The 55,170-nt window shown below is 70.2% G+C and carries 58 protein-coding genes (2 of these 58 only partly in view); 45 read left to right on the top strand and 13 right to left on the bottom strand.

The window, feature by feature from the left end:
- The 3 genes in view from C8K38_RS03485 to C8K38_RS03495 are tightly spaced (at most 12 nt apart) and all read left to right on the top strand, a layout consistent with a single transcriptional unit that may run on beyond the window.
- A protein-coding gene (locus C8K38_RS03485) for a Ppx/GppA phosphatase family protein (RefSeq protein ID WP_077040644.1) crosses the window boundary here: on the top strand, positions 1–11 show its end. It extends 943 nt beyond the left edge of the window; only the last 11 of its 954 coding nucleotides appear in the window; the start codon falls outside the window, past its left edge; the stop codon is at positions 9–11.
- On the top strand, positions 8–1,417 hold the full coding sequence (locus C8K38_RS03490) for a hypothetical protein (RefSeq protein ID WP_097210258.1): 1,410 nt from the start codon (positions 8–10) through the stop codon (positions 1,415–1,417). The genes C8K38_RS03485 and C8K38_RS03490 overlap by 4 nt, the downstream gene beginning before the upstream one ends.
- A 12-nt stretch (positions 1,418–1,429) precedes the next feature.
- Positions 1,430–2,302 carry a sugar phosphate isomerase/epimerase family protein gene (locus C8K38_RS03495; RefSeq protein ID WP_097210259.1) on the top strand — a complete coding sequence of 291 codons (873 nt, stop codon included), beginning with the start codon at positions 1,430–1,432 and terminating at the stop codon, positions 2,300–2,302.
- Positions 2,303–2,311: 9 nt separating this feature from the next.
- Here the strand turns inward: C8K38_RS03495 and C8K38_RS03500 are convergent, their stop codons facing one another.
- Positions 2,312–2,728, bottom strand: coding sequence for a hypothetical protein (locus C8K38_RS03500; RefSeq protein WP_097210260.1), 417 nt, complete (start codon positions 2,726–2,728; stop codon positions 2,312–2,314).
- A gap of 107 nt (positions 2,729–2,835) precedes the next feature.
- Between C8K38_RS03500 and C8K38_RS03505 the strand changes: the two genes are divergently transcribed.
- The 8 genes from C8K38_RS03505 to C8K38_RS03540 all read left to right on the top strand — a co-directional run bounded on the left by C8K38_RS03505 (position 2,836) and on the right by C8K38_RS03540 (position 10,748).
- Positions 2,836–3,501 (top strand): MerR family transcriptional regulator, encoded by a 666-nt coding sequence (locus C8K38_RS03505; protein ID WP_097210261.1) that lies wholly within the window; start codon positions 2,836–2,838, stop codon positions 3,499–3,501.
- Positions 3,498–4,382, top strand: a complete 885-nt coding sequence (locus C8K38_RS03510) for a thioesterase family protein (protein WP_097210262.1) — start codon at positions 3,498–3,500, stop codon at positions 4,380–4,382. Before C8K38_RS03505 ends, C8K38_RS03510 begins: the two co-directional genes overlap by 4 nt.
- Positions 4,383–4,437: 55 nt before the next feature.
- Positions 4,438–5,253 carry a pyrroline-5-carboxylate reductase gene (gene proC, locus C8K38_RS03515; RefSeq protein WP_097210263.1) on the top strand — a complete coding sequence of 272 codons (816 nt, stop codon included), beginning with the start codon at positions 4,438–4,440 and terminating at the stop codon, positions 5,251–5,253.
- Positions 5,254–5,378: 125 nt separating this feature from the next.
- Positions 5,379–5,612, top strand: a complete 234-nt coding sequence (locus tag C8K38_RS03520) for a helix-turn-helix domain-containing protein (RefSeq protein ID WP_077040650.1) — start codon at positions 5,379–5,381, stop codon at positions 5,610–5,612.
- A 221-nt stretch (positions 5,613–5,833) separates the two neighbouring features.
- Positions 5,834–5,935, top strand: a complete 102-nt coding sequence (locus C8K38_RS03525; protein ID WP_003402602.1) for a 30S ribosomal protein bS22 — start codon at positions 5,834–5,836, stop codon at positions 5,933–5,935.
- A gap of 245 nt (positions 5,936–6,180) precedes the next feature.
- Positions 6,181–7,245, top strand: coding sequence for an NAD-dependent epimerase/dehydratase family protein (locus tag C8K38_RS03530; protein ID WP_097210264.1), 1,065 nt, complete (start codon positions 6,181–6,183; stop codon positions 7,243–7,245).
- Complete coding sequence (locus C8K38_RS03535) at positions 7,242–8,255, top strand: lysophospholipid acyltransferase family protein (protein ID WP_097210265.1); 1,014 nt, start codon at positions 7,242–7,244, stop codon at positions 8,253–8,255. Before C8K38_RS03530 ends, C8K38_RS03535 begins: the two co-directional genes overlap by 4 nt.
- A 135-nt stretch (positions 8,256–8,390) precedes the next feature.
- Positions 8,391–10,748, top strand: a complete 2,358-nt coding sequence (locus tag C8K38_RS03540; protein WP_097210266.1) for an arylsulfatase — start codon at positions 8,391–8,393, stop codon at positions 10,746–10,748.
- A 61-nt stretch (positions 10,749–10,809) separates the two neighbouring features.
- Here C8K38_RS03540 and C8K38_RS03545 read toward each other — a convergent pair whose 3' ends face one another.
- A complete protein-coding gene (locus tag C8K38_RS03545) occupies positions 10,810–11,808 on the bottom strand; it encodes an HAD family hydrolase (RefSeq protein WP_097210267.1) in 999 nt (332 codons plus the stop codon).
- Positions 11,809–11,956: 148 nt separating this feature from the next.
- Here C8K38_RS03545 and C8K38_RS03550 point away from each other — a divergent pair, with 148 nt between their 5' ends.
- The 17 genes from C8K38_RS03550 to C8K38_RS03630 all read left to right on the top strand — a co-directional run bounded on the left by C8K38_RS03550 (position 11,957) and on the right by C8K38_RS03630 (position 28,417).
- A complete protein-coding gene (locus tag C8K38_RS03550) occupies positions 11,957–12,217 on the top strand; it encodes a glutaredoxin family protein (protein ID WP_097210268.1) in 261 nt (86 codons plus the stop codon).
- A gap of 168 nt (positions 12,218–12,385) precedes the next feature.
- Positions 12,386–13,213, top strand: coding sequence for a redox-sensing transcriptional repressor Rex (locus tag C8K38_RS03555; protein WP_373560219.1), 828 nt, complete (start codon positions 12,386–12,388; stop codon positions 13,211–13,213).
- Entirely contained in the window at positions 13,210–14,607 is a 1,398-nt protein-coding gene (locus tag C8K38_RS03560; RefSeq protein WP_097210269.1) for a glutamyl-tRNA reductase, read from the top strand. The genes C8K38_RS03555 and C8K38_RS03560 overlap by 4 nt, the downstream gene beginning before the upstream one ends.
- Complete coding sequence (gene hemC / locus C8K38_RS03565) at positions 14,604–15,620, top strand: hydroxymethylbilane synthase (RefSeq protein WP_097210270.1); 1,017 nt, start codon at positions 14,604–14,606, stop codon at positions 15,618–15,620. The genes C8K38_RS03560 and hemC overlap by 4 nt, the downstream gene beginning before the upstream one ends.
- Positions 15,621–15,710: 90 nt before the next feature.
- Complete coding sequence (locus C8K38_RS03570) at positions 15,711–17,282, top strand: uroporphyrinogen-III synthase (RefSeq protein ID WP_097210271.1); 1,572 nt, start codon at positions 15,711–15,713, stop codon at positions 17,280–17,282.
- Between the two features lie 77 nt (positions 17,283–17,359).
- Entirely contained in the window at positions 17,360–18,334 is a 975-nt protein-coding gene (gene hemB / locus C8K38_RS03575; RefSeq protein WP_097210357.1) for a porphobilinogen synthase, read from the top strand.
- 16 nt (positions 18,335–18,350) lie between these two features.
- Complete coding sequence (locus tag C8K38_RS03580; protein WP_257017041.1) at positions 18,351–18,902, top strand: hypothetical protein; 552 nt, start codon at positions 18,351–18,353, stop codon at positions 18,900–18,902.
- Between the two features lie 5 nt (positions 18,903–18,907).
- Entirely contained in the window at positions 18,908–19,339 is a 432-nt protein-coding gene (locus tag C8K38_RS03585) for a hypothetical protein (protein WP_097210272.1), read from the top strand.
- Positions 19,332–19,820 (top strand): hypothetical protein, encoded by a 489-nt coding sequence (locus C8K38_RS03590; protein WP_097210273.1) that lies wholly within the window; start codon positions 19,332–19,334, stop codon positions 19,818–19,820. The genes C8K38_RS03585 and C8K38_RS03590 overlap by 8 nt, the downstream gene beginning before the upstream one ends.
- Positions 19,817–20,062, top strand: a complete 246-nt coding sequence (locus tag C8K38_RS03595; protein ID WP_257017042.1) for a hypothetical protein — start codon at positions 19,817–19,819, stop codon at positions 20,060–20,062. The genes C8K38_RS03590 and C8K38_RS03595 overlap by 4 nt, the downstream gene beginning before the upstream one ends.
- A gap of 57 nt (positions 20,063–20,119) precedes the next feature.
- Positions 20,120–20,401 carry a metal-sensitive transcriptional regulator gene (locus C8K38_RS03600; RefSeq protein ID WP_072842629.1) on the top strand — a complete coding sequence of 94 codons (282 nt, stop codon included), beginning with the start codon at positions 20,120–20,122 and terminating at the stop codon, positions 20,399–20,401.
- 11 nt (positions 20,402–20,412) lie between these two features.
- Positions 20,413–20,616 (top strand): heavy-metal-associated domain-containing protein, encoded by a 204-nt coding sequence (locus tag C8K38_RS03605; RefSeq protein WP_179800442.1) that lies wholly within the window; start codon positions 20,413–20,415, stop codon positions 20,614–20,616.
- A complete protein-coding gene (locus C8K38_RS03610) occupies positions 20,613–22,826 on the top strand; it encodes a heavy metal translocating P-type ATPase (protein WP_097210276.1) in 2,214 nt (737 codons plus the stop codon). Before C8K38_RS03605 ends, C8K38_RS03610 begins: the two co-directional genes overlap by 4 nt.
- A 77-nt stretch (positions 22,827–22,903) precedes the next feature.
- A complete protein-coding gene (locus C8K38_RS03615; protein ID WP_257017043.1) occupies positions 22,904–24,379 on the top strand; it encodes a flavin-containing monooxygenase in 1,476 nt (491 codons plus the stop codon).
- A 55-nt stretch (positions 24,380–24,434) separates the two neighbouring features.
- Positions 24,435–25,097 (top strand): response regulator transcription factor, encoded by a 663-nt coding sequence (locus tag C8K38_RS03620; protein WP_097210277.1) that lies wholly within the window; start codon positions 24,435–24,437, stop codon positions 25,095–25,097.
- Between the two features lie 29 nt (positions 25,098–25,126).
- Positions 25,127–26,416: a HAMP domain-containing sensor histidine kinase gene (locus C8K38_RS03625; RefSeq protein WP_097210278.1), complete on the top strand. Its 1,290-nt coding sequence runs from the start codon at positions 25,127–25,129 to the stop codon at positions 26,414–26,416.
- A gap of 192 nt (positions 26,417–26,608) precedes the next feature.
- A complete protein-coding gene (locus tag C8K38_RS03630; RefSeq protein WP_179800443.1) occupies positions 26,609–28,417 on the top strand; it encodes a glycoside hydrolase in 1,809 nt (602 codons plus the stop codon).
- A 25-nt stretch (positions 28,418–28,442) separates the two neighbouring features.
- Here C8K38_RS03630 and C8K38_RS03635 read toward each other — a convergent pair whose 3' ends face one another.
- Positions 28,443–30,362: an acyl-CoA dehydrogenase family protein gene (locus C8K38_RS03635; protein WP_097210360.1), complete on the bottom strand. Its 1,920-nt coding sequence runs from the start codon at positions 30,360–30,362 to the stop codon at positions 28,443–28,445.
- A gap of 149 nt (positions 30,363–30,511) precedes the next feature.
- On the opposite strand from C8K38_RS03635, the gene C8K38_RS03640 reads away from it, so the two are divergent.
- Positions 30,512–31,489, top strand: coding sequence for a DUF389 domain-containing protein (locus C8K38_RS03640; RefSeq protein ID WP_097210280.1), 978 nt, complete (start codon positions 30,512–30,514; stop codon positions 31,487–31,489).
- Between the two features lie 4 nt (positions 31,490–31,493).
- Here C8K38_RS03640 and fahA read toward each other — a convergent pair whose 3' ends face one another.
- From fahA to C8K38_RS03655, 3 genes are read right to left on the bottom strand one after another with little or no spacing between them, the layout of a single operon-like run.
- Entirely contained in the window at positions 31,494–32,699 is a 1,206-nt protein-coding gene (fahA, locus tag C8K38_RS03645; protein WP_097210281.1) for a fumarylacetoacetase, read from the bottom strand.
- Entirely contained in the window at positions 32,696–33,574 is an 879-nt protein-coding gene (locus C8K38_RS03650) for a hypothetical protein (protein ID WP_097210282.1), read from the bottom strand. The genes fahA and C8K38_RS03650 overlap by 4 nt, the downstream gene beginning before the upstream one ends.
- Entirely contained in the window at positions 33,571–34,764 is a 1,194-nt protein-coding gene (locus tag C8K38_RS03655) for a homogentisate 1,2-dioxygenase (RefSeq protein WP_097210283.1), read from the bottom strand. The genes C8K38_RS03650 and C8K38_RS03655 overlap by 4 nt, the downstream gene beginning before the upstream one ends.
- Before the next feature lie 128 nt (positions 34,765–34,892).
- Between C8K38_RS03655 and C8K38_RS03660 the strand changes: the two genes are divergently transcribed.
- The 5 genes from C8K38_RS03660 to C8K38_RS03680 all read left to right on the top strand — a co-directional run bounded on the left by C8K38_RS03660 (position 34,893) and on the right by C8K38_RS03680 (position 38,106).
- The gene (locus tag C8K38_RS03660; RefSeq protein WP_077040672.1) at positions 34,893–35,318 is read left to right on the top strand and encodes a winged helix-turn-helix transcriptional regulator; all 426 of its coding nucleotides are present in this window, start codon (positions 34,893–34,895) and stop codon (positions 35,316–35,318) included.
- Between the two features lie 93 nt (positions 35,319–35,411).
- On the top strand, positions 35,412–35,741 hold the full coding sequence (gene trxA, locus C8K38_RS03665) for a thioredoxin (protein ID WP_097210284.1): 330 nt from the start codon (positions 35,412–35,414) through the stop codon (positions 35,739–35,741).
- Positions 35,742–35,761: 20 nt separating this feature from the next.
- A complete protein-coding gene (locus C8K38_RS03670; protein WP_257017045.1) occupies positions 35,762–36,298 on the top strand; it encodes a hypothetical protein in 537 nt (178 codons plus the stop codon).
- Between the two features lie 26 nt (positions 36,299–36,324).
- Complete coding sequence (locus C8K38_RS03675; RefSeq protein WP_245221151.1) at positions 36,325–36,666, top strand: hypothetical protein; 342 nt, start codon at positions 36,325–36,327, stop codon at positions 36,664–36,666.
- A gap of 120 nt (positions 36,667–36,786) precedes the next feature.
- Positions 36,787–38,106 (top strand): SAM-dependent methyltransferase, encoded by a 1,320-nt coding sequence (locus tag C8K38_RS03680; RefSeq protein WP_097210285.1) that lies wholly within the window; start codon positions 36,787–36,789, stop codon positions 38,104–38,106.
- On the opposite strand, the gene C8K38_RS03685 is transcribed toward C8K38_RS03680, so the two are convergent.
- From C8K38_RS03685 to C8K38_RS03695, 3 genes are all read right to left on the bottom strand, one after another.
- On the bottom strand, positions 38,103–39,131 hold the full coding sequence (locus C8K38_RS03685) for an SDR family oxidoreductase (protein ID WP_097210286.1): 1,029 nt from the start codon (positions 39,129–39,131) through the stop codon (positions 38,103–38,105). The two genes, C8K38_RS03680 and C8K38_RS03685, sit on opposite strands and share 4 nt — an antisense overlap.
- The gene (locus C8K38_RS03690) at positions 39,128–39,733 is read right to left on the bottom strand and encodes a TetR/AcrR family transcriptional regulator (RefSeq protein WP_097210287.1); all 606 of its coding nucleotides are present in this window, start codon (positions 39,731–39,733) and stop codon (positions 39,128–39,130) included. The genes C8K38_RS03685 and C8K38_RS03690 overlap by 4 nt, the downstream gene beginning before the upstream one ends.
- Positions 39,734–39,853: 120 nt before the next feature.
- Positions 39,854–40,321 (bottom strand): Lrp/AsnC family transcriptional regulator, encoded by a 468-nt coding sequence (locus C8K38_RS03695; RefSeq protein WP_179800444.1) that lies wholly within the window; start codon positions 40,319–40,321, stop codon positions 39,854–39,856.
- Between the two features lie 119 nt (positions 40,322–40,440).
- Between C8K38_RS03695 and hppD the strand changes: the two genes are divergently transcribed.
- Positions 40,441–41,649, top strand: coding sequence for a 4-hydroxyphenylpyruvate dioxygenase (gene hppD / locus C8K38_RS03700; protein ID WP_097210289.1), 1,209 nt, complete (start codon positions 40,441–40,443; stop codon positions 41,647–41,649).
- 73 nt (positions 41,650–41,722) lie between these two features.
- On the top strand, positions 41,723–42,082 hold the full coding sequence (locus C8K38_RS03705; RefSeq protein ID WP_097210290.1) for a hypothetical protein: 360 nt from the start codon (positions 41,723–41,725) through the stop codon (positions 42,080–42,082).
- Between the two features lie 9 nt (positions 42,083–42,091).
- On the opposite strand, the gene C8K38_RS03710 is transcribed toward C8K38_RS03705, so the two are convergent.
- Positions 42,092–43,630, bottom strand: coding sequence for an ATP-binding protein (locus C8K38_RS03710; RefSeq protein ID WP_245221152.1), 1,539 nt, complete (start codon positions 43,628–43,630; stop codon positions 42,092–42,094).
- Positions 43,631–43,770: 140 nt separating this feature from the next.
- Here C8K38_RS03710 and hemL point away from each other — a divergent pair, with 140 nt between their 5' ends.
- From hemL to C8K38_RS03750, 8 genes are all read left to right on the top strand, one after another.
- Positions 43,771–45,102: a glutamate-1-semialdehyde 2,1-aminomutase gene (gene hemL / locus C8K38_RS03715; RefSeq protein WP_257017047.1), complete on the top strand. Its 1,332-nt coding sequence runs from the start codon at positions 43,771–43,773 to the stop codon at positions 45,100–45,102.
- Between the two features lie 34 nt (positions 45,103–45,136).
- Positions 45,137–45,805, top strand: a complete 669-nt coding sequence (locus C8K38_RS03720; protein WP_179800445.1) for a histidine phosphatase family protein — start codon at positions 45,137–45,139, stop codon at positions 45,803–45,805.
- On the top strand, positions 45,802–46,395 hold the full coding sequence (locus C8K38_RS03725) for a TlpA disulfide reductase family protein (RefSeq protein ID WP_097210292.1): 594 nt from the start codon (positions 45,802–45,804) through the stop codon (positions 46,393–46,395). The genes C8K38_RS03720 and C8K38_RS03725 overlap by 4 nt, the downstream gene beginning before the upstream one ends.
- Before the next feature lie 5 nt (positions 46,396–46,400).
- Positions 46,401–47,234 (top strand): cytochrome c biogenesis CcdA family protein, encoded by an 834-nt coding sequence (locus C8K38_RS03730; protein WP_097210365.1) that lies wholly within the window; start codon positions 46,401–46,403, stop codon positions 47,232–47,234.
- Complete coding sequence (resB, locus tag C8K38_RS03735; RefSeq protein WP_097210293.1) at positions 47,231–48,916, top strand: cytochrome c biogenesis protein ResB; 1,686 nt, start codon at positions 47,231–47,233, stop codon at positions 48,914–48,916. Before C8K38_RS03730 ends, resB begins: the two co-directional genes overlap by 4 nt.
- A gap of 16 nt (positions 48,917–48,932) precedes the next feature.
- Entirely contained in the window at positions 48,933–49,916 is a 984-nt protein-coding gene (gene ccsB / locus C8K38_RS03740; RefSeq protein WP_097210294.1) for a c-type cytochrome biogenesis protein CcsB, read from the top strand.
- Positions 49,917–49,949: 33 nt separating this feature from the next.
- The gene (locus C8K38_RS03745; protein ID WP_373560226.1) at positions 49,950–51,074 is read left to right on the top strand and encodes a MinD/ParA family ATP-binding protein; all 1,125 of its coding nucleotides are present in this window, start codon (positions 49,950–49,952) and stop codon (positions 51,072–51,074) included.
- A gap of 149 nt (positions 51,075–51,223) precedes the next feature.
- The gene (locus C8K38_RS03750) at positions 51,224–52,873 is read left to right on the top strand and encodes an NTF2-like N-terminal transpeptidase domain-containing protein (protein WP_097210296.1); all 1,650 of its coding nucleotides are present in this window, start codon (positions 51,224–51,226) and stop codon (positions 52,871–52,873) included.
- 45 nt (positions 52,874–52,918) lie between these two features.
- Here the strand turns inward: C8K38_RS03750 and C8K38_RS03755 are convergent, their stop codons facing one another.
- The 3 genes from C8K38_RS03755 to C8K38_RS03765 form a co-directional block, all read right to left on the bottom strand.
- The gene (locus C8K38_RS03755; RefSeq protein ID WP_077040692.1) at positions 52,919–53,122 is read right to left on the bottom strand and encodes a hypothetical protein; all 204 of its coding nucleotides are present in this window, start codon (positions 53,120–53,122) and stop codon (positions 52,919–52,921) included.
- A 136-nt stretch (positions 53,123–53,258) separates the two neighbouring features.
- Positions 53,259–54,464: a lipid-transfer protein gene (locus tag C8K38_RS03760; protein ID WP_097210297.1), complete on the bottom strand. Its 1,206-nt coding sequence runs from the start codon at positions 54,462–54,464 to the stop codon at positions 53,259–53,261.
- Positions 54,461–54,943: a Zn-ribbon domain-containing OB-fold protein gene (locus C8K38_RS03765; protein ID WP_097210298.1), complete on the bottom strand. Its 483-nt coding sequence runs from the start codon at positions 54,941–54,943 to the stop codon at positions 54,461–54,463. Before C8K38_RS03765 ends, C8K38_RS03760 begins: the two co-directional genes overlap by 4 nt.
- A 143-nt stretch (positions 54,944–55,086) precedes the next feature.
- Here C8K38_RS03765 and ligD point away from each other — a divergent pair, with 143 nt between their 5' ends.
- Positions 55,087–55,170 carry the 5' end (the start) of a non-homologous end-joining DNA ligase gene (gene ligD / locus C8K38_RS03770; protein WP_097210299.1) on the top strand. 891 nt of this gene lie beyond the right edge of the window, so the window shows 84 of its 975 coding nt (coding positions 1–84); the start codon lies at positions 55,087–55,089; the stop codon falls past the right edge of the window.

A 55,170-nucleotide genomic window follows, 5' to 3' on the forward strand; every position in this document is an offset into this window, starting at 1 on the left:
GTGCGCGATGAGCGAAGGATCCGAGGACACCGGGCAGGTCTCAGTTGCCGAGCTGCTCGCCAGGAACGGCCAGCAGGTCGAGTCCCGCGGTGGACGTCGGCGTAGGGGAGTGGCAGGCGGCGGGATCAGCGTCGCCGAACTGACCGGCGAGATCCCCGTCGTCAGGCCTCCCGAGGATTCGCGGCACACGATCCCCGAGGTGCCCGAGGTATCCGTCACGCCGCCCGCTCCCGCGCCCGCGCCGGTCACGCCGCCTGCGCCTGCGCCCGCCCCCGCACCGGCCGTCACCCCGTCGCCTCCCGCTCAGCCCCGGTCCCGGCGCGCTGACCGGACTCCGGTGCCGTCGGTCGTCGCGCGGTACACCGTCCCCGAGAGGGAACGCCGCACGATCCCGCCGGTTCCCGAGCCGCCGAAGGCCGAGGAGCCGAGGGTCGAGGCACCGAAGTTCGAGGAGCCGAGGGTCGAGGCACCGAAGTTCGAGGAGCCGAGGGTCGAGGCACCGAAGTTCGAGGCTCCGAAGTACGAACGAGTCGCGCCCCCATCCGGCTCCGTCACACCGACCCCCGCGCCTGCGCCCCCCGCTCCTCCGGCCCCCGTGATGCCGTCGCAGTACCGGGTGACCGCGGCTCCCGATGTCACGCCCGCGGCCACCGCGGCCGCCCTGCCCCCGCAATACCGGTCCGGCGCCCTCACCCAGGTCGACGCCCAGCCCGCGCAGGCCGAGAAGCCGAAGACCTCCATGCGCGCCCCGATCGCCGAGCAGCCGAAGACCGCGGCCATGCCGGTCGCGGAGGCTCCGCCCGCCCCGCGCCCCGGGTTCGTCCCATACACCCCCATCCGAGAGCCCGCGATGCTGTCCGGGTCCAGCCTCGAGGGCGACCTCATGCGACAGGCCAGGGCCGCGGGCACCGCCCGTCGGGAGACGCTGGAGGAGGCCAGGGCGCTGGTGCACGTCACCGGCGAGATCCCGAGGATCGTGGTGCCGAAGACGTCCACGTTCAAGGAACAGGCGCTCAGGGAATCGGCGCCCGAGGTCCCGGTGCGCGACGGCGCGGCGCGCATGGACTCGGTGCCCGGCTCCGCGGAGCCGGAGGACCTCGCGGATCGGGAGCCGGACGAAGCGGTCGAGGACGCGCCCTCCGATCGAGACGACAAGCACGCGGCCCGCGAGTGGGCGGTACTGATCGGTCAGGGCATCGTCGCCCTGCTGGTCGGTGGGCTGCTGTTCAAGGGCTTCGAGAAGCTGTGGGACGTGCTGCCCTGGGTGGCGCTGGTCCTCGCGGTGCTGGTGATCGCCGGCCTGGTGGCGGTGGTCCGGATCCTGCGACAGACCGACGACATGGTGAGCCTGCTGATCGCGATCATCGTCGGTGTGTTCGTGACGATCGGTCCGCTCGCCTTCCTGCTCACGACCTGACCGAGGGTGGCGATGGACGGCACTCGAACCGGGACACGCAAGATCCTCGTCGGACTCTCGACTGCCTCGGTCTATCCGCAGAACACCGAGGCGGCGTTCGAGTACGCCGCCGAACTGGGCTACGACGGCATCGAATTGATGGTCTGGGCGGAATCGGTGAGCCAGGACCTGGACGCGGTCAAGGCGCTGGTCCGCAAGTACGCCGTTCCCGTGCAGGCCGTGCACGCCCCGTGCCTGTTGATCTCGCAGCGGGTGTGGGGCGCTGACCCGGCCGCCAAGCTGGAGAAGTCGGTCCGCGCCGCCGAAGCACTCGGCGCGCGCACCGTGGTCGTGCACCCGCCGTTCCGCTGGCAGCGCAAGTACTCCGAGGGTTTCGCCGACCAGGTGCGCGAGCTCGAGGAGCGCAGCGACGTCGCGGTCGCGGTGGAGAACATGTTCCCGATGCGAGCGGATCGCTTCTGGGGCAAGCGCGCGAAGTCGGCCGAACGGCTCGAGAAGCGGGGCGGGCCCGGCCCGGGGGTGTCCGCCTTCGCGCCGAGCTATGACCCCACCGACAGCGATCACGCGCACTACACGCTCGACCTCTCGCACACCGCGACGGCGGGCATGGACGCCCTCGACCTGGCTCGGCGGATGGGTTCGGGCCTGACCCACCTGCACCTGGCGGACGGGCGGGGCGCGTCGGTCGACGAGCACCTGATCCCCGGGCACGGCAATCAGCCGTGTGCGCAGTTGTGCAGGCACCTCGTCGACAGCGGCTTCGACGGACAGGCCGTGCTGGAGATCAACACCCAGAACGCGCGCACCCAGGCCGAGCGGTCGTCGATGCTCGCGCAGTCGCTCGCCTTCGCCCGCGAACACCTGTCGGTGGGCGCCCGGTCCTAGCGACGGTCGTCAGAGCGCGCCGACGCCCGCGGTGATCACCGCGATCCCCGCGACGATGAGCCCGGCGACCAGCACCCCGAAGCCGACCCACACCGATCGCATCCAGGCGTTCGGGCGGACGGGATCAGTGCCGATCACGGAGAAGAAGAACCCGGCGGGGACGAAGATCGCCGCTGACAGCACGAGGATCGAACCCGAGGCCGACCACCCAGGCGAGACGCCCGCGGCCTGGGTGAGCAGGGCGACCACGAGACCGAGGGTCACCAGGACCCCGGCGTGCGCGTGCCCGGCGCGGAACATCGACTTCTGCAGGGCGTTGGCGCCCTGTTTCCCGGTGACGATCCGGAGCATGAACGTGCCCCCGAAGGCGATACCGACGACAGTGAGGAGGGTGACGCCGACGACGATCGTGAGGATGGGGTCCATAGCGGGTCTCCTGGGTCGGGGGGTACTCTCGGGATTGCCTGGATAGCGTTACTATCCAGTAGTTGGATAGTAGAAGTATCCAAACTTTCCGTCAACCGGGAGGACCGATGCGCGTCTCCGAGCTCGTCGAGCGGTCGGGTCTCCCGCTGGCGACGATCAAGTACTACCTGCGCGAGGGCGTCCTGATGTCGGGCGAACCGACCAGCGCGACCCAGTCCAGCTACGGTCCCGAGCACCTGCGGCGGCTCGCGCTGATCAAGGCGCTGGCGGGGGCGGGGCTGCCGATTCACAAGATCCGCGCGATCATCCGCCTGACCGACGAGCCCGTCGACGGGCTCTACGACACCCTCGGGCGGGCGGTGGCCACGCTGCCGCCATACCCGGACGAGGCCGCGGATGCCGAGGCGCGCGAGCAGCCTCGCGCCCGTCGCCTGCTCGAACGGCTGGGGCAGGTCTACGACCCGGCCTTCCCTGCGGTCGGACAGCTCGAGCGGGCGCTGAAGGCGGTCGAGGACGTCGGCATCCCGATGACCGACGAACGCATCGACGCCTATGGCAGGCACATCATGGGGATCGCGGAGGTCGACCTCGCGCTGATGCCGACCGGATCCACCCAGGCGGCCGTCGAGTACGCCGTGCTCGGCACCGCGATCTACGAGCCGGTGATCGCCGCGATGCGCAGGCTCGCCCACCAGGACATCGCTTCCAGAAGCTTCCCGCCGGCCGGAATCGCTCCGCCGAGCGCACAGGACCCCCGAGAGGAAACCCGATGACCCCGCCCGCCACCCTCACCTCGACCCGCCCCTTCGCGGACCTGACCACGCTGACGGACCTGGGCGGCGGCGCCTTCGCCGCGTTGATCGACCCGATCTGGACCATCGGGCAGAAGGTGCACGGCGGCTGCATGATGGCGCTGTGCGCCGCTGCCGCGCGCGAGGTGATCCGGGCGCCGCGCGAGGAGGCAGGCGCGGCCCGGCCCGTCGACACGAGTGCCATGCAGCCGATCGCGGTCAGCGCCAGCTACCTCAACGCACCCGACCCCGGCGAGGTGCGGCTGATCACCACCGTGCGCAAGCGCGGCAGGCAGGTGTGCCTGGTCGACGTGGACCTGATGCAGGGTGAGAAGGTCGCGGTGTCCGCGGCGGTGACGCTCGGTGTGCCGGACGTCGCCGACCCGCGGCATCAGGAGCCCCTCGCGCTGGCCGATCTGCCCGCCGTGCCGCCCGCCGACGCCGTCCACATCACCCCCGACCATCCGATGGGGCAGATCGTGCACGTCGCGAAGGGCTGCGACCTGCGGGTCGATCCGTCCGCCGCGCTGTTCCTGTCCGGGCAGCAGGGTGACCCGGTGAACCGGATGTGGGTGCGCCCGTTCGCCGAGGACGAGGTCGACACCGACGTCGCGGTGCTGTTCGCGTTGATGACCGGCGACATCAGCGCCCCGGTGACGATGAACCGCGGCATGTTCGGGTGGGCGCCGACCGTCCAGCTGACCACCTACCTGCGCCGGCTCCCCGCGCCGGGATGGCTGCGGGTGATGGCCAGCGCCACCGTGCTGGGCGACACCTGGTTCGAGGAGGACCATCTCGTCCTCGACGAGGCCGGGCACGCCGTGGTGCAGAGCCGTCAGCTGGCCATGATCCCGAAGGGCTGACCGGGGCCGGACCTCCGTCGCGGCCCCCCGACGGCTACATGGCAGGCTTGCGGGCATGACGAGAATTGCAGTGATCGGTGGCGGCAGGATCGGCGAGGCGCTGATCGCGGGTCTGCTTCAGTCGGGTCGCGCGCCGAAGGATCTGGTCGTCGCGGAGTCCTTCCCCGCGCGGGCGGCCGAGCTGACCGCCCTGTTCGGGATCAGGGCGACCACGATCGCGGATGCCGCCGAGGGTGCCGATGTCGTGGTCATCGCGGTCAAGCCGAACGACGTCGATTCCGTGATGGCCGAGCTGACGTCGGTCGAGCTGGACGGCGACCGCGAACAGCTGGTGGTCACGCTGGCGGCAGGCCTGCCGACGTCCCGGTACGAGGCCAAGCTGCCCGCCGGCTTCCCTGTCGTGCGCGTGATGGCCAACACGCCGATGCTGGTGGGCGAGGGGGTCAGCGCGATCGCCGGTGGGCGGTACGCGAAGGCGGAGCACCTCGCGCTGGTCACCGACATCCTCGCGTCGGTCGGCAAGGTGATCGCGGTCGCGGAATCGCAGATGGACGCGGTCACAGCGGTGTCCGGGTCCGGGCCCGCCTACTTCTTCCTGATCGTCGAGGCGATGGTCGACGCCGGTGTCGGCATCGGCCTGACCAGGGCCACCGCGACCGAGTTGGTCGTGCAGACGATGCTCGGCTCGGCGGCCATGCTCGACCGGTCCGGCGAGTCCGCCGCGGATCTGCGTGCCGCCGTGACGTCGCCGGGTGGCACCACCGCGGCCGCATTGCGCGAGCTCGAGCGGGGCGGGGTCCGGACCGCGTTCTACGAAGCGTTGGTGGCGGCGAAGAGCAGGTCCGCCGCTCTCGGTGGAGGTACCGAATAGATATTGGTACTCCACACCCGTCGCTGTAACCCCATCCGTCCCGCTAAGCTGATTACAGCACGTGCGTGTCTGTTCCGCCGGAGGGGAAGCCGGCGGCGCGAGACGTGCCGGAGGTATGTGGATTAATGGTGTCTACAAGTAAGTCGAAGGGGTCCAACCCCGACGGTCAACCCATGGTCGGCGGCACGCAGTTTCTCACCGTCGCCGAGGTGGCGGCGCTGATGCGGGTCTCCAAGATGACGGTGTACCGATTGGTGCACAACGGCGAGCTGCCCGCGGTGCGGGTGGGCCGGTCATTTCGAGTGCATGCGAAGGCGGTGCACGACTACCTGGAAACCTCGTATTTCGACGCGGGCTGAACCGGTCCTGATGTCCCCCGGATGCGGTATCCGGGGGGTAACGGAAGCTCGGTTTCTGCGGAGCGAGGCCGCACCGGTACGATGATCACTTGTCGTGCCAGCCAGCCGGTGTCATCAGGCGCTGGGTTAGCAGATACGAGGCCGAGCGCCAGATTCGTAACGCACGCGTACGTCACCGGCGTGCGCAGGACCGCTAGAGAAGAACGTGAGGGACACCCGCCATGGGTTCAGTGATCAAGAAGCGACGCAAGCGCATGTCGAAGAAGAAGCACCGCAAGCTGCTTCGTAGGACGCGAGTGCAGCGTAGGAAGCTCGGTAAGTAGATCGCCGAGTTCGCAGGTGTGGGACCCAGTCCCTCCGATGCCCGTCACCGAGAGGTGGCGGGCATCGCTGCATTCGGGGGCGACTAGGCGTACGTCCAGCATCGGGAGTATGAATATTCCTCCTTCGGGGTCGTAAAATTGCAGGTAAACAGGTGTTTCGGACTCGTTAAGAGCCGTGCGGTTCCGGCCGGGTGTGGCTAGGCTCGCAGGTGTGGCCCGAGAGGCAGGGGTGGGGTGTGGAGGTAATGAGCGACCGCGGAGTGCAGCCGCCCGGTGTGGTGCTGGTGACCGGCGCCAGCCGGTTCCTCGGTGGGTACCTGGTGGCCAGGCTGGCGCAGAATCCGAACATCGAGCGGGTCATCGCCGTTGACGCCGTGTCGCCGAGCAAGGACATGCTGCGGCGGATGGGGCGCGCGGAGTTCGTACGGGCCGACATCAGGAACCCGCTCATCGGCAAGGTGATCCGCAACGCCAGGGTCGACACCGTGGTGCACGCCTCCTCGATCCCCAAGGCCCCGAAGTCCGGCAGCCGGGCCGCCATGAAGGACATGAACGTCCTCGGGGCCATGCAGTTGTTCGCGGTGTGCCAGAAGTCTCCTGACGTCCGCAAGGTGGTGGTGCGCTCGTCCGGTGCGGTTTACGGCGGCAGCGCGCGGGACCCGGCGAAGTTCACCGAGGAGATGAGTGCCCGCACGCCCCCGCGCGGCGCGTTCGCCCGCGACATCATCGAGATCGAGGGATACGCGCGCAGCCTCGGGCGCAGACGGCCGGAGATCGCGGTCTCGTTGCTCAGGATGGCGCCGCTGATCGGTCCGCGGATGAGCGGGCCCGTGTCGCGGTACCTGAACTCGCCGGTGGTGCCGACGGTCCTCGGCCGGGATCCCCGGATGCAACTCCTGCACGAGGAGGACGCGCTGGCCGCACTCGAGCTCGCCACGGTCTCCGGTCCAGCGGGAACCTTCAACATCGCGGCGGACGGCGTCGTGATGCTCTCCCAGGCGGTCCGGCGGGCGGGTGGCCTCGCGGTGCCGGTGCCCTCACAGCTGTTCAGGACCCTCGGGCGGGCACTGATGGGACCCTCGATGCGTGACTTCACCAAGGAGCAGCTCGACTACTTCCATTTCGGCTGTGGGTTCGACACCGGCCGGATGCGGGCGGAACTGGGCTTCGAGCCGCGGTGGACGACGATGCAGGGACTGGACGATCTGATCAACGGGGCCGGGATCAGCCCGATGATCAGCGAGGACTGGCTTCGGTCGGTCGAATCACGGGTACAGCAGTTGGTCGGAGTCGGGGGAGAGCAGCAATGAGTGATGTGGCCAAGGTGATCCCGTTGCACGACGCCGCCGGGCGGCGGGCTCGGCCCGCGCCTGGCGTGCCGCAGGGCGGCGAATCACTGCCCGAGCCGCGCCCGCTGTTCGGTGTTCCGCAGCAGGCGTCGCCGTCGCTGCCCGGTGTGGTGCTCGAGTCGGCCAGGGACCTGGTCGCCGACCCGGTGGTCGCGATCGCGGAGTTCCTCCGCCGCAGGCTCACCGGCGACTACCAGGTCGACGAATTCGGCTTCGACCCGCACTTCACCGAGAACGTCTGGCTGCCGATACTCCGACCGCTGTTCGACAGCTGGTTTCGGGTCGAGGTGCGCGGGATCGAGAACGTGCCCTCCGAGGGTGGTGCGCTGGTGGTCGCGAACCACGCAGGCGTGGTCCCCATCGACGGGCTGATGACCTCGGTGGCGATGTTCGACCACCATCCGGCGCATCGCCCGTTGCGGATGCTCGCCGCCGATCTCGCCTTCGAGATGCCGGTCGTCGGCAACATCGCACGCAAGGCCGGACACACCCTGGCCTGCAACCCGGATGCCGAGCGGTTGCTGCGGACCGGCGAGGTGGCGGCGGTCTTCCCCGAGGGATTCAAGGGGATCGGCAAACCGTTCAGCGAGCGGTACAAGCTGCAGCGCTTCGGCAGGGGCGGGTTCGTCAGCGCCGCGCTGCGCACCGGCGCCCCGATCATCCCGTGCTCGATCGTCGGCTCGGAGGAGATCTACCCGAAGATCGGCGACCTCAAGTCCCTGGCGCGGCTGCTCGGGATGCCCTACTTCCCGGTGACGCCGTTCTTCCCGCACCTGGGTCCGCTGGGACTGATCCCGTTGCCGTCGAAGTGGTACATCGAGTTCGGTGAGCCGATCCAGACCGACTCCTACGACGCGGTGTGCGCGGAGGACCCGATGGTGACCTTCGAGCTGACCGACCACGTTCGGGAGACCATTCAGCAGACCCTGTACCGGCTGCTCGCCCAGCGGCGCAACGTGTTCCTGGGCTGAATCGGGGAGTCTCGTCCGGGATCGGTTGTCCGACAAGCGAACCCGCGTTGCGATCGCCGGGTCCCCTGGCGGACCTGGTGATCGCCCCGTCGTTGTGCTTTGGTGGGACAGGGGGGCTCGACAGGGAGCCACACCATGGCCAGGTCATTCCGCGGGATCACCAACCTCGACATTCGCGACTCGGTTCCCGACTGGGGCCCGTACGAGCAGCCGAGGGCGCCGCAGGGCGCCCCGAATGTGCTGTACATCGTGCTGGACGACCTGGGTTTCGGGGCGCTGAGCTGCTACGGCGGCCCGATCGAGACGCCGAACATCGACCGGATCGCGGCCGGCGGGCTGCGCTACAGCCAGTGGCACACCACCGCCCTGTGCTCGCCGACCCGCTCCTGTCTGCTCACCGGCCGTAACCACACCGTCAACGGCATGGGCTGCATCAGCGAGGCGTCGATCGGGTTCCCCGGCGCCAACGCCCATGTTCCAGGTGAGTGCGCCACCCTCGCCGAGGTACTCGTCGAACGCGGCTACAGCACCGCGATGGTCGGCAAGTGGCACCTGTGCGCGGCCGACGAGATGAACCTGGCCTCCAGCAAGGCGAGCTGGCCGATCGGCCGGGGCTTCGAGCGGTTCTACGGATTCCTCGGCGGCGAGACCAACCAGTGGCACCCGGATCTGGTCCACGACAACCACCCGGTCGATCCGCCCTCCCGGCCGGAGGAGGGCTACCACCTCGGCGTCGACATCACCGACCGGGCGATCGAGTTCCTCGACGACGTGAAGACGATCGCGCCGGACCGGCCGGTGTTCCTCTACTACGCGCCCGGCTGCGCGCACGCACCGCACCATGTGCCGCGCGAGTGGGCGGACCGCTACCGCGGCCGGTTCGACGCAGGCTATGAGGCGATGCGTGACGAGATCCTGGCCCGGCAGAAGGAGATGGGCCTGATCCCGCCGGAGGCCGAGCTGCCGCCGCTGAACCCGATCGGCACCCCGGAGTCCCGCCGCGGACCCGACGGCCAGCCGTTCCCGATGCTGGATCACACCCGGCGCTGGGACACGCTCTCCGACGACGAGAAGCGGCTGTTCGCGAGGATGGCCGAGGTGTACGCCGGCTTCGTCTCGCATTGCGACGACCAGATCGGGCGCCTGCTGGACTACCTCGAGGACATCGGGCAGCGCGACAACACCATGGTGGTGCTGGTCTCCGACAACGGCGCCAGCGGCGAGGGCGGCCCCGACGGCTCGGTCAACGAGAACAAATTCTTCAACGGCGTGCCCGACGACCTGGCCGAGAACATGGCCATGCTCGACGAACTGGGCGGGTACCGGACCTATAACCACTATCCGAACGGCTGGGCGATGGCATTCGACACCCCGTTCAAGATGTGGAAGCGCTACTCGTTCAATGGCGGCACGTGCGATCCGTGCATCATCTCGTGGCCGGAGGGGATCGCCGCCCGCGGCGAGATCCGAGATCAGTACCACCATGCCATCGACGTGATGCCGACGGTGCTCGACTGTCTCGGCGTCGAGATGCCGGAGACGGTCAAGGGGTACACCCAGCACCCGATCCAGGGCGTGAGCATGCGCTACAGCTTCGACACCGCAGGCATCCCCAGCGCTCGGCACACCCAGTTCTATTCGATGCTCGGCACCCGCGGCATCTGGCACGACGGCTGGAAGGCCGTCACCACCCATCCGGCGATCAGCGGTTGGGGTCGTTTCCAGGACGACACCTGGGAGCTCTACAACACCGACGTCGATCGCACCGAGCTGCACGACCTCGCCGACGCCGAGCCGGGCAGGCTCGCGGAACTGGTCGGGCTGTGGTTCCACGAGGCGGGCGCCAACGGGGCGCTGCCGCTCGACGACCGCTATCCGGTCGAGATCCTCATGACGCCGCGCCCGCGGCCTGCCCCGCTCCGCACCCGGTATGTGTACCGGCCCGGCGGCGCCGCCGTGCCCGAGTCGGTGGCGGTGGCCGTGCGCAACCGCTCGTACTCGCTGGGGGCGCTCGTCGGCCTGCCGTCCCCCGGCGTATCCGGGGTGCTGTTCGCGCAGGGCGGCCGCTTCGGCGGGCACGCGCTGTACGTCCGGGACAACCGGCTGCACTACGTCTACAACTTCCTCGGCAGCGAGCAGCAGCGGATCAGCGCAACCGAGGAGCTGCCCACCGGCGACCGGATGATCCTCGGCGCCTCGTTCGACAAGGACGGCGAGGACCCGCCGGGCACCGCGCGAGGACTGCTCCGCCTTTATTACGGAGATCACCAGGTCGGGGAGGGCCGGATCCGGACCCAGCCGGGCGTGTTCGGCCTGGGCGGCACCGGGCTCACCATCGGCCGTGACGTCGGCGAACCGGTCACCGACGATTACCCGGGCGAAGCCCCGTGGGCCTTCACCGGCGGCGCGCTGAACCGGGTGGTCGTGGACGTCAGCGGCGAGGCCTACATCGACCTCGAGCACACGGCCGCGGCGATGCTGTCGAGGGAGTAGCGGCTCCGCCGCCCGTGCGCGAGTCGTACCCCGGCCGGGGTACGACTCGCGCACGGTTGCGTCAGTGCTTGCGGCGGCTGATCACGGCGGCCAGCGCGCCGCCGACCGCGCCGAGCGCGAGCGCGGTCGGGACGCCGATCTTCGCGGCCTTCCGTCCGGTGCGGTAGTCGCGGATCTCCCACCCGCGGTTGCGCGCGACCTCCTTGAGGTCGGCGTCCGGGTTGATGGCCACGGCGGTGCCGACGAGCGAGAGCATCGGCACGTCGTTGTGGCTGTCCGAGTACGCCGTGCAGCGCTTGAGGTTCAGGCCCTCGCGCACGGCCAGGGTCCGGACCGCGTGTGCCTTGCCCGCGCCGTGCAGGATGTCGCCGACCAGTCGGCCGGTGAACTTGCCGTCCTCGCTCTCGACGACGGTTCCCAGCGCGCCCGTCAGCCCCAGCCGCTTCGCGATGACCTGGGCCAGTTCCACCGGGGTCGCGGTCACCAGCCACACCTGCTGACCGGCGTCGAGGTGCATCTGCGCCAGCGCCCTGGTGCCCGGCCAGATCTTGTCGGCGATCAGCTCGTCGTAGATCTCCTCGCCGAGGCGGGAGAACTCCGCGGTCTCGCGGCCCGCGATGAAGGCCAGCGCCCGTTCCTTGCCGCTGGCGACGTCGTCGCTGTTCTCCTTGCCGGTCACCCGGAACTTGAGCTGCTGCCAGCCGAACCTGGCCATGTCGGCGAGCGAGATGTACTTGCGGGCGGCGAGGCCGCGGGCGAAGTGGATGATCGAGGCGCCCTGGACCATGGTGTTGTCCACGTCGAAGAACGCCGCCGCGGTCAGGTCGAGCGGCACGCCGCCCTCGGTCCCTCGGGCACCGAGTTCGCCGCCCGCCTCGGCCTCGCTCGTCGCCGCCTCGTGCAAGGCGATGGCGGCGTCCGCGCTGGCCTCACCTGCGAGACTGGCCCGCAGCTGGGCGTCGCTGGGCCCCAAGGGGTTCCTGCCGCGTCGGCGGGGACGCTTGGCGTCGAGCCAGCCGGCGCCCACTCCCGAGCCGGTCGGACCAGATCGACCAGGCACTCATACCTCCTGTGTTCGTCCAACTGCGGCCCACCCTATCCCCAGCCTCGGGGGCGCACCGGGTGGATCGCCGCCCGCGTGGCCGCTGTGACTTGCGTCTCCGCGGGCGGCCCGCGGAAGGCGCAGGTGGCGGTGGCACAGTGGAGCCATGACCGACCCCGCACACACCATCACCCTGCTGACCCGGGCCGGCTGCGGCTCCTGTGACGTAGCGCGCACTCAGCTGCTGCGGTTGTGTGGGGAATTCGGCCTCGAACTCGAATCGGTCGACGTCGACGTGGCCGCGGCGACCGATCCCGAGCTGCGCGCCGAGTACGGCGACCGGCTGCCGGTCGTCCTGCTCGACGGCCGTGAGCACAGTTACTGGGAGGTCGACGAGCCTCGGCTGCGATCGGATTTGACAATCTGAGGCCGACCTGACACCCCTCGCATCCGGACGCCGCGCAGGTCGCAGCGGGTGAATCCGGAATCCGGCGACTTTGTGCATGGGTTCACAAGCAGTTACCGTGGTGTGAACAGTCCCCCCGGATCAGCGTGAGAACCGGCCATGTGCATGGCCGGACGAGGAGCCACCAACGTGACCGAACAGCACCAGCCGCATGGGTTCTCTGCCCGTGGCGTCGCAGGGGCTGAGAACGCGTCTCGTTCCGGAACCGACGTCGCCCGCGCGGACACAACGGTGCGGGACCTGCCGCAGGCCACCGTCACCCGGCTCGCCACCTATCTGCGGGTGCTCGGTGTGATGGCCGACGACGGCACGCTCATCGTCTCCAGCGAGGAACTCGCGACCGCGGCCGGAGTCGGCTCCGCGAAACTGCGCAAGGACCTCTCCTTCCTCGGCCCGAACGGGGTCCGCGGCGTCGGATACGACGTCACCAAGCTGCGCGCCCGGATCGAGGCCGCGCTCGGACTGGACCGCGGCCACCAGGTGGTGCTGGTCGGCGTCGGCAGCCTGGGGCAGGCCCTGGCCCGTTACGGCGGGTTCGGCCGTCGCGGATTCACGATGGTCGGCCTGTTCGACCGAAATCCCGACCGGATCGGCAGTACCGTCGACGCGCTGACCGTTCGCGACGTCGCCGAGCTCGAGGCCGCGTGCCGCGAGCTGGACGCCACCATCGGGGTCATCGCGACCCCGGACGAATCTGCCCAGGAGGTGTGCGACCTGCTGGTGAATGCCGGTGTGCGCTGCATCCTGAGCTTTGCGGCCTCGCCGCTCGATGTCCCGAAACACGTCGAGATCCGCCGAGTGGATCTCGCCGTGGAGATGCAGGTGCTGTCCTTCCACAGCGCCCGCAACGCTGAAACCGAGCCCGCTGCGGCCTCGGCGGCGGTGGGGCTCCGCACGGCACGCTCGGCTTCGTCAGGCTCGGGTTCGACAACGAATGGATCGGTGATGGCACCGTGAGTGTTCTCCTGGTCGGGATCTCGCATCGCAGCGCTCCCGTCTCCGTCCTCGAGCGGGTCGCCATCGGCGACACCGATCGGCCGAAGCTGATCGACAAGATGATGAGCTCGGACCATGTCTCCGAGGTCATGATCGTCTCCTCCTGCAACCGGGTGGAGATCTATGCGGTGGTGGACGCCTTCCACGGCGCGCTCTCCGACGTGGGCGAGTTGCTCGCCGGGCACTCCGGCATGGAGCTGCCGGACCTGACCAAGCACGCATACGTGCGCTACAGCGAGGCGGCGGCCGAGCACCTGTTCGCGGTGGCCAGCGGCCTCGACTCGATGGTCGTCGGCGAGCAGCAGATCCTCGGCCAGATCCGGACCGCCTACGCGATCTCCGACAACCAGCAGGCCGCGGGCCGGGTGCTGCACGAGCTGGCTCAGCAGGCGCTGCGGGTCGGCAAGCGGGTGCACTCCGAGACCGGGATCGACCGCGCGGGCGCCTCGGTGGTGTCGGTCGCCCTCGACCGCGCCTCGGACCTGCTCGGTGACGGGCTCGCCGGGCGTACCGCCGTCGTGGTTGGCGCGGGCTCGATGGGCGGCCTGTCCGTCGCGCACCTGACGCGGGCCGGGATCGGCCGCGTCATCGTCGCCAACCGCACCAGGGAGCGGGCCGAGCGCCTCGCCGAGACCGTGCGGGCCGCCGGGGTGGACGGCACGACCGTCGACCTGGCCGACCTGCCGTCCGCGCTGGCCGAGGCGGACGTGATGGTGACCTGTACCGGCGCGGTCGGTGCGGTGGTCACCCTCGCCGACGCGCACCTCGCGCTGGCGAAGCGGGACTCCGCGCAGCGACCGCTGGTGATCTGCGACCTGGGGCTGCCCCGCGACGTGGAGCCCGCGATCGCCGGACTGCCCGGCGTGAGCATCTTCGACATGGCGGCCCTGCAGCGCGATCCGGCGGCTGGCGCGGCCGCCGCGGACACCGAGGCGGCCCGCGAGATCGTCGCAGGCGAGCTGGCCACCTACCTGGCCGGACAGCGTCTGGCCGAGGTCACCCCGACCGTGACCGCCCTCCGTCAACGCGCCGCCGACGTGGTGGAGGCCGAGCTGCTGCGGCTGGACTCGCGCCTGCCCGGGCTCGAGGATCCGCAACGCGACGAGGTCGCGCGCACCGTGCGCCGCGTCGTCGACAAGCTGCTGCACGCGCCGACCGTCCGGGTCAAGCAGCTGGCCAGCGCCCCAGGCGGCGACTCCTACGCGGCCGCGCTGCGCGAACTGTTCGAGCTGAGCCCCGGGTCAGCCGAGGCCGTCGCGACGCCGATGGAGATGCGCGCGGTCGAGCTCGCGGACGATTTCACGGCAGGCCACGAGGCCGAGGCGATGGACGTATGGAAGGGGATGCAGTCATGAGTGCAACCGCCGCATCCACCAGGGACACCACCGCGGAGCAGGCCCCCGCGGCCACTCTGCGCATCGGCACGAGGGGCAGCCTGCTGGCCACCACTCAGGCCGGCACCGTCCGGGACGCGCTGATCGCCGCGGGCCACCCCGCCGAGCTGGTGATCGTCAAGACCGCGGGCGACCAGTTCTCCGGACCGGTCGAGAAGATCGGCGTCGGCGTGTTCACCGCCGCGCTGCGCGAGGAGCTCGCCGCCGGGCACGTCGACATCGCCGTGCACTCCTTCAAGGACCTGCCAACCGCGCCCGACGAGCGCGTGGTCATCGCCGCCGTGCCAGAACGCGAGGATCCGCGCGATGCGCTGGTGGCGCGCGACGGGATGGTGCTCGGTGAGCTGCCTGCCGGCTCCCGGATCGGAACCTCCGCGCCGCGGCGCATCGCCCAGCTGCGGGCCCTCGGCCTCGGCCTGGACATCCAGCCGTTGCGCGGCAACCTCGACACCAGGATCGGCAAGGTCGCCAACGGCGAGCTCGACGCGGTCGTCGTCGCGCGGGCGGGGCTCTCGCGGATCGGCAGGCTCGACGTGATCACCGAGTCGCTGGAGCCGGTGCAGATGCTGCCCGCCCCAGCGCAGGGCGCGCTGGCCGTCGAATGCCGCGCGGGTGACACCGCGCTGATCGCCATCCTCGCCGAGCTGGACGACGCGAGCGCCCGCGCCGCCGTCACGGCAGAGCGCGCGCTGCTGGCCGAGCTCGAGGCCGGATGCACGGCCCCGGTCGGCGCGATCGCGGAGATCGTGGAGTCCATCGACGACGACGGCCGGGTGTTCGACGAGCTGTCGGTGCGCGGCTGTGCGGCCGCGCTGGACGGCTCCGATTCGATCAGGGCCTCGACCGTCGGACCGCCGGATCGCGCCGAGGAACTCGGTCGCGAGGTGGCCCGCGAACTGCTCGACCTGGGCGCCCGCGCCCTGATGGGCAAGGCGACCGAAAGCGATCCGGAGGGCGGACCGACCGATGAGTGAGCCATTGCCGTCGGCGCGCTCCTCGAAACCGCGCGCCCATTCCCATGTCCCTGACATTGCTAGACACATGAACGCACTGGAGAACAACCGATGAGCCGAGTCCGCAAGAACACCCCCGGACGGATCCTGTTCGTGGGCGCCGGCCCGGGCGACCCGGCGTTGCTCACCGTCCGGGCGCGCGACGTCCTCGCGGCCGCCACCCTGGCGTTCACGGATCCCGACGTCGACAAGGGCGTGACCGCGCTGGTCGGCACCGGACTGCTGGTCAAGGGTGAGGAGATCGACCCCGAGAACCCGCCGTTCGAGGTGCGCCCCGCGCTCGGCGAGCCGGCCGAGGTCGCCAAGACCCTGGTGGCCGAGGCCAAGAACGGGCACGACGTGGTCCGTCTGGTCTCCGGCGACCCGCTCACAACCGATTCGGTGATCGCCGAGGTCACCGCGGTGGCGCGGACCCAGGTGCAGTTCGAGATCCTGCCGGGCCTGCCCGCCGGATCCGCGGTGCCGAGCTACGCGGGCATGCCGCTGGGCTCCGGTCACACCGAGGTCGACGTCCGCGGCGAGGTCGACTGGGCCGCGCTGGCCGCGGCGCCGGGACCGCTGGTGCTGCACGCCACCGCGGGCCACCTCGCGGAGACCGCGAGCGAGCTGGTCGAGAACGGCCTGGCCCCGCAGACGCCCGCCGCGATCACCGTCCGAGGCACCACCTGCCAGCAGCGCACCGTCGAGGCCACCCTCGCGACGCTGAACGAGGCCGGCTCCGAGCTGGTCGGTTCGCTGATCGTGACCGTCGGCAAGGTGGTCAGCCAGCGCAGCAAGATGTCCTGGTGGGAGTCGCGCGCCCTGTACGGCTGGACCGTCCTGGTGCCGCGCACCAAGGAGCAGGCCAGCGAGATGAGCGATCGCCTCGTCACGCACGGCGCCATCCCCATCGAGGTGCCCACGATCGCGGTCGAGCCGCCGCGCAGCCCCGCGCAGATGGAGCGCTCGGTCAAGGGCCTGGTCGACGGCCGCTACCAGTGGGTGGTCTTCACCTCCACCAACGCGGTGCGCGCGGTCTGGGAGAAGTTCGAGGAGTTCGGGCTCGACGCCCGCGCGTTCTCCGGCGTCAAGATCGCCTGCGTCGGCGAGGCCACCGCGGACAAGGTGCGCTCGTTCGGTATCAACCCCGAGTTGGTGCCGTCCGGTGAGCAGTCCAGCGAGGGTCTGCTGGCCGAGTTCGCGCCGTACGACGACGTCTTCGATCCGGTCAACCGGGTGCTGCTGCCCCGCGCCGACATCGCCACCGAGACCCTGGCCGAGGGCCTACGCCAGCGCGGCTGGGAGATCGACGACGTCACGGCCTACCGCACCGTCCGGGCGGCGCCGCCGCCGGCCGAGACCCGCGAGATGATCAAGACCGGTGGGTTCGACGCGGTCTGCTTCACCTCGTCCTCGACCGTGCGCAACCTGGTCGGCATCGCCGGCAAGCCGCACGCCCGCACGCTGGTGGCGTGCATCGGGCCGAAGACCGCGGAGACCGCGATCGAGTTCGGCCTCCGGGTCGACGTGCAGCCCGAGACCGCTCAGGTCGGCCCCCTGGTGGAGGCGCTCGCCGAGCACGCCGCCCGGCTGCGTGCCGAGGGTGCGCTGCCGCCCCCGCGCAAGAAGTCCCGTAGGCGCTAGGCGCTGACGCGCCCGTGAGTCCTTTTGGCCCCCATGCGGGCCAGAAGGACTCACAGGCCCGACGAAGGAGGGCATCCATCTTTCCCGCCGAACGTCCCCGACGCCTGCGCACCACCCCGGCGCTGCGTCGCCTTGTCGCCGAGACCTCGCTGGAACCACGGCATCTGGTGCTGCCGATGTTCGTCGCGGACGGCATCGGCGAGCCGCGCGAGATCAGTTCGATGCCCGGCGTCTTCCAGCACACCCTCGACTCACTGACCCGCGCCGCCGCCGAGGCGGTCGAGGCGGGTGTCGGCGGGCTGATGCTCTTCGGCGTCCCCAGGACCGAGGACAAGGACGCCAACGGTTCGGGTGCGACCGATCCCGACGGCATCCTGAACCGGGCCCTGCGCGTGCTCCGCGCCGAGCTCGGCGACTCCACCGTGATCATGGCGGACACCTGCCTCGACGAGTTCACCGATCACGGCCACTGCGGGGTGCTCGCGGCGGACGGTCGGGTCGACAACGACGCGACACTGACCCGCTACGTCGACATGGCGGTTGCGCAGGCCGAGTCCGGGGCGCACCTGCTCGGGCCAAGCGGAATGATGGACGGACAGATCGCCGCGATCCGCGAGGGTCTCGACGACGCGGGCCATCAGGAGACGGGCATCCTGGCGTACTCCGCCAAGTACGCGTCCGCCTTCTACGGCCCCTTCCGCGAGGCCGTCGGGTCGTCGCTGTCCGGGGATCGCCGCACCTACCAGCAGGACGCCGCCAACCGGCGCGAGTCGCTGCGCGAGGTCGACCTGGACCTGGACGAGGGCGCGGACATGGTGATGGTGAAGCCGGCCATGTCGTACCTCGACGTGCTGCGGGAGGTCGCCGACATGTCCACGGTTCCCGTTGCGGCCTACCAGATCTCGGGTGAGTACTCGATGATCACCGCCGCCGCGCAGAACGGCTGGATCGACCGCGACGCCGCCGTGCTGGAGTCGCTGCTCGGCATCCGCCGCGCGGGTGCGGACATCGTGCTGACCTACTGGGCCGCCGAGTTCGCAGCCCGGTTGTGATGGTTACGGTGGTGTCATGACCGCCCCATTGCCGCCAGCGCCCCCGACCGGCCCCGCCGCGCAGGACCAGCGACCCGCGGCGCCCGTCGACGTGGGTACCGCCTTCCAGTTGCTGTGCGGGGTCGCCGCTCTCGGTGTGGTGAACCTGTTCGCCACCCTGGCGATGGTGGCCGCGGATCGGAAGACCTTTGCCGATCAGCTGATCAAGGACGTGCACGCCCAGGATCCGACGGTGGAGATCAGCACCTCGGCGGCCGAGGGTCTGCTGCTGGTCGGGCTCGGCGTCACCGCGCTGCTCGGGCTGGCGCTGACCGGCCTGTACCTGCTGTTCGTGTTCAAGATGCGCAGCGGCAGGAACTGGGCCCGGATGCTGGTCACCATGATCGGTGTGACGATGGTCTTCTTCGCGATCCCCGCGCTGTTCGGGCTCGGCGCCGGTGGCGGCGTGGCCGGGATGGTCGCGGGCGGGGCGGGGATCCTGCAGGCGGTGCTGTCCGTCGGTGCGGTGATCCTGATGCATCGGAGCGAGTCGAACCGGTACTTCGTGCCCGGACCGAAGGCGCAGTAGCCGTCATGGGTGACGCGCGGGCCCGTCCTCGCCCTGTCGATGTCGCGTACGGGCTGTGGCTGGTCTGTGCGGCGCTGCTGGTGCTCTTCGGGTTGTTGGCCCTGACGTCGCCCGGCACCGCGATACGTGAGCAGCTGGTGGAGCACGGTGCAAACCCCGACAGCGTGGACGAGTTCATCGTGCTGCTGCGTGGCTCCGGCGCCGTCTCGCTACTCACCGGGCTCGGCGTCGGGCTGATGGCGGGGCCGACGAGGGCGGGGGATCCGCGTTTTCGGCGGGCGGTCGTCGCGCTGTCGGCGGTGTTCTTCGTGCTGCAGCTCGGGCTGCTGGCGACCGGTCTGGGTCAGGTGCCGACGCTGCTGGTCTCGCTGCTCGCGCTGGTGGCCAGCGTGCTCGTCTACCTGAGGTCCTCGGCGGAGTGGTTTGCCGGTGAGTGACGCGGCCGAGCGGATCCTGTTCGAGGAACCGGGCGGACGGTGGTGGCTGGTCGCGCTCGGCCCCGCGCTGTGCCTGGTCGTGCTCGTCGCGGACGCGATCATCGGTTCGGGTGTGCACTGGCTCGGGTTGGCGCTGTTCTCGGTGCTGCTCGCGGGACTGGTCGCCCTTCAGGTGGTGGCGGCGCGGCGGCACGCGAGCGTGCTGCTCACCCCGGCGGTGTTGCGCAACGGCGCCGAGACCCTCGGGGTGGCCGATATCGCCCAGGTCCTGCCCGAGGCGGATCCGTTCGCCGAGGATCTGGAGCCGTGGGAGAGCGCCCCGTCGCTCGGGGAGCTGTCCGGGGTGCCGCGACGCCGTACCGCGATCGGCCTGCGGCTGCGGGACGGTTCGGTGGTGCGGGCGTGGGCGCGGGACGGTGACGGGTTGCGGACCGAATTGGAGCGGCTGGTGGCGGACGAGGCGGAGGACGGTGAGCGGTGAGCGAACGGATGACGCGGATCCTGGAGCTGGTCCTGGCGGTGCTCGCTACCGCGGCCGCGGTCTGGTGCTGGTGCAGGGGCGTGCAGACCTCGGACTTCGCGCCCGCGATGGACGGCGCGCCCGCGTTCACCGGCACGCACTACTCGGGCACCTGGATCGGGGCGGCGACCGCGCTGGTGATCGTGGCCGGCTTGTTGGTGATCGACGTGGTCAGGAGGCGGCACCGCGGCGGTCCGCAGTGACCGGTCGAACAGCGGCCCGCCCTGGCGGCTAGTACCCACGGGGGGTATGGTAGGGGCATGAACGGATACTCCCCGGAGAAGGACGACCTCCTCAAGCGGCTTCGCCGCATCGAGGGACAGGTCGCGGGCATCTCGCGCATGGTCGACGACGACCGCTACTGCATCGACATCCTGACCCAGGTGTCCGCGGCGACGAAGGCACTGCAGTCGGTCTCGCTGAAACTGATGGACGCGCACCTCGCGGGCTGCGTCGTCGAGGCGGCCAAGAAGGGCGGCCCGGAGGCCGACGCCAAGGTCAAAGAGGCCTCGGACGCGATCGCCCGTCTCGTCCGCTCGTAGGAGAAATTCTGATGCAGAGCACATACACCGTCATGGGCATGACCTGCGGGCATTGCGTCGCCTCGGTCACCGAGGAGGTCGGCGCCATTGCCGGTGTCACCGAGGTGCTCGTGGACCTGGCCAGCGGGGAGGTCCACGTGACCAGTGAGTCCGAGCTCGACCCGCGGGCCGTCGCCGAGGCGGTCGAAGAGGCGGGCTACGAGCTGGCGTCATGACCGCCGCCGCGGGTCGTGACGCGCTGGACACCGTCGACGTCGCGGAGCGCGAGCTCGACCTCGATCTCGGCGGGATGACGTGCGCCTCCTGCGCGAACCGGATCGAGCGCAAGCTGGCGAAGATCGACGGCGTCCGCGCCACCGTCAATTTCGCCACCGAGCGGGCCCACGTTCGCTATCCGGCGGGCGTGCAGCCCGCCGAACTGGTGTCCGCGGTCGAGTCTGCGGGCTACTCCGCGGCCGTGTCGGTCCCCGCGGGCCCCGCCGCTGCCGGGCCCGCGGAACCGCCGCCGGATCACCTCGGCAGGCGCCTGGCGATCTCGGCGGTGGCCGCGGTCCCGGTCGTCGCGCTCTCGATGATCCCGGCGCTTCAGTTCGACTACTGGCAATGGGTGGCGCTGGCGCTGACCACCCTTGTGGTGTTCTGGGGCGGTTACCCGTTCCACCGGGCGGCGCTGACGAACGCCCGTCACGGCAGCTCGACGATGGACACGCTCGTCTCAATCGGCACCCTCGCCGCATACGGATGGTCGGTGTGGGCGTTGGTGTTCGGCACCGCTGGGCATATCGGGATGACCCACGAGTTCGCGCTGCGGTTGGGCGCGCACGATCCGTCGGGACAGATCTATCTCGAGGTCTCCGCCGCGGTCACCGTCTTCCTGCTCGCGGGCAGGTGCGCGGAGTCACGGGCCAAGCGCCGCGCCGGCGCCGCGCTGCGGGCGCTGATCGAGGTCGGTGCCAAGGACGTGGCGGTGCTGCGAGCCGACGCCGAGCGACGAATCCCGGTGGGCGAGTTGCGGGTCGGGGACCGGTTCGTGGTGCGGCCGGGGGAGAAGATCGCCACCGATGGGCGGGTGCTCGAGGGCGCCGCGGCCGTGGACGCGTCGATGGTCACCGGTGAGTCGGTGCCGATCGAGGTGTCCGGCGGTGACGCCGTCGTCGGCGGCACCGTGAACACCAACGGGCGGCTCGTGGTGCGAGCCGAGAGGGTCGGCGCCGACACCCAGCTGGCCCACATCGCCGCGCTCGTCACCGAGGCGCAGAACGGCAAGGCCGCGGTGGCGCGGCTCGCGGACCGGGTGTCTGCGGTGTTCGTCCCGGTGGTGCTGGTCATCGCGGCGGCGACACTGACGGGCTGGCTGGTCACCGGGCACGCAGCGACGGAGGCCTTCACCGCCGCGGTCGCGGTGCTCATCGTGGCCTGCCCCTGTGCGCTCGGATTGGCCACGCCCACGGCGCTTCTGGTTGGCACAGGTCGCGGCGCCCAGCTCGGAATCCTGATCAGGGGGCCCGAGGTGCTCGAGCAGACCAAGCGGATCGACACCGTCGTGCTGGACAAGACCGGCACCGTCACCACGGGCCGGATGACGCTCGACGAGGTGGTCGCGGCGCACGGCGAGAGCCCCGATCGAGTGCTGGCGCTTGCGGCCGCGGTGGAGGGCGCGTCGGAACATCCGGTGGCCCGGTCGATCGCCGTCGCGGGCGGCCCGGCGCCGTCGGTGACGGAGTTCGAGAACCGCCCCGGGATCGGCGTCGTCGGACTGGTCGACGGGGTCCGGGTCAGTGTCGGGCGGCCGGACGGCCCGATCCCCGCGGAGCTGCGGTCGGCGTTCGCGGCCGGGCGTACCACCGTCGCGGTGGCCTGGGACGGCGCGATTCGCGGCGCCATCACGGTCGCCGACGCCGTCAAGCCCACCAGCGCGGAGGCGGTCGCGCAGATCGTGGCGCTCGGCATGACCCCCGTGTTGTTGACCGGCGATCGTGCCGAGGTCGGGCACGCGGTGGCGCGGAGCGTCGGCATCGACCGGGTGATCGCGGAGGTCCTGCCCGCCGACAAGGTCGCGCATGTGGCGGGCCTGCAGCGCCACGGCGCCGTCGTCGCCATGGTCGGCGACGGCGTGAACGACGCGGCGGCGCTCGCCACCGCGGACGTCGGGCTGGCGATGGGAACCGGGACGGACGCCGCGATCGAGGCGGGCGATCTGACCCTGGTGCGCGGCGACCTGCGCTCGGTGCCGCAGGCGATCCGGCTCTCGCGGGCCACGCTCGGCACCATCAGGGCGAACCTGTTCTGGGCGTTCGCCTACAACGTCGCGGCCATCCCGCTGGCCGCGCTCGGCCTGCTGAACCCGATGATCGCGGGCGCGGCGATGGCGCTGTCCTCGGTGTTCGTGGTGGGGAACAGTCTGCGGTTGCGGAGATTCCGCTGACACCCAGCCCTGCCGATTTGCGCTGACCTCACGTCAACTTGAACACTGTTCAAGTTGACGTGAGGGCAGGGAGATCGGTGAAGCAGGCAGTGACAGGTCGTGGAGAGGTTCGGCACACCCGGGTGGTGGTCATCGGGGCGGGCTTCGCCGGGCTCGGCATGGCGGCAGGCCTGACCCGAGCGGGTCATGACGACTTCATCGTGCTCGAGAAGGCCGAGGACGTCGGCGGCACCTGGCGGGAGAACACGTACCCCGGCTGCGAGTGCGACGTGCCGTCCGCCCTTTACTCGTATTCCTTCGAACAGCAGGCGTGGGGCGGAGTCCGGGCATCGCAGCCGGAGATCCTCCGCTACCTCCGCAAGGTGAGCGTCAAGTACGGCCTCCGGGACAAGATCGAGTTCGGCGTCGAGGTCGAGCGCGGTCATTGGGACGAGGTCGACGGGCGGTGGCACCTGTTCACCACCACCGGCCTGGAGTTCGTGGCGCAGTACCTGGTGGTCGGCACCGGAGCCCTCCATCTGCCCAAGGTGCCGAAGACACCGGGGGCCGCGTCCTTCGGTGGGCCCGCGTTTCATTCGGCGCGATGGGACCACAGCGTCGACCTCACCGGCAAGCGGGTCGCGGTCATCGGAACCGGCGCGAGCGCGATCCAGATGGTGCCCGAGCTCGCGGCCGTGGCCGGCTCGGTCCAGCTGTACCAGCGCACGCCGCCCTGGGTGTTGCCGCGCCGGGAGGCCGGGCGGCTCACGCGCGCGGTCGGGCGGGTACCGGTCCTCCGCGGACTCGTCAGGAGCCTGACCTACTGGAACGCCGAACTGCTTGCCATCGGCCTCAACGGGCGCCCAGCCCTGACCCGGCCGATGGAGTGGCGGGCCGAGCGGCACCTCCGCCGCCAGATCCCGGACCCCGCTCTGCGGGCGAAGCTCACCCCGGACTACCGGATCGGCTGCAAGCGAATACTGCGCTCCGACAACTACTTCCCGGCGGTGGCCCGGCCGGGCACGGAGCTGATCGCGGACCGGATCGCCGAGATCACGCCGGACGGCATCGTCACCGCGGACGGGACGACCCGCGCGGCGGACGTCATCGTGTACGCGACCGGTTTCCGGGTGGCCGGCTCGCTGGCCCGGCTACCCCTCGCCGGCCGCGACGGGGTGACCCTGCAGGAGCGGTGGATGCGGGACGGGATCCGAACCCATCTGGGCATCTCGGTCTCGGGCCTGCCCAACGCGTTCTTCCTCACCGGGCCCAACACCGGGCTGGGGCACAACTCGGTGGTGTTCATGATCGAGTCACAGGTGCGGTACGCGCTGCGGGCGATGGAACTGGTCGACCGCGAGCGTGTGAGCGCCCTCGACGTCCGCGCGGACGCGCAGGCCGCCTTCCACGACGACCTGCACGCGCGCCTGGGCACCGCGGTCTGGAGCACGGGTGGGTGCTCGAGCTGGTACGTCGACGCCAACGGAACCAACCACTCTGTGTGGCCGGGATTCTCGTGGCAGTACTGGTTGCGGACCCGGCGGGTGAGCAGGCGCGACCACCATCTCCTCTGAGGTCGACCGGCGACAGTCGTGGCCGGGGCGGACCGACGTCGGGCACGATGGGGAGATGATCCTTGTCGTCGACGACGATCCCTCGGTGCGGGAGGCCGTCGTGACCGCGCTCGAACTCGATGGACACGAGGTGCGGTCGGTGGGCGACGGGAGCGCGGCGCTGGCGGCGATCGCGCAGGACACCTTCGCGGCGATGGTGCTCGACGTCATGATGCCGGGTGTCGACGGGCTGTCGGTGTGCCGGCTGCTGCGGGGGCAGGGCGATCGGATCCCGATCCTGGTGCTGACGGCCCGCTCCGAGGTGGGCGACAGGATCGCCGGGCTCGACGCCGGCGCGGACGACTACCTGCCGAAGCCCTTCGACATCGATGAACTGGCGGCCAGGGTGCGGGCGCTGCTGCGCCGGGCGGCGCCCCCCGAGGCGGTGGAATTCGGGGACCTCACGATCGACCCGGAGACCCGGCGCGGTGTCCGTTCGGGTCGGAGCATCGAATTCACGCAGACCGAGTTCGCGCTGCTCGAGCTGCTGCTGGCCAATGCCGGTCAGACGCTGACGCGGGAGGTCATCACCGACCGGGTCTGGGGGCACGACTTCGGACCCCAGTCCAATTCGCTGGCCGTCTACGTCAGCTATCTCCGCACGAAGCTGGAATCGGGCGGCGAGCCGCGCATCATCCAGACCGTCCGCGGCCTCGGCTATCGGTTGGCGCCGCCGTGAGGCGGGGCCGCCTGCCCATCCGGACGCGCATGGCGATCGTCACGTCGCTCGCCGTGGCGGCGGTGGTGCTCGCCTGCGCGGCCGGGGCCTACTGGATCTCCTCCCGCGAGGTGTACCGGAGCCTGGATCTCGGACTGATCCGGGAGGCGACCGCGCTGCAGCTGCAACTGCACGCGGGCAAGGACCTGGGCGATGGGACCGAATGCGCGACGCTCGCCTCGCCTGCGTGCTTCGAGGTGCTCGAGACCGTGGACGAGCGGCCCGTCGTGCTGCCGGAACCGGAGGGCGTCGACGCCGTCATCAGAGGCGAGTCGGATCCATTCCTGACGAACATCGATCTCGTGGGCCTTCCCGGTCGGATGTACGTGACCCCGCTGCTGGACGGCGGTGCGCTGTTGGTCGCCGTCCGCGCCGATCAGCAATTCCGGGCGCTGGACCGGATCGCCAGGTTCCTTGCGTTGCTGTGCGGCGTCGGCATCGTGATCAGCGCTGCGCTCGGCTACGCGGTGGCGCGCTACACGCTCCGGCCGGTCGCCCGACTCTCCCGCGAGGCGCAGTGGGTCGCGAAGGAACGCGACCCGAGTCGGGAGATCGTCGTGGACGGCTCCGACGAACTGGCGCAGCTCGGCGAATCGATCAACACCATGCTGCGGGCCCTCGACGACGCTCTCCGCGCGCAGCGTCAGCTCGTCTCCGACGCCTCGCACGAGCTGAGGACACCGTTGACTGGGATCATCGCGAACGCCGAACTGCTGGCGAGAGGCGACGGGTTGACCGACGAGCAGCAGACAAGGGTGCGGGCGGCGCTGGCACGCAGCACCGCCGACATGCGCACGCTGATCGACGACATCGTCGACCTCGCACAGGGATCCGAACCGGATATCGCGGCCGAGGACGTGGCGTTCGACGACGTCGTGGCGGAGGTCGTCGAGGCTGCCCGCGCGCACTGGCCGGAGATCGACTTCCGGGTTTCGGTCAGCGCGCACACCGTGCACGGAACCCGCGCGCGGCTGGCGAAGCTCGTCTCGAACCTGGTCGACAACGCGGCCAAGTTCAGCGCGGCAGGCGGCGCGGTCGACATCGCCCTTGCGGAGGGCGTCCTCACGGTGCGCGATCACGGCCCCGGCATCGACGAGGCGGACCTGGGTCTGGTCTTCGAGCGCTTCTACCGATCGGCGCGCTCGAGGGGCACCGCGGGGTCCGGGCTCGGTCTCGCCATGGCGCAGCAGATCGCCCGAGCACACGGGGCGATGATCACCGCGGCAAATGCATCCGACGGCGGTGCGCTCTTCGCGGTGCGGTTGCCACCCTCCCGGTGAGCCCGTCTGCCGCTCGGCGGGCTGCTCTGATCTTTCTCTAACGTTCGGCGCCTACTTTCGCTGATCATGAGAGCACTGAAATCGACTCGAGCTGTCGCCACGGCAACGGTGGGCGCCGTGGCATTGGCGCTCGCGGCAACGGGATGTTCTGCAGGGCAGTCTGATTCGGCGATACGCGTGGACGGGAGCTCGGTGATCGTGCCGATTGCGGGCGGTGAGGCGCGGGTTGACGTGAACGACCTGACCGTTCGCGGCCCCGTCGAGCTGTCCGCCGCCGCTGCGACGGACCTGGGAGCACCCGGGAAGATCTCGGTGGACGCCGACCGCGCGCACTGGTCGTATCCCGAACGCGGTCTCGACGTCACGGCGAGCGTGCGGGACGGTCGGCTCGTCGTCGACATGACCGGCGGCGGCGATCAGGAGCTGGCGTGGCCGGTGACGGGCGCGGGTGCGCGGGACCTGCAGTTGCCGCGGGGTGAGGGGCTGAGCATCCCGGTCGACGACGTCTTCTGGAACGACCCCGACACCGGCCTGGTCGGGGAGGAGGGCGAACGGCTGCAGGACCTGACCATGCCGTTCTGGGGATACAGCGCAGGCGCGCTCGGTGCGAGCTACCTGGTCCCGACCGACATCGGCACCACCCTCGGGTTCAGCTCGGTCGATGGCCGGCTGCGCGGCACGTCCGTGCACGAGTTCAGTGAGGCCAGGGGCACCGGCACGTACACCGTGGCACTGTCGGTCACCGACGGATCGCCGGTGGCAGCGGCGAAGGACTACCGCGCGCTGCTGCTGCAGCAGGGCGGCCTGCGCACCCTGAAGGAGAAGATCGCCGAGAACCCGGACACCGAGAAGCTCGTCGGCGCCTTCCACGCCTACCTGTGGGGCGACGGCCGCACCCCCGAGTCGATGCGCAGGCTCGAGGAGCTCGGCCTCTCGAGAATGTGGCTGGGCTACGACTCGGACGAGCAGCCGATGAGCAGAGAGGCCGTCGAGACGGCAACGGCCGCGGGCTATCTCGTCGGCCCGTACGACACCTTCGGCAACGCGCAGGACCCGGCGGGCGAGGTCGACAATCCGTCGTCCCGATGGCCCGACGGGGTATGGCCGGGGGACTGCGTCGTCGACGAGAACGGCGAGCGGGTGGGCGGATTTGGCGGCAGGGGCTGCTACCTGAGCTCGCAGGCGCTGGCTGCGCGTCCGGACCTGTTGGCGAGTCGGGTCGCCGCAAAGGTGGACAACGGTGCGAACAGCTATTTCCTCGACGTCGATGCGACGGGTGAGGTGTTCGACGACCACAGCCCCGATCATCGGATGACCCAGTCCGGGGACCGGCAGAACCGCCTCGATCGCATGGGGGTGATCGGCGAGGACCTGGTGCTGGGATCGGAGACGGTCGGGTCGTGGGCCAACGGCGTCGTGGCTTTCAGCCACGGCTCGAGCACCCCGGTGCTGAACGACCTCTGGAAGGTGGAACGGGACAAGGCGACGTGGGGTGCGTACTGGGGGAAGAACGGACCGGCGGCCTTCTTCAAGCCGGTCGAGTTGCCGGCGAAGCTGCGAACCGGGATGTTCGACCCGAAGTACCGTGTGCCGCTGTACGAGACGGTGCTGCACGATTCGGTGGTCAGCACGGATCGGTGGGAGCTCTCCTTCAACAAGCTGCCGTCCGAGCAGACCACCCGCGCGCTGCTCGCGATGCTCTACAACACGCCGTTGAACTACGCGCTGAACGCACAGACCATCGCGGAGGAGGGTCCGCGGATGGCGACCATGCAGAAGTTCTTCGCCACCATCCAGGAGGCCGCCGGAACCGAGCCGATGACCGACTTCCGCCGGCTGACCGAGGATCGCACGGTGCAGCGCACCACCTTTGGCGACGGAACGCTCGAGGTCACGGCGAACTTCGGCGACCGCGCTTTCGAGGATGCCGACCTCGGCGCGGTGCAGCCGGGCTGCGTGGCCGCATCGATCGGCGGCGAGGTGACGACGCTGTGTCCGTGACGAGACGCCGCGGGCGGGCCGCCGATCAGCCGCCCAGCATCGCCGCGCCGAGCGTGGACTCCGGCACCGCGAACCCCTCGATCAGGGTCAGGGCGTGCGGGCGCAGGGTCCGACAGCGTTCGTTGACGCCGCGGGTCACCGCCTTCGCGCGCTCGACGGACAGGTGCCGGTGCTCCATGAACCAGGCCTTGTCGTCCTCGATGACCGTGAGCGCGTACAGGTCACACAGGTCACCGAGCAGGTCGGCGGCCTCCTCGTCCTCGCACGAGTCGATGCCCGCGACGAACGCCTCCAGCACCACCCGGTCGATGTGCGCCTCGGCCGCGCGCAGCACATGGTCCTGCACGGAGTTGAAGGCGTCGAACGGGTCGTCCTCGCGCTTCTGCGCGCCCTGCAGCCGCCGGGCCGCCGTGGACAGCAGGTATTCCTCGCGATCCTCGAACATCTTCAGCTGCGTGCCCCGGTTGAACAGGCTGCCGTCCTCCTCGTTGTCCTGCCGGGTGTCGAGGATGGTCTGGATGATCTGCTGGGCCGCGGTGCGCTTCTTGACCACGTCGGAGACGGTGGTGGCGGCGAAGCGCATCCAGTCGACGGGACTCATGCCGCGCACCTCGTCGGCATACGCGGTGAGCAGCTCCTTCGCGACCAGCTGGGTGAGCACGTGGTTGTCGCCCTCGAAGGTGGTGAACACGTCGGTGTCGGCCTTGAGCGCGACGAGCCGGTTCTCGGTGAGATACCCGGCGCCGCCGCAGGCCTCGCGGCATTCCTGGATAGCGCGGGTGGCGTGCCAGGTGTTTGCGGCCTTGAGCCCGGCGGCCCTTGCCTCCAGCTCGCGCTGCTCCTGCGGGTCCACCTCGTCCGCGGTCTGGATGTCGTGCAGCCGGGTCACCAGCTGGTTCTGCGCGAAGTGCAGGGCGTAGGACTTCGCGATCAGCGGCAGCAGCCGGCGCTGGTGTACCAGATAGTCCATGATGAGGACCTCGTCATCATTCTTGGGCTTGTCGAACTGCCTGCGCTGCAACGCGTATCGGGTCGCGATGCTCAGCGCCACCCGGGCGGCGGCGCCCGCGGCCCCGCCGACGGTGACGCGGCCGCGGATCAGGGTGCCCACCATGGTGAAGAAGCGCCGGTTCGGGTTCTCGATCGGGGAGGAGTACGTCCCGTCCTCAGCCACGTCGGCGTATTTGTTGAGCAGGTTCTCCCGCGGCACCCGCACCTGGTCGAAGACGATCCGGCCGTTGTCGACCCCGGGCAGACCGCCCTTGTGGCCGCAGTCGGAGGTGGTGACCCCCGGCAGGTCGGCGCCGTCCTCGCCGCGGATCGGCACCACGAAGCAGTGCACGCCCCGTGACGTCGCCTCCTCGCCCGGTGCCGCGGTGATCAACTGGGCGAATACCGCTGCCATCCGGGCGTGTTGGGCCGCACCGCCGATGTAGTCCTTGCGGGACGACGGTGTGGGGGAGTCGATCACGAATTCCTGCGTGGCCGGGTCGTAGGTCGCGGTGGTCTCCAGTGCCTGGACGTCGCTGCCGTGGCCGGTCTCGGTCATCGCGAAGCAGCCGAGCAGGTCGAGATCGATCAGCGGCTTGACGTAGGCCGCGTGATGGCGTGCGGTGCCCAGGTTCTCGATGGCGCCGCCGAACAGACCCCACTGGACGCCCGCCTTGACCATCAGCGAGAGGTCCGACATGGCGAGCATCTCGATGCTCGTCACCGCGGCGCCGACGTCGCCGGTACCGCCGTGCGCGGCCGCGAAGCCGTTGGCCGCGTAGCCGGATTCGGCGAGAATCCGCATCTGATCGAGCGCCGTGGCCCTGGCGGCCTTGAGGTCGGGGGTGAAGTGCGGGGCGAATTCCTCGCGGGTCAGGTCCACCCGGACCTTCTCGCGCACCTCCCGCCACTGCCCGTCGAGTGTGGTCCGCAGGTGGTCCGCTGTGGTGGCCATGAGTCCGACGGTAGCGCAGCGATGGCCGCCGTGCGCCGGCGTCGCGGCGCGTTCCGGCGCGCGGGTCGACGGTGCCGCTCGGAGGGTGCCCACAGTCCTATGCTGACCTCGCCAGGTCAGGGTCGAGATGCCGATGCGCGAGGACGACGATGATCACGCTGATACCCGACAACCAACGCCGCACCCTCGACGAGCTCGGCGATCGCCTGGACCTCGAGGTCGGCGATGTCACCGCGAAACGGTCGGCCTACTGGCTGATGTTGCTGCTGTCCGCGACGATCGCCGTCGCAGGCGTGATCAGCGACTCCACCGCCACCGTCATCGGAGCGATGATCGTGGCCCCGCTCTCGACGCCGATCCTGGGCATCGGGCTCGGCATCGTCACCGCGCGGGCCGGGGCGGTGGGCCGGAGCCTGCTGTACGTCCTCGTCAGTGCCATCGCCGTCGTCGCGCTCGGCGCGTTGATCGCGCAGCTTCTCCCGAATCCCACCAATGTGCTGACCAATTCGCAGGTGACCGGGCGGACCTCGCCGACCCTGATGGATCTGCTGGCCGCGATCGCGACCGGGTTCGCCGGATCGATCGCCATCGCCCGGCGCGACGTCGGTGACGTGCTCCCCGGCGTGGCGATCGCGATCTCGCTCGTGCCGCCGCTGGGAGTGGTCGGGGTCTGCCTCGGGTCGGGGGCGCCGTCCCTCGCCGCCGGGGCGCTGGTGCTGTTCCTGTCGAACATGCTGGCCCTCGTCACCGCCTGCACGATGGTCCTCATGCTCGCGGGCTACGCGCGTGATGCGGCCGAAACCCCCGGGACAGTTCGGCGCACTCGCGCCTACCTCGCCATCGCCGCGGCGTCCGTCGTCGTGGCCGTCCCGATGGTGCTCAATTCGCTCTCGAGTCTCTGGGCGAGCCAGGTGCGCGATGCCACGGAGCAGTGGCTCAGCGGGACCCCGTCCGCCGAGGTCGGCACGGTCACGGTCCAGTCGGACACCGTCCTCGTCGATGTCACGAGCCCGGCCGACCTACCACCGATCGACGACCTCCAAGCCTCGGTGGACGAGATCGTCCCCTGGAATCCGGCCGTGGTGGTGCAACACACCGTCGGTCAACGAGTCGAGGGCGACGGGTAGCGGTTCACCTCCTGCGCGGCACCGCGGGCAGGATCGTCCCGGTCACCGCGCCGAGCCCGAACCGTCCGCCTGCGGGGGAGGGCGCGGTGGCCGCGATGGTCACCACGTCGCCGTCCTCGAGGAAGGCGCGGGTGCTGCCGTCGGCCAGGGTGATCGGTGCCCGGCCCGCGTCGGTCAGCTCGATCAGCGACCCGACCTGGTCGCGTCCGGGCCCGGAGACGGTCCCCGAGGCGAACAGGTCACCGGTGCGCAGGCGGGCGCCGTTGGCGGTCAGGTGCGCCAACATCTGTGCGGGCGACCAGTACATCCCGCGGTAGCGGGGCCGGGAGACGACCTGCCCGTTCAGCTGGACCTCGAAATCGATGTCCAGGCCCCAGTTCTCGGTGTCGCGCAGGTATTCGAGCGGCTCCGGGTGCTGCGGCCCGATGGGCAGCCGGGCTGCCTCCAGCGCGGCCAGGGGTACCACCCACGGCGAGATCGAGGTGGCGAAGGACTTGCCGAGGAAGGGGCCGAGCGGCACGTACTCCCAGGACTGCAGGTCGCGGGCGGACCAGTCGTTGAGCAGGACGACGCCGAAGACGTGATCGGCGAAGTCCGCTGTCCGGATGCAAGTTCCGAGATCGCTCGGGGTACCGACCACGAAAGCCAGCTCGACCTCGATGTCGAGCCTGCGGGTCGGACCGTCGGTTGGCGACGACTCGTCCGGGGCCTTGCGCTGGCCGGTCGGCCGCACGATGGCGGTGCCGGACGGTACGACCGTGCCGGCGCGGCCGTGATAGCCGATCGGCAGGTGCTTCCAGTTCGGCGGTAGCGGCGGCTCGCCGGGACGGAACATCCGACCCAGGTTGGTGGCGTGCTGCTCGGACGCGTAGAAGTCCACATAATCGGCGACGTCGAACGGCAGGTGCATCTGCACCTCGGACAGCGGGTGCAGATACGGCCGGATCCGCTGCCGGTTCGCCGGGTCCGTCACCAGCGCGGTGATCTCGGCGCGTACCTCCGCCCAGCGGGCGCGACCGAGGGCGAGGAAGGCGTTGAGGGTGGTCGACCGCAGCGCGGCCTCGTCGATGACGGAGGTGAGGTCGAGCACCTGGTCGTCGATCGCGACGCCGATGTGCCGGTGCAGGGCGCCGGTGGAGAACACGCCGTACGGGAGTTCAGCCCCGCTTGCGACTGCTTGCAGGTCGCTCGAAACAACACCGTCGGTCATTCCTGGGCCCCTCCCAGTCCGAAAGTGGCAGGGCCGCCGCCCGATCGGGTGGGCGCGAGGCCGAGCCGGACCGCCTCGAGCATCGGGGTCTCGGTGTCGCACGACCCGAAACAGGTCAGCACCGCCCGGGCAGGCACCGGGTCGTGCAGCGCGCGGGCGACCCCGCGCAGCCGGTCCCGGTCCTCGTCGGCCAGCATCGCGGCGGTCGCCGCGGCCGATCCGGATCGCGCGGCGTCCGCGGCCAGCACCAGGTTGAGGAACCCGTGATGGGTGAGGCCGGTCGCCGGGTCGATCTGCCGGATCGCGTGGTGCAGCCCGGCCGTGGCCTTGGCGGGCACCCCCGCGCCCGCGGCCGCGACCAGCGCGACGGCCAGCGCGGCCGGCGTCGGGAACAGTTCGGCGTCGGTCCCGCCGCAGCGCAGCTTCACCCCGAGCGGCGCCCCGTCTCCGGCCCGGCGCTCGGCCAGCGCGGAGATCACCCCGGCGGTGTCGGCGAACGTCGCTGGCTCCACGAACAAGGGCACCGCCGCTTTCGCGCCCCCGGCGGCATCGATCAACGCAGCCAGGTCCCCGTGTCCCGCCATCAGCCTCGACTCGATGCCCACCAGCTCGGTGCAGGGGGAGTGGTGTAGTGCCGCAAGGGCATCCGCGAGTACCGGCACGTCCGCGGTGATCAGCACCGCGAACCGGTCGTCGGCATCGAGGTGGCCGAGCAGCTCGGGGATCCGCGACGCGGGGCACACGAACCGGTGCGTGAGCATCGGTTGACCGGACGCGAGGTCGCGGCGGTGGCGGGTCACCGCCGCCGCCATGTCGAGCCCGGCGGGTTCGAACAGGCCTGCGTCGTCGACCAGGTGCGCGAGTAGGGCGGTCATGACGACGGCCCCCGACCCGACCAGGACCAGGCATACGAGGGATCCTCGACCGCCAGCCCGCCCTCGCCCAGCGCGAGCGGCCGGAACGTGTCGACCATGACGGCGAGCTCGTCGAAATACTCGGCGCCGATGCTGGCCTCGGCCGCCCCCGGCTGCGGTCCGTGCGCGATTCCCCCGGGGTGCAAGGAGATCGAGCCGCGACCGATGCCAGAGCCCTTGCGCGCCTCGTAGTCGCCGTCGACGTAGAACATGACCTCGTCGGAGTCCACGTTGGAGTGGTAGTACGGCACCGGGATGGCGAGCGGGTGATAGTCGACCTTACGCGGCACGAAGTTACAGATCACGAACCCCGCTCCCTCGAACACCTGATGGGCGGGCGGGGGCTGGTGCACCCGTCCGGTGATCGGTTCGAAATCGGCGACGTTGAAGGTGTACGGGTAGAGGCAGCCGTCCCACCCGACCACATCGAACGGGTGGGTGGGGCAGACCAGGCGGGTGCCGACCAGCCCGGTGTTGCCGCGGTGCTTGACCAGCACCTCGACGTCGGTGCCGTCGCGCAGCAGCGGCTCGGTCGGTGCGTGCAGGTCGCGTTCGCAATAGGGTGAGTGCTCGAGCAGCTGTCCGAATCGTGACAGGTAGCGGTGGACGGGCCCGATGTGGCTGCTCGATTCGATCGCGTACGCGCACAACGGTTCACCGGGGTTCGGCAGCCACCGATGGGTGGTGCCGCGCGGGAGCAGGACGTAATCGCCGCGGTGGGCGCCGAACGCTCCGAACACGGTCTCGACGGTGGCGGATCCGGACTCGACGAAGACGCACTCGTCGCCGACGGCGTTCCGGTACAGGGGCGAATCCTGCTGCGCCGCGACGTAGGAGATCCGGACGTCGTCGTTGCCGAGCACTAGCCGTCGACCGGTCACGGGGTCGGTGTCCCCCGGGCTCCGCGCCAGCTCGTGGAGCTTGAGGTGCCGCGACCGGAGGGGGTGATTGGGCGTCAGCGACTGGTCGGGGAGTTCCCATGCCGTCGAGTCGACGATCGCCGAGGGGGTGCCGAGGTGGTACAGCAGCGCGGAGTCGGAGGAGAAGCCCTCCTCGCCCATGAGTTCCTCGCGATAGAGGTCGCCGCCGGGCGCGCGGAATTGCGTGTGTCGCTTCGGTGGCACCTGGCCGACCTGGCGGTAGAAGGGCATGGCGTTCCTCCCGGCGTCGCGCTTCGGACCGCCCCCTCGGCCCCGTGATGTGATGCGGATCACATCAGTCGCCACTATATCGCCGCTGGCCTGGCAGATAGCTAAGTCCTGGGTCTAGACTCAGCACTGTGACGTGCACCCTCTCCGAAACCCTCGCCGTGGTCGGCGAGCGGTGGGCCCTGCTGATCGTGCGCGAGGTCGCGCTCGGCCTCCGCCGCTTCGACGAGCTCCGGGCCGCCACCGGCGCGCCGCGCGGGGTGCTGTCGGACCGCCTGCAGCGGCTCATCGCCGCGGGCGTGCTGGCCACCAGGGACTACCGGGTCCCGGGCAGCCGGGCCAGGCAGGAGTACGTCCTCACCGATGCGGGGCTGGACCTGCTGCCGGTGCTGGCCGCGTTCTCCGACTGGGGGGAGAAGCACCTCGCCGACGGCGGGGTGCCCGAGGTGGTCTACCGGCACACGGGCTGCGGCGGCCGGGTGACCGCGCGCCTGGTGTGTGAATGCGGCGGGGACGCGGACGTGCACGACCGAGTCATCGCCCAGGTCAACCGCTGAGTTCGACGCTCGACCCCGCAGCAGATATCGAGACAGCAAGTACCGAGTCAGCACGTACCGAGTTCAGCAAGTACCGAGACAAAGGAGTGCTCCATGTCCCTGGCCACCACCACCGATGCCGCCTTCGCCGCCGACGTGCTCTCGTCCGAGACGCCAGTCCTCGTCGAGTTCACCGCGAGCTGGTGCCCGCCGTGCAAGATGGTCGCGCCGGTCCTCGAGCAGATCGCCGACGAGGAGGCCGGTCGCCTCGCCGTCATCGCCTTGGATGTCGACGAGAATCCCGGGATCGCCAGGGAGTATCAGGTGATGAGCATGCCGACCATGGCCTTGTTCATCGGCGGAGACGTGGTCACGACGATGGTCGGCGCCAAGCCCCGCGCGGCGATCATGCGGGCGCTGGAACCGCATCTGCCTGCCGCCTGACCCCGCGCTGATCGCCGAGTGTGCACCTGCTGGCGCTCGCTCTCGGGCGATGCGCCGGCAGGTGCACACTCGGAAAGGGCAGGCGCCTCACCCGACGCGCGCCGGCGGCGATCGCCGCCGGGGTGGTCCTGCTCGGCCTTCTCGGCTGGGGTTCGTACACGATCTGGGCGGACCACCAGCAGGAGCAGGCCAGGACGGAGGCCCTCGACGCGGGTCGGCGATTCGCCACCGACCTGGCGACGTACAGCTTCGAGAACCTCGACAACAACCTGTCCGTGGTCCGGGGGAACTCGGTGGGCGAGTTCGCCGGGCAGTACACGCAGGTGGCGTCGAACCTCAAGGACATGATCGTGCAGTACAAGGCCACCTCGTCGGCCGAGATCATCGCGGCCGGACTCGCGGAGACCGGCCCTGACAGTGCGGAGGTGGTCGTGTTCCTCGACCAGACCGTCACCAATTCCAACTCGCAGGAACCGTGGGTGGACCGAAACCGCATGCAGCTCTCCCTCGTCCGCGACGGCGGCGAGTGGAAGCTCGCCAACGTCCAGTTGCTCTAGCCCCATCCACACACCCAGGAGGACAGATGAGTCGCAGAAAGCGCAGGGCAGCACAGGCTCTGGTGGCAGGAAGGGAGCCGAAGAACCCGGTCGTCATCCGGGCCCGCAGCGCGGACAGCATTCCCGCGCGGGTGCTCGGTGTGGCCCTGGCGGGCACCGGTGCTGCGCACTTCACCGCACCACGCGCCTTCGACGGGCTGACCGCGAAGGCCTTCCCCCGCGAGACGCGGCAGTGGACCTACCGCAACGGCGCGACGGAGCTGCTGCTCGGACTGGCGATCGTCTACCGCCGGACCCGGGTCCTCGGCTCGGTCGGCCTGTTCGCCTACACCGCCTGGCTCTGCGGTCAGCTGGCCCGCCGCCGCTGAGCCGTGGCCGCCGAGTGTGCATCTGCTGGGGCATCGGCCGAGTGGGAGTGTCGGGAGGCGCACACTCGGCGGGCGTTTTAGGGTGAACGGGACCGGAGTGCACACCTCATTGGAGGCTCGATGAGTGCAACGCGTACCGAACCGGGCTCGAGAACTGCTGCCGCGCGGCTGCTGTCGGCATTCGAGACGATCGCGGGTGGCCAGCTCCCGGTGCGGGTGCGGTGCTGGGACGGGTCCGTCGCGGGCTCGGCGGACGCCGAGGTCACGGTCGCCTTCCGGAACCGCAGGGCGCTGCGCCGAATCCTGTGGTCCCCCAACGAACTGGGGCTCGGCCGGTCCTATGTCGCGGGCGACATGGAGATCGACGGGGACATCTTCGCGCTGCTCGATGGTCCGGAGGTGATCGAGCGGGTCGCCCGCCGTGACTTGCGCACGCTCGACCGGGCCGGAATCCGGCGGGTGGTGTCGAGCTTCCTGCGGCTCGGTGCGGTGGGGCCGCCGCCTGCTCCACCCGCCGAGGAGATCGGCAGGCGGCGCGGGTCCAAGCACAGCAAGGCGCGCGACGCCGCAGTCGTCTCGCATCACTACGACGTCGGAAACGACTTCTACCGACTGTTTCTCGGCCCGAGCATGGTCTATTCCTGCGCCTACTGGACCGACCGCGACTCCGGCACCCTGGAGCAGGCGCAGTGGGCGAAGCTGGAGCTGATCTGCCGCAAACTCGAGCTGGCCCCGGGCATGCGCCTGCTCGACGTCGGCTGCGGCTGGGGCTCTATGGCCATCCACGCCGCACGCGAGCACGGGGTGAGCGTGGTCGGCGTGACGATCAGCAGGGAGCAGTGCGAGCTCGCAACCGCCCGTGTCGCGGAGGCGGGGCTGTCCGACCGGGTGCAGATCCGGCTCCAGGACTACCGGGACGTGGACGACGGCCCGTACGACGCGATCTCCAGCATCGGGATGTCCGAGCACGTTGGCGACTCCCGGCTGGACGAGTACGCGAACCGGTTGACGAGCCTGCTGCGGCCAGGCGGACGCCTGCTCAACCACGCGATCGCCTCCGTCGCGCCGCTGGTCACCGAGAAACACCCGAAGCCGACCTTCGTCGACCGCTACATCTTCCCGGACGGGGAACTGTTGCCGCTCAGTCACGTTGCGGGCGCGCTGGAGCGGGCAGGTCTCGAGGTTCGGGACTCCGAGGCGCTGCGCGAGCACTACGCGCGCACCCTGCGCCAGTGGGTCGACAACCTGCGCCGCGACTGGGACGAGGCGGTGCGCCTGGTCGGCGCGGCGCGGGCGCGGACCTGGCTGCTGTACCTGGCGGCGAGCGCGCTGTCCTTCGAGCGGGGCCGGATCACCATCCACCAGGTCCTCGCGGTCCGCGCCGACGCCACCGGTGTCAGCGGGATGCCGCTGACCCGGCGGGAGTGGTTGGTGGACTAGCGAACCTGCGTCGGAGCCGGGATGCGCTTCCCGAAGTCGCTCGCGACCAGGTAGCCGACCCAGGCCCGGATGGCCTGCGGCAGGGGAGGCGCCGCCAGTCCCGCCCGCTCGGCGAGTGCCCGTGCGGATTCGGTCGGGTACCGGTCGGCGGAGAGGAAGCCGAGCGTCTCCGGATCCGCGCCGGTCAGCCGCGCGGGCAGCCGCCGGATCAGCCCGACCGGCACGTGGAATCGAGGGGGTCGCACGCCGAGTGTCTGCGCGACGTCGCGGAGCAGGTCGCCCAGCAGCGGCGTGTCCTCGTCGAGAACCCACAGCGCCGCACCGGGTTCCGCGTGCTCGGGTACGGCGGCGAGGAACCGGGCGAAGTAGTCCGCGGTGACCACGGGGACCCAGACGTCCTTGCCGCCGGGGATCACAGGGAGCTTGCCGCGGCGGAGGTCGCGGACCATGTCGGCCAGCCCGATGAACTGCGTGGTCTCGCCGGTCACGGAGTCGCCGATGACCGTCGACGGGTTGACGATCGCGTATGCGATGCCGTTGGCCTCGGCGTGATCGCGCACTGCGTGGTCGGCCTCGACCTTGCTGGCCTCGTAGGCGCCCTTGTCGCGGTAGAGCGTGGAGTTCACGGTGGCGCCCGCCACGCGGTACCCGCTGATGTGCACGAACCGTCGCAGCCGCGGCAGTTCCTGCGCCCAGCGCAGCGCGGCCACGGCCCCGTCGACGTTGACCGCGCGGGCCTCGGACTCGGTGAGCCCGAAGGCGAACCGGCCGCCCAGGTTGTAGACGTCGCGCACGGTGGGCAACGGGTCCAGACCGAGACCCGGCGCGGTCAGGTCCCCGTCGACGATGGTCAGCAGCTCGGTGTTCCCGCCGTGGGCGGCCACCCAGCCGCGGAGCTCGTCGCCGCGTTCGGCCGCGTTCCTGACCATGGCGGCGACGTGTCTGCCCTGGCGGGTGAGTTCGGGGATCAGCCATCGGCCGATCAGTCCGGTGGAGCCGATGACGAGGGTGTCGGGCGTGCTCATGAGTCCTCCAGTTTGTTCGGGTCGCTGCGCAGGCTCCGCGCGAGTGTGTTCGGGTCGCTCCGCGGGCTCCGCGCCAGGAGTTTCCGGACCGCGCGGACCGCGGCGTCGATGGGTTCGCGGGACCGCCGGACCCGGCCGACCAGGAGTGCGCCCTCCATGAGGGCGAAGACCTCGGTGGCCAGCGCGGCGTCGCCGATGAGGTCCGCGAGGGAGGCCTCCCAGTCGGCGTAGATCTCGGCGCACACCCCGCCGAGCGGGTCGGTGCCCGCCGTCTCGAGGGCGACCGTCGCGATCGGGCAGCCCTTGGTGAAGTCGGAGGCCACCTGCCGGTCGGCGAGCGCCTCCAGGATCCGGGCGATGACATCCGCGGGGGAGCCGCTGAGGGAGCCGGCCATCAGGTCGTCGAGGGTGCCCGCGCTCTGCCGGAGCGCGGCCTCGACCAGCTCGTCCTTGCCGCCGGGGAAGTGGAAGTAGAGCGAGCCGCGCGGCGCCCCGCTTCGTTCGAGTACCTCGGTGACGCCGGTCGCGGCCACGCCCTTCTCCTCGACTGCGGCCGCCATGACCGTGATCATCCGCAGCCTGGTCTCCTCGCCCTTTTTCATGAATCTCAATATAGACCGGTCTACATATTTTAGCGAGCGGTGGCGGCCGGGGCGTCCGTCGAGTGTGCAGTTGCCGGGGCATCGCCCGAGTGCGGGCGACCGCAACTGCACACTCGACGGTTAGTGCACCGCGGCCCGCACCAGGGGCAGGTGGCGAAGCGGGATCTGGTTCTCCAGGGCGATCACCGTGGACGACCGCAGCACGTTCAGCCCGTCCACGATCTGGTTGATCACGCGCTGCAGGTCCGAATGCGTCCGCGCCACCACCCGGATCAGCACGTCGCCCGCGCCGGTGGTGGTGTGCGCCTCGAGCACCTCGGGAATCGCGGCGAGGTGCTCGACGACCGCGCGGTGCCCCCTGCCCTGGACGATCTCCAGGGTCGCGAACGCGGTGACAGGAAAGCCAAGGGCCTCGGCATTGAGGGTCGGGGCCAGGCTCTCGATCACGCCCTCGCGTTCGAGGCGGGTCAGGCGGGCCTGCACGGTGCCACGGGCGACGCCCAGCCGGCGGGACGCCTCCAGCACCCCCACGCGCGGCTCGGCGTGCAGGAGCTCCAGCAGGTCGGCGTCGAGGCGATCGATGCTCATCGGTGCGCTCCTGGTCACTTTGTCCAACAATTCACCGTCGCGCTCCAGCATTCTGTACATATTGAGCAGCGTCAATCCTCATCGTTGCGCAGCCTGGGGGCCGAGGTCACAGTGAATTCATGACGATCGCGGACATTCGGTTGACCCCTCGCGAGCGCGCCGCGCACCTGCGCGCGAACGATCTGCACCGGCTCGTCGGGCTGGTCGAACACGACGACGCGGCCGACCCCTTCCCGGTGGTCGGGATCGACGCGGTGGTGTTCGTCTGCGGCAACGCCACCCAGAGCGCCCACTACTTCGTCTCCACCTGGGGCATGACCCTGGTCGCGTACGCGGGGCCGGAAACCGGTCAGCGCGACCACAAGTCGTTCGTGCTCGAGTCCGGCTCCGTCCGGTTCGTCCTCGAGGGGGCGGTCAGCCCCGACAGCCCGCTCGCCGACCGGCACCGCCGAAACGGCGACGGCGTGGTGGACCTGGCGCTGGAGGTGCTCGACGTGGACCGCTGCATCGAGCGGGCGCGGTCGCAGGGCGCCACGGTCCTCGAGGAACCGCACGACCTCACCGACGACTTCGGCACGGTGCGCCGCGCCGCCATCGCCACCTACGGCAGCACCAGGCACACGCTCGTCGACCGCAGCCGCTACGGCGGGGTGTACCTGCCCGGATTCGCCCCGCGCAGTTCGGGATTCGTCCGCCGCCCCGGTGCGCCCGAGCGCCTCGTCCAGGCGCTCGACCACGCCGTCGGCAACGTCGAGATGGGCCGGATGGATCACTGGGTGCGCTTCTACAACCGGGTCATGGGCTTCACCAACATGGCCGAGTTCGTCGGGGGCGACATCGCCACCGAGTACTCGGCGCTGATGTCCAAGGTCGTCGCGAACGGCAACCACCGGGTCAAGTTCCCGCTCAACGAGCCGGCGCCCGGAAAGAAGAAGTCGCAGATCGACGAGTACCTCGAGTTCTACGGAGAACCCGGCTGCCAGCACCTCGCGCTTGCCACCAGCGACATCCTGCGCACCGTCGACGCGCTGCGCGCGGAGGGCGTCGAGTTCCTTGACACCCCCGACGCCTACTACGACGACCCCGAGCTACGGGCCCGGATCGGTCGGGTGCGGGTGCCCGTCGCCGAGCTCAAACGCCGCGGGGTGCTGGTGGACCGGGACGAGGACGGCTACCTGCTGCAGATCTTCACCAGGCCGCTCGGCGACCGGCCGACGGTGTTCTTCGAGCTGATCGAGCGGCACGGCTCGCTCGGCTTCGGCAAGGGCAACTTCCGGGCCCTGTTCGAGTCGATCGAGCGCGAGCAGGCGGCACGCGGAAACCTCTGACGCCATTGCCGTGACCGGATCGGTACTCGTTGCGCTGGCGAACCGTGCACGAGTCGTGTTCTATCGACTACTTATGAGCTCAGTCACCCGCATCGTCGCCGGATCACTCGGAGCAATCGCCATCGCCGCCGGTACGGCCGCGACGGCCACGGCAGCCCCCGCGGCGTCTGCCGCCCCGTACACCCTGCTCGTCGACGGCAGTCACACCGAGTACCAGGTCAACCCGGTGCTCACCGAGGACGACGTGCTGAACACCAACAAGGACTTCACCTCGGTGCCCGGCGTCCGCGCGCACAGCATCGACGGCCGGAACTTCTCCTTCTACCGGCTCGTCGACGGCGCCCGGATCGGGATGGTCCGGATCAACGAGGTCTGCCTGCCGACCGGCGTCTGCCACGGCCTGATCGTGGACAGCCCCAGCCCGGTCCTCTGAGGCGGGGCCTCAGCCCGCCCAGGTCGTCGGCACGTCGCCGCCGCCCTCGGGACTGACCCGGGTACCCACCTGGGCGAGCAGCGGCACCGGCGCGATCGGCCCGGCGAACAGCGCCTGACCGAGCCCGAATCCGGTCGCGCGGTGCAGCATCGGCGCGGGCACGTGTGAGAACAGGGTGCTCAGGTCCTCGATGTCGGCGGCGCCGTTCATCCGCATCAGCACCAGGTTGTCGCACTGCGAGACCACGTTGGGGTGCACCTTGCCCGGCCGCTGGGTGGCGACGAAGAGGTGCAGCCCGAACTTGCGGCCCTCGCCTGCGATCAGCGCGCCGAGTTCGGCGGTCGCCGCCAGCAGCGGGTCCTCGGTGGTGGCGGGCAGCACGTTGTGCGCCTCGTCGATGACGAGCAGCACCGGCTCGCGGTCCCGGCGGCCCGCCCACCGCCTGCCCAGGATCGCCAGCGCGACCGCGGTCCGCTCGTCCGGCCGCGAGAGGCTCCCGATGTCGACGACGATGCAGCGTGCGAGGCTCACGTCGTACTCGATCGCGGAGCGCTCGTCGCCGCGCCGCCACAGGTCCCACTCGCCGATCCGGAGGTTGCCGATCCGGGCGGCCAGTCGCTCGGTGTCGTGGTGGGCGGCGGCAGCGGCCTCCAGGTCATCGACGGAGTACGGCGCCGTCAACGTTTCGGTGACCTGTCGCAGCGCACGGAAATCGTCGAGGTCGCGGATCGGGTCCATCCGAAGCAGCAGCGCCTGGACGTCGAGGTCGAGGTCGCTGAAGTCCAGGCACAGCGTGTGCGCGGCGCCGTAGCCACGGGCCCGCGCCACGTGCACCCCGGCCGCGACCTCACGGTGACGGGCGGCGGCGGGCGAGCAGTCCTCGGGGTCACAGGACCCGAGGAACACGTGATCGGAGTTCGGGTCGAGCACCATGATCGGCAGCTCGGTCGAGCCCAGCAGTCGTTCGAGCAGGCCCCCGGTGGTGTAGGTCTTGCCGGAGCCGGACTGCCCGCACATGAAGGTGTGACGTGCGAACCCCGTCGATCGCAGCCGGGCCGGGACGCTCGACGCCTGCCGCAGCACCCCGATCTCGATGGCGGCGGCGGTCCCGGTCAGGCCGCCGGCGATCAGGCCGACCTCGTCCTCTGTCGCGGGCCGGATCGGGCGCTCGCCGAACGGCTCGACCGCATGCCGCTCGAGGAAGAAGTCACCGTCGAACTCGCCGAGCGTGGTCGCGTTGCCGCTGAGCGAGCGCATCATCGGGCGGGCACTGGCCGCGACGACGCCGAGCTTGGCCATCTGGTCGCGCACCGCGAAGTCGAGCTGCGGACCCTCCCGCTCGACCATGCGGACCTCGCGCACCTGGACCGCGACCCGGCGCGCGCCCTCGAACTCGATCACCGCGAACCCGCCGACCTCGACGCCGGTCTCGACGGGGGCCATGAAGGAGACCTCCCTGCCGTCCGAGGACACGGCGACCCGGGCGGCCTGGAAGTGTTCGTAGAGCTCGTGTCGGTGCGCCTGCAGTGCGTCCAGCATGGGTTCCATGCCGAACATCCTGACATCACGGCTTAGGGGCCCGCTGCGCTGTGATGTCGGTCCCCTCCGCTGTGACCTCGGTCGCTCCGCAGGCTCCTCTCCTACACCCTGTCGTTGGCAAATTCTCGCGAACTGGGACACTGGAGGCCGTGACTGCTCCCACCAGCGCCTCTTTTCAGCCCGCCAGCACCTCAGCGCAGCTCTTCGAGCGGGCGGGCGCCGTCATCCCCGGGGGCGTCAACTCCCCGGTGCGGGCGTTCCAATCGGTGGGCGGCACACCCCGCTTCATCGCCAAGGCGTCCGGCTGCACGCTCACCGACGTGGACGGCAACGACTACGTCGACCTCATCTGCTCGTGGGGACCGATGATCCTCGGGCACGCGCACCCGGCGGTCGTCGAGGCCGTGCAGAAGGCCGCAACCACCGGGCTCTCGTTCGGAGCCCCCACCGAGGGTGAGATCGAGCTCGCCGAGGCGATCGTCGACCGGGTCGGTCCCGTCGAGCAGGTCCGTCTCGTCAACTCCGGCACCGAGGCCACCATGAGCGCAGTCCGGCTGGCCCGCGGGTTCACCGGCCGCTCCAAGATCATCAAGTTCTCCGGCTGCTACCACGGCCACGTGGACGCCCTGCTCGCCGACGCGGGTTCCGGCGTCGCCACCCTCGGGCTGCCCACCTCGCCCGGCGTCACCGGCGCGCAGGCCTCCGACACGATCGTGCTGCCCTACAACGACCTGGACGCGGTCGCGCAGGCCTTCGCCGCGAACCCCCAGCAGATCGCGTGCGTCATCACCGAGGCCGCGGCGGGCAACATGGGCGCCGTCGCGCCGAAGCCCGGGTTCAACGAGGGCCTGCGCCGGCTGTGCACCGCGCACGACGCGCTGCTGATCATGGACGAGGTGATGACCGGCTTCCGCGTCAGCTCGGCCGGTTGGTACGGGATCGACGGCGTCGCGGGCGACCTGATGACCTTCGGCAAGGTGATGAGCGGGGGACTGCCCGCCGCGGCGTTCGGCGGCCGCGCCGACGTGATGGGCCACCTCGCACCCGCCGGCCCGGTGTACCAGGCGGGTACCCTGTCCGGGAACCCCGTCGCCGTCGCCGCGGGCCTCGCCAGCCTCCGCGCCGCAGATCAGAGCGTGTACGACGCCCTCGAACGCAACTCCGCGACCCTCGGCCGGATGCTCGGCGACGCCCTCACCGAGGCAGGCGTGCGGCACCAGGTGCAATTTGCAGGCACCATGGTGAGCGTGTTCTTCGCCGACCGCCCTGTCACCAACTACGCGGAGGCGAAGGCGAGCGACACCTGGCGCTTCCCCGCCTTCTTCCATGCGCTGCTCTCCCGCGGCGTCTACGCACCCCCGAGCGCCTACGAGGCCTGGTTCGTCTCCGCGGCCCTCGACGACGCCGCGTTCGACCGTATCGCCGCCGCGTTGCCGGCCGCAGCCAAGGCGGCCGCGGCCGCGCAGGCACCCACCACCTAGATCCAGCAACCCCTAGATCACGGAGCCAATCCACGTGAGCACCCTGCAGCAGACGCCGACGCCCGACCCCGCCGAGTCGCGCACCATCGTGCACGTCCTTCGTCACGGCGAGGTGCACAACCCGAAGGGCATCCTGTACGGCAGGCTGCCCGGCTACCGGCTGTCCGTGACCGGCCAGGCGCAAGCCCGCACGGTCGCCTCGGTGCTCGCCGACCACGACATCACCCACGTCGTCGCCTCGCCGCTGCAGCGCGCGCAGGAGACCGCGTCGCCGATCGCGGGCGAGCACGGGCTGACCCTCGTCACCGACGACAACCTGATCGAGGCGGGCAACGAGTTCGAGGGGCTCAAGGTCTCGGTCGGCGACGGTGCCCTGCGCAGGCCGCGGCACTGGTGGAAGCTGCGCGACCCGTTCACCCCGTCCTGGGGCGAGCCGTACCTGCAGATCGCGCACCGCATGCTCGCCGCCGTCAACACCGCGCGCGTCGCCGCCGTCGGGCACGAGGCCGTGTGCGTCAGCCACCAGCTGCCGGTGTGGACGCTGCGCCGCTTCCTGCAGGGCGAGCGGCTCTGGCACGACCCGCGGCACCGCCAGTGCGGACTGGCCTCGCTGACCTCGCTGGTCTACGAGGGCGACACCCTGGTCGACATCGTCTACTCGGAGCCCGCGGGCGCATCCGATCCGAGGGTGACCGGGGCATGAGGCGGGTCGCCCGGGTGGCAGCCGCGGTGCTGGCGGTCGCCGCCGTCACCGCCGGCTGCGGCACCGGCACCGACGCCGTCGCGCAGGGCGGCACGTTCGACTTCGTCTCGCCCGGCGGGCAGACGGAGATCTTCTACGACCCGCCCAGCGAACGCGGGACCATCGGCAACATCTCCGGGCCCGACCTCATGGTCGAGGGCAAGACCACGTCGCTGTCCGATTTCGAGGGTCAGCCGGTGGTCATCAACCTCTGGGGCCAGTGGTGCGGACCGTGCCGCGGTGAGGCCGACGACCTCGAGAAGGTCTACGAGAACACCAAGGATCTCGGCGTCGCCTTCCTCGGCATCAACGTCCGGGATCTGCAGCAGGACAAGGCCAAGGACTTCGTCACCGACAACAACGTCGGCTATCCGTCGGTCTACGACCCGTCGATGCGCACGCTGACCGCGCTCGGCGGCAAGTTCCCGACGAGCGTCATCCCGTCCACCCTGGTGCTCGACAAGGAGCACCGGGTCGCCGCGGTGTACCTCAAGGCGTTGCTGGCGGAGGATCTCCAGCCGGTGGTGGAGAGGGTTGCGCGGGAACAGTGAGCACCATGAACGACGCCGTCCTGGCCGCCGGGATCGGTGAGACCTTCGGCAACACCGCGGCCTCCGGGCCGCTGCTGCTCGCCTTCGGCGCCTGCATGCTCGCGGGACTGGTGTCCTTCGCCTCGCCGTGTGTGGTGCCGCTGGTGCCTGGTTACCTGTCCTACCTCGCCGGAATCGTCGGCGCGGACGCACCCGCGGTGACCGCGGCCGAGGCGGGTGCCCTCAAGACCGAGGCCGACACCCGGTCCGCCGCGCGCCTGCGGGTCGCAGGCGCCGCCGGGCTGTTCGTGCTCGGGTTCACCGTGGTCTTCGTGCTGGCGACCGCCTCGGTGTTCGGCCTGATCTCCGCCCTCACCGTCAACCGGGAGGTGCTGCAGCGGGTCGGCGGCGTGATCACCATCGCGATGGGCCTGGTGTTCATCGGGCTGGTGCCCGCGCTGCAGCGGGACGTGCGCTTCGAGCCGCGTCGGGTGTCCGGGCTGATCGGCGCGCCGCTGCTCGGGGCGGTGTTCGGGCTCGGGTGGACGCCGTGCCTCGGACCGACCCTCGCCGGGGTGCTGTCCGTGGCGGCGGGCACCGAGGGTGCGACCGCCGCGAGGGGCGTGGCCCTGATCGTGGCGTATTGCATCGGCCTCGGGCTGCCGTTCGTGATCCTGGCGTTCGGCTCGGTGAGCGCGCTGCGTGGGGTCGGCTGGCTGCGCCGCAATGCGCGCGCCATTCAGATTTTCGGCGGCCTGATGCTGGTGGCGGTGGGCATCGCCCTGGTCACCGGCGCCTGGGACGTCTTCGTTGGTTGGGTTCGTGACGCGTTCATCTCGGAGGTGACGTTGCCGATATGACGGTGACAGAAGACAGGCCGGCCTCGACGCCGCCGCGGCGCCAGTCCCTCGCCGGACGAGGTGTCGCGCTGGTGCGCAACACCTGGCGCGGCCTCACCTCCATGCGGACCGCGCTGGTGCTGCTGTTCCTGCTGGCATTCGCGGCCATCCCCGGCGCGCTGCTGCCGCAGCGCAGCCTGAACGCGGGCAAGGTCGACGAGTACATCGCGAACCGGCCCACCCTCGGTCCGCTGATGGACAAGCTGGAACTGTTCGACGTGTTCGGCAGCTTCTGGTTCACCGCCGTGTACGCGTTGCTGTTCATCTCGCTGGTCGGCTGCATCACGCCCCGTTGCTGGGAGCACTACAAGGCGCTGCGCACCAAGCCGGTCGCGGCGCCGCGCAACCTGGCCCGGCTCCCGCACCACACCGAGGTCACCGTCGCCGACGAGCCGGAGGCCGTCGCGGCCCTGGTCCGCGGGCAGCTGCGCGGCTGGCGCACGGTCACCCGCACTGGCGACGAGCTGCGGGCGGGCAAGCCGGGCGAGGTCACGGTGTCGGCGGAGAAGGGCTACCTGCGCGAGGCGGGCAACCTGCTCTTCCACCTTTCGCTGGTCGGCCTGCTCGCCGCGATAGCCATCGGCAAGCTGATGAGCTACGAGGGCAACGTCGTGGTGATCGCCGACGGCGGCCCGGGCTTCTGCACCACCTCGCCAGCCGCGTTCGATGGGTTCCGGGCCGGCTATTCCGAGGACGGCACCGGTCTGACGCCGTTGTGCGTGAAGGTCAAGGACTTCAAGGCCGACTACCTGGACAACGGCCAGGCCGAGATGTTCACCTCCAACATCGAGTACCAGGCAGGCGACGACCTGGCGAACAACACCTGGCGCGAGGAGCGGCTGCAGGTGAACCACCCCCTGCGGGTCGCGGGCGACCGGGTGTACCTGCAGGGCCACGGCTACGCGCCGACGTTCACCGTGACCTTCCCGAACGGGGAGACGCGCACCGAGACGCTGCAGTGGCGTCCCGACGACGCGACCACCTTCCTCTCGAGTGGGGCGATGCGGTTCGACCCGCCTGGCGGGATGTACCCCGATTCCACCGAGCGTCGCAAGAACCAGATCGGCATCGAGGGGCTGTTCGCGCCGACCGCGCTGTTCCACGGCAACCTGCTGGCCTCGAGCTACCCGGCGATGACCGACCCGGCCGTCGCGATCGACATCTACAAGGGCGACACCGGGCTCGACACCGGCAACCCCCAGTCGCTGTTCTCACTCAGCAAGGAGCTCGTCAACCAGGGCCGGATGGCCAAGCAGGACCGCGTCAACCTGCGGCCGGGCGAGAGCGCGACCCTGGCGGACGGCACCAAGGTGCAGTTCGACGGGGCCAAGGAATTCGTCAACCTCCAGGTCTCGCACGACCCCGCGCAGCAGTGGGTGCTGGTGTTCGCGATCTCGATGATGGCGGGCCTGTTGGTGTCGCTGCTGATCAAGCGGCGCCGGATCTGGGTGCGTGTGTACCCCGCCGATCCGGATGCCGACACGGTGTCGGATACATTGGATCCGCATCGACGACGTACCGTAGTAGAGCTGGGCGGGCTCGCCCGCACCGACCAGGCCGGTTGGGGCGACGAGTTCGACCGGTTGAGCAGCCGTCTGCTCGCGGACCTGAACACGAAGATCACCTCGGAGAACCGCGCCTGAGGCGCAGGAGAAAACCATGCCGATCAACGAGACCATTGCCCAGTACAGCGACTGGGCGTTCGAGTCTGCGTTCGCGATCTACGTCCTGGCCTTCGTGCTGCTGATCGCCCAGTACGCGACAGCGCGGGCGAACGAGGTCCAGGCTCGCGAGGCGCGCGAGCTGGTGGCCGCGGGTGGCGTCACCGCTCCCGCGGCGCCGTCCGTGCCCGGCAAGGTGGTCGAGGCGCCACGTAAGCCGTGGTCCGAGCGGCTCGGCAACATGGCACTTTCGCTGCTGGTGGTCGGCGTCGCGCTGCACATCGGCTCGATCGTGCTCCGCGGCTTCGCCACCGAACGGTTCCCGCTCGGCAACATGTACGAGTTCGTCACGATGGCGACCGCGGCCGCGATGCTGATCGGGTTGGTGCTGTTGCGCAAGCAGACCTACCGCTCGCTGTGGGTGTTCGTGCTCGTCGTGGTGATCCCGCTGATGTTCCTCGCGGCCACCGTGCTCTACGCCGACGCCGCCCCGGTCGTGCCCGCGCTGCGCTCGTACTGGCTGCCCATCCACGTCACCATCGTGGCCACCGGCAGCGGCATCTTCCTGGTCTCCGGCGTCGCCAGCCTGATGTTCCTGCTCCGGATGCGGCAGCCGAAGGGCGAGGAGGGCGACGGCTTCTGGGGCAAGGTCGCGGAGCGGCTGCCCGACGCGCAGACCCTCGACCGGCTGGCCTACAAGACCACCATCATCGCCTTCCCGCTGTTCGGTGCGGGCGTGATCCTCGGCGCCATCTGGGCCGAAGCGGCCTGGGGCCGGTTCTGGGGCTGGGACCCCAAGGAGACCGTGTCCTTCATCGCCTGGGTGATCTACGCCGCCTACCTGCACGCGAGGGCGACCTCCGGCTGGCGCGACACCAGGGCCGCGTGGATCAACATCGCCGGGTTCGTCGCGATGCTGTTCAATCTGTTCATCATCAACATGGTGGTCTCCGGCCTGCACTCCTACGCCGGTCTCAACTGATTCTCCGATAGGAACCAGACCGCGCGGCCTGCTATTGTCCAGCGCGGACTCGGCGCTGGGGCGAGTCCTGGGGGAAGTGTCAGCAACAGGGGGAGTGCCGCCGTGGCGCAGAACAACGTCGGTTCGTGGGAGTCCGTGAGTCCGGAGGCGGCACAGCCGTCCGCGCAGGCCGGACCCGCGGCCGCCCAGCAAGCACCCGAGCGACACCACGTCGTCTCGGCCCGCGACCTGTCGACGTCGCTGCTGCTCAAGCAGGTCAAGCCGGCCCCGACCGCGGGGTGGCGCAAGGCGCTCTACCAACTGTCGGGCCGGTACATCAACGTCGGCAACAGCGCCAAGGAACAGCGCCGCCTGGAGCTGACCAAACAGGTCAACCAGCCGCTGCAGGGCTGCTACAAGATCGCGCTGCTCAGCCTCAAGGGCGGCGTCGGCAAGACCACGACGACCGCGACGCTCGGGTCCACCTTCTCCTCGCTGCGCGGCGACCGGGTGATCGCGGTCGACGCGAACCCGGACCGCGGCACCCTGAGCCAGAAGATCCCGCTCGAGACGCCCGCGACCGTGCGTAACCTGCTGCGCGACGCCGACAGCATCGAGAAGTACAGCGACGTGCGCGGGTACACCTCGCAGAGCGCGCATCGCCTCGAGGTGCTCGCCTCGGACAGCGACCCGGCCGTCTCCGAGGCCTTCAGTGCCGAGGACTACTCGACGACCATCGACATGCTCGAGAAGTTCTACTCGATCGTGCTGACCGATTGCGGCACCGGACTCATGCACTCGGCGATGCAGACCATCCTCGAGGAGGCCGACTCGCTGGTCGTGGTGAGCTCGGGGTCCGTCGACGGCGCCCGTAGCGCGTCGGCGACGCTGGACTGGCTCGACGCGCACGGCTACGCGGACCTGGTGAGCAAGTCGGTGGCGGTGGTCAATGCCGTGCGCCCGCGGTCGGGCAAGGTGGACCTCGCGAAGGTCGTCGAGCACTTCGAGCAGCGCTGCCGGGCGGTTCGCCTGATCCCGTTCGACCCGCACCTGGAGGAGGGCGCCGAGATCGACCTCGACCGGCTCCGCCCGCAGACCAGGAACGCCCTGCTCGAGCTGGCCGCGGCGGTCGCCGCGGACTTCCCGACGTCGAGTTTTGCGATGCAAGATCGGCTCTGACGCAAGCGATTTGCTCGTGATCGGGCCGTGAGCATCGCGTGACCCGACCCTGAAGGTCAGCCTCAGCGTTCGCGCAACGTCACCCAACTGTGGCGGACTTGTGACCCCGTGTTCGCTGCGATAACGGTCTTCGGGCGGATGATCGGAACATGCGCGCGGTCCGGCACAAGCTTCGGATGTGGAACGGCATTGCCTTGGCCACGGCACTCTCGCTTGCGGTCGGGGTGGTGAGCGGGTTCTTCGATGGGCCCAAGACCGACCCCGAATCCGTGGTCGAGCGCTTCGCCGCCGCCCTCACCGAGGGCGACATCGGCGAGGCAGCCGAGTTGACCTCGTACCCGGCGGCGGCCGAGGCGGCCATCACCCAGGCCTTCGACGGCCTGCACGCCGAGAAGGCCACGTTCGACGTCAACCAGTACATCCCGCTCGGTGACGACGCCGGGATCTTCAACGCGACCGCGGACTGGAGCTTCGGCGACGGAAAGAACTGGCAGTACAACATCGATGGCCGCGTCAGGAAGCTCAGCATCGGCTGGCGGGTCTCGTGGCAACCGCAGACCCTCGCGCCGGGGCTGGGGCACGGCCGGACCCTCCGCTACGACCGTACGGATGCCGCGCCCCCGCGGGTATTCGACATCGCAGGGAACCTGATGATGACCGAGCAGCGCATCAACACGGTCACCCTCGACCCCGGCGCCATGCCCGACCCGGTGCTCAGCACGAACAGGCTGGCCAAGGTCATCGAGCCGGTCGCGCCGCTCATCACCGGGCCCACGTTGATGCAGGAACTGGCCGCGACGCCGGGCCAGCGGATCACCGCGGTGAGCCTGCGCGACGACGACTTCGCGGTGCTCGAGGACGACCTGCGGGCCGTTCCCGGCGTCGTTATCGATCAGAGACTCAAGCTGATCAGCAACGACCGCCGGGTGTCCGGGCCGATGGTCGATGCCATGCGCAACGTCTGGCAGCTCAACCGAGACGAGACCGCGGGCTGGGCGGTGCACGCGGTCGACCCCGACGGCACGCTCATCCGGCAGACCGGATTCCAGGGGCCGCCCGGGCCCGACATCCGGTCCACCCTCGACCCGCGGGTGCAGCTGGCCGCAGAGGAGGCGGTGGTCAGCGTCGGCACGCCCGCCGTCATCGTGATGATGCAGCCCTCCACCGGAGCGGTGCTGGCGGTCACCCAGAACAATCAGGCTGCGGAGATGGGTCCGGTGGCGTTCACCGGGCAGTTCCCGGCCGGGTCGGCCCTCGATCTCGTCGGCGCCGCGGCGACCGCGCAGAACACCGACATCCAGCACGCCGCCCGCCAGCTCGGCCTCGGTATGGACTACAAGATGCCCGGCCTGGAACAGCGGACCGACGACCTCGACGGTAAGGGCGCCAACCTCATGCGGACGGAGTCGGGACCCGACACGGACAAGCAGGTGAAGGTCAGCCCCCTCGGGATGACCCTCGTCGCGGCCTCGGTCGCTCGCGGATCGACCGCAGTGCCGGTGATCGCCGCAGGTCAGCCGGCCACTACTGATGAGTCGCCCGCACCGATGCCACGGGAGGTGAACGACCGGCTGCGCACGATGATGTGGGAGAACGTGCACCGCGGGCCCGCCTCGATGCTGGCCGAGCACGGCGACCTGATCGGGATGACCGGCTCGTTCGAGGACGACCGGTGGTTCTACGGGTCGAAGGGCGATCTGGCGTTCGCGGTCTTCGTCAAGGACGCGGACGGCTCGGACCAGGCCGTGAAGATGACGAGCAAGCTGTTCAAGGAGATGGCGAAGCCGCCGACTCCCTGATCGCCGCCGTCCTGATCACGCCGTCCTGATCACCTGGCGTGCCGCTCACTCCTTGGGGTCGACCGGGCCGCTCTCGGGGTTCTCGCCCGTGGTGGGGTGGGCCCGGCGGTTCATCCGCCACAGGAATTCCGGGTCGTCGTCCGGACCGAGAACACGTCCCGCGGGCGGCGCGGAGGTGTCGGGGCCGAAGGCCTTCCACAACAGCACCGCCAGTATCACCAGCGCTATCAGCGTCACCAGATAGATCACGACGCACCTCCTTGATTCGAGCGTAGCCGCGTCACGGCGCGGCGGCACCATTGTCTGAACACACGAACGGGCGGTCTTCGGGCAGGTCTGTCGACCGATGCTCCGATGACCGCCCGTTCGTGACAGGCGTGTGATGTCAGGCCGAGACGATCACCGAGGAGCCGTGGCCGAACAGGCCCTGGTTCGCCGTGATGCCGATGCGGGCACCCTCGACCTGACGGCCCTCCGCCTGCCCGCGCAGCTGCCAGGTGAGCTCGCAGACCTGCGCCAGCGCCTGGGCGGGCACGGCCTCGCCGAAGCAGGCCAGGCCGCCGGACGGGTTGACCGGGATCCGGCCGCCGATGGTGGTCTCGCCCGCGCGCAGCAGGTGCTCGGCCTCGCCGCGCTTGCACAGCGCGAGGTCCTCGATCCAGTCCAGCTCGACCGAGGTGGCCAGGTCGTAGACCTCGGCGACGTCGACGTCCTCCGGCGAGATGCCTGCCTCCTCGTAGGCCGCGTAGCCGATCGACTCCTTGAAGGTCCGCTCAGGAGCGGGCACCGCGGAGGCCGAGTCGGTGGAGAAGTTCGGCATGTCCATGATGGTCTGCGGGAACGTCGGCGTGACGGTCGAGATCGCCTTGATCCGAACCGGTTCCGCGATGCCCATCTTGCGGGCGTACTCCATCGAGGTGAGGATGATCGCCGCGCCGCCGTCGGAGGTCGCGCAGATGTCCAGCAGATGGAGGGGGTTGGACACCACGGGGGAGGCCAGCACGTCGGCCGCCGTGACCTCCTTGCGGTAGCGGGCGTTCGGGTTGTTCAGGCCGTGCTTGGCGTTCTTGACCTTGACCGCGGCGAAGTCCTCCGCGGTCGCGCCGTACAGGTCGATGCGGCGGCGCGCATTGAGCGCGAAGTACGCCGGGTTGGTCATGCCCATCAAGCGGAACCGCAGCCAGTCCGGGTCGTCCCAGCGCTCGCCTGCGACGGGGGCAAGGAAGCCCTTCGGGGTGGTGTCGGCCCCGACGACAAGGGCGACCTCGCTCAGGCCCGCGAGGATCCGCGCCCGGGCGGTGTCCAGGGCCTGGGCGCCGGTGGCGCACGCGGCATACGAGGTGGCGACGCGGGCGCCGTTCCAGCCGAGGGCCTGGGCGAAGGTCGCGCCCGCGACGTATCCGCCGTAGCCGTTGCGGACGGTCTCGCCGCCGACGATGAAGTCGACGTCCTGCCAGTTCACGCCGGAGTCGGCGAGGGCGGCACGGGCCGCCGCGACGCCGTACTTGACGAACGACTGGCCCCACTTGCCCCAGGGGTGCATGCCGACGCCGAGGATCGCGACGTCATTGTTGGATCCTGCGCCGCTCATGCCTGTGCTCCGTTCGCGTTCGTGTCGGTGGTGGTCGGCTTCCAGCGCCAGATGGTGCGCACGCCGGTCTCGTCCGTGTAGAGGGGTTCGACGACCAACTCGACGTCGTCGCCGACCTTCAGGTCGTCGACGCCGAAGCCGTCGGCCACCTGTCCGAGCACGACGAGGCCCTCCGGCAGCTCGACCGCGGCAAGTGCGAACGGCACGTACGGGTCGGTGGTCGGGATGTACGGGGCCGGCGGCTGGTACTGGGCGTCGGTGTACGACCACACTTTGCCGTGGCGGGAGAGCTCGACGTCCTCGAATTCCTCGCCCGAGCAGGCGGGGTTCTTGCAGAAGGTGGTCTCCCGCGGGAACGAGATCGTGCCGCACGACTGGCACGAGGTGCCGATCAGGGCCGGTGCCGGGCCGGTGGTGAACCAGCCCGCTACTGCTGGTGTGACGCTGTCGCCGGCGGCCTGTGTGGCGGTGTCGCTCATGCAAACCTCATCTGCTGTCGAGCCTGATCGGACGGTCGGGACCGGTGTCCCGAAGTAGAACGTGTTGCAGTATCGCACGGGATCGGCGATGTCGAGGGCGAGATCCCGCCCAGCGGGCGTCGGATCCGGATACGTTGTGAACCATGGCTGCCGGCAAGGGCGGGAGTCCGGCCGTCGAGATCGAGGTCGACGGCCGGGTGGTGCGTGTCTCGAACCCGGATCGCGTC

It is taken from the genome of Rhodococcus sp. OK611, assembly GCF_003050885.1.
Lineage (GTDB): Bacteria > Actinomycetota > Actinomycetes > Mycobacteriales > Mycobacteriaceae > Rhodococcus_G > Rhodococcus_G oryzae.

What these genes read in the sequence shown, in the direction of transcription:
- C8K38_RS03490 (WP_097210258.1), top strand. Translation starts at nt 8, where the DNA reads ATGAGCGAAGGATCCGAGGACACCGGGCAGGTCTCAGTTGCCGAGCTG.
- C8K38_RS03495 (WP_097210259.1), top strand. Translation starts at nt 1,430, where the DNA reads ATGGACGGCACTCGAACCGGGACACGCAAGATCCTCGTCGGACTCTCG.
- C8K38_RS03500 (WP_097210260.1), bottom strand. Translation starts at nt 2,728, where the DNA reads ATGGACCCCATCCTCACGATCGTCGTCGGCGTCACCCTCCTCACTGTC.
- C8K38_RS03505 (WP_097210261.1), top strand. Translation starts at nt 2,836, where the DNA reads ATGCGCGTCTCCGAGCTCGTCGAGCGGTCGGGTCTCCCGCTGGCGACG.
- C8K38_RS03510 (WP_097210262.1), top strand. Translation starts at nt 3,498, where the DNA reads ATGACCCCGCCCGCCACCCTCACCTCGACCCGCCCCTTCGCGGACCTG.
- proC (WP_097210263.1), top strand. Translation starts at nt 4,438, where the DNA reads ATGACGAGAATTGCAGTGATCGGTGGCGGCAGGATCGGCGAGGCGCTG.
- C8K38_RS03520 (WP_077040650.1), top strand. Translation starts at nt 5,379, where the DNA reads ATGGTGTCTACAAGTAAGTCGAAGGGGTCCAACCCCGACGGTCAACCC.
- C8K38_RS03525 (WP_003402602.1), top strand. Translation starts at nt 5,834, where the DNA reads ATGGGTTCAGTGATCAAGAAGCGACGCAAGCGCATGTCGAAGAAGAAG.
- C8K38_RS03530 (WP_097210264.1), top strand. Translation starts at nt 6,181, where the DNA reads ATGAGCGACCGCGGAGTGCAGCCGCCCGGTGTGGTGCTGGTGACCGGC.
- C8K38_RS03535 (WP_097210265.1), top strand. Translation starts at nt 7,242, where the DNA reads ATGAGTGATGTGGCCAAGGTGATCCCGTTGCACGACGCCGCCGGGCGG.
- C8K38_RS03540 (WP_097210266.1), top strand. Translation starts at nt 8,391, where the DNA reads ATGGCCAGGTCATTCCGCGGGATCACCAACCTCGACATTCGCGACTCG.
- C8K38_RS03550 (WP_097210268.1), top strand. Translation starts at nt 11,957, where the DNA reads ATGACCGACCCCGCACACACCATCACCCTGCTGACCCGGGCCGGCTGC.
- hemC (WP_097210270.1), top strand. Translation starts at nt 14,604, where the DNA reads ATGAGTGCAACCGCCGCATCCACCAGGGACACCACCGCGGAGCAGGCC.
- C8K38_RS03570 (WP_097210271.1), top strand. Translation starts at nt 15,711, where the DNA reads ATGAGCCGAGTCCGCAAGAACACCCCCGGACGGATCCTGTTCGTGGGC.
- C8K38_RS03580 (WP_257017041.1), top strand. Translation starts at nt 18,351, where the DNA reads ATGACCGCCCCATTGCCGCCAGCGCCCCCGACCGGCCCCGCCGCGCAG.
- C8K38_RS03585 (WP_097210272.1), top strand. Translation starts at nt 18,908, where the DNA reads ATGGGTGACGCGCGGGCCCGTCCTCGCCCTGTCGATGTCGCGTACGGG.
- C8K38_RS03600 (WP_072842629.1), top strand. Translation starts at nt 20,120, where the DNA reads ATGAACGGATACTCCCCGGAGAAGGACGACCTCCTCAAGCGGCTTCGC.
- C8K38_RS03605 (WP_179800442.1), top strand. Translation starts at nt 20,413, where the DNA reads ATGCAGAGCACATACACCGTCATGGGCATGACCTGCGGGCATTGCGTC.
- C8K38_RS03610 (WP_097210276.1), top strand. Translation starts at nt 20,613, where the DNA reads ATGACCGCCGCCGCGGGTCGTGACGCGCTGGACACCGTCGACGTCGCG.
- C8K38_RS03620 (WP_097210277.1), top strand. Translation starts at nt 24,435, where the DNA reads ATGATCCTTGTCGTCGACGACGATCCCTCGGTGCGGGAGGCCGTCGTG.
- C8K38_RS03625 (WP_097210278.1), top strand. Translation starts at nt 25,127, where the DNA reads ATGGCGATCGTCACGTCGCTCGCCGTGGCGGCGGTGGTGCTCGCCTGC.
- C8K38_RS03635 (WP_097210360.1), bottom strand. Translation starts at nt 30,362, where the DNA reads ATGGCCACCACAGCGGACCACCTGCGGACCACACTCGACGGGCAGTGG.
- C8K38_RS03640 (WP_097210280.1), top strand. Translation starts at nt 30,512, where the DNA reads ATGATCACGCTGATACCCGACAACCAACGCCGCACCCTCGACGAGCTC.
- fahA (WP_097210281.1), bottom strand. Translation starts at nt 32,699, where the DNA reads ATGACCGACGGTGTTGTTTCGAGCGACCTGCAAGCAGTCGCAAGCGGG.
- C8K38_RS03650 (WP_097210282.1), bottom strand. Translation starts at nt 33,574, where the DNA reads ATGACCGCCCTACTCGCGCACCTGGTCGACGACGCAGGCCTGTTCGAA.
- C8K38_RS03655 (WP_097210283.1), bottom strand. Translation starts at nt 34,764, where the DNA reads ATGCCCTTCTACCGCCAGGTCGGCCAGGTGCCACCGAAGCGACACACG.
- trxA (WP_097210284.1), top strand. Translation starts at nt 35,412, where the DNA reads ATGTCCCTGGCCACCACCACCGATGCCGCCTTCGCCGCCGACGTGCTC.
- C8K38_RS03675 (WP_245221151.1), top strand. Translation starts at nt 36,325, where the DNA reads ATGAGTCGCAGAAAGCGCAGGGCAGCACAGGCTCTGGTGGCAGGAAGG.
- C8K38_RS03680 (WP_097210285.1), top strand. Translation starts at nt 36,787, where the DNA reads ATGAGTGCAACGCGTACCGAACCGGGCTCGAGAACTGCTGCCGCGCGG.
- C8K38_RS03685 (WP_097210286.1), bottom strand. Translation starts at nt 39,131, where the DNA reads ATGAGCACGCCCGACACCCTCGTCATCGGCTCCACCGGACTGATCGGC.
- C8K38_RS03690 (WP_097210287.1), bottom strand. Translation starts at nt 39,733, where the DNA reads ATGAAAAAGGGCGAGGAGACCAGGCTGCGGATGATCACGGTCATGGCG.
- C8K38_RS03695 (WP_179800444.1), bottom strand. Translation starts at nt 40,321, where the DNA reads ATGAGCATCGATCGCCTCGACGCCGACCTGCTGGAGCTCCTGCACGCC.
- hppD (WP_097210289.1), top strand. Translation starts at nt 40,441, where the DNA reads ATGACGATCGCGGACATTCGGTTGACCCCTCGCGAGCGCGCCGCGCAC.
- C8K38_RS03705 (WP_097210290.1), top strand. Translation starts at nt 41,723, where the DNA reads ATGAGCTCAGTCACCCGCATCGTCGCCGGATCACTCGGAGCAATCGCC.
- C8K38_RS03710 (WP_245221152.1), bottom strand. Translation starts at nt 43,630, where the DNA reads ATGGAACCCATGCTGGACGCACTGCAGGCGCACCGACACGAGCTCTAC.
- C8K38_RS03725 (WP_097210292.1), top strand. Translation starts at nt 45,802, where the DNA reads ATGAGGCGGGTCGCCCGGGTGGCAGCCGCGGTGCTGGCGGTCGCCGCC.
- C8K38_RS03730 (WP_097210365.1), top strand. Translation starts at nt 46,401, where the DNA reads ATGAACGACGCCGTCCTGGCCGCCGGGATCGGTGAGACCTTCGGCAAC.
- resB (WP_097210293.1), top strand. Translation starts at nt 47,231, where the DNA reads ATGACGGTGACAGAAGACAGGCCGGCCTCGACGCCGCCGCGGCGCCAG.
- ccsB (WP_097210294.1), top strand. Translation starts at nt 48,933, where the DNA reads ATGCCGATCAACGAGACCATTGCCCAGTACAGCGACTGGGCGTTCGAG.
- C8K38_RS03750 (WP_097210296.1), top strand. Translation starts at nt 51,224, where the DNA reads ATGCGCGCGGTCCGGCACAAGCTTCGGATGTGGAACGGCATTGCCTTG.
- C8K38_RS03760 (WP_097210297.1), bottom strand. Translation starts at nt 54,464, where the DNA reads ATGAGCGGCGCAGGATCCAACAATGACGTCGCGATCCTCGGCGTCGGC.
- C8K38_RS03765 (WP_097210298.1), bottom strand. Translation starts at nt 54,943, where the DNA reads ATGAGCGACACCGCCACACAGGCCGCCGGCGACAGCGTCACACCAGCA.